Source organism: Scytonema hofmannii PCC 7110, assembly GCF_000346485.2.
GTDB lineage: Bacteria > Cyanobacteriota > Cyanobacteriia > Cyanobacteriales > Nostocaceae > Scytonema > Scytonema hofmannii.
Window position 1 is genome coordinate 1,891,221 of record NZ_KQ976354.1, and the last position, 57,671, is coordinate 1,948,891.

A 57,671-nucleotide genomic window follows, 5' to 3' on the forward strand; every position below is an offset into this window, starting at 1 on the left:
CGTCCTCGCCCGCCACTAGTATAGGACGGGCGAGGACGCCCGCACCACAAGAGAAAGTTGAATATTTTTTTATTTGGAAGTTCCTAATTGTGCTGACCTACTTATTTTGTCTGGAATCATATCTGGTCTAATTGTAGATTTGTTTGGATACTGTTTCTTACAGCGTCGCGGAATACCCGCATTAGTAGCCTGCAATATTCTATTATGAGTTTATCCGGTCAACAGATAGAACAACTACAAGGTGCTTTGCTTGATGCCTTTCCTGATAAGTCATCACTAGAGCAGATGTTAAGTTTTAAATTAAATAAAAATTTAGACACCCTTGTTGAAGGAGATGCATCTTTAGGAACAATCGTCTTCGATTTAATAAAGAGCGCAAACGCAGAGGGCTGGATTCAAGACTTAATTTGTGCTGCACTTCTGTCGAAACCCAGAAACTCAAAGCTAAATGAGATTGCCAGAACAATACTTTGTTCATCATCAAATAACACATTGTCTTTAGATAATATCTTATCTAAAGATTGCTGGCAAGAAAAATATGAAGAAAAATGGTCGCTTGGTGAGGGTATTTATACAACAGTTTCTCTAGCTATAAATAAAGAATTAAGTAAAAAGGTAGTTCTCAAAAAGTTTCATAATGCGGGTCTAAAAGACAAGTTTGCCAAAAGTATTGAAACCGCATTTGAAATTTCAACTCTCCCTAATTTTATCATAATTTATGATTACAATATCTCTACAGAACCTTACTACGTAATGCAGTACATTGAAGGAGGAGAAAGTTTAAGAACATATTTTGAAGAAAATATTAAGCTCTCATTTAAAAATGTTTTAGATATTATCTTAGACATTGGTCATGCAATGATTAAAGCTAGACAAAAAGCTGTAAGCCCTTATTATTTAAATATTAAGCCATCAAAGATTATGATATATAATAAGAAAGAATCTTTTATCTCAGCTTTCAATTTATGCGTACACTTAGAGAAAAAAGAAATTTTTTCAGAACTTGACCGATTATGGAATAAAGATAAGGAAAGATTGAGAGAAGAATTAGCATATCTACTGCCTGATAAATTTAGTTCCCATGGTGTAACTAAACAAGCTGACCAGTATATGCTTGGGCTTTTAGCATATGAACTTATTACTAGGAAAATCCCACCTTCTATAAAGAATATCGGTAATATTGACGATGATTCCAAATGGATATTATTGAAAGCTGGAATTACTCAAGGTGAAGCCTTCCAAAAAATATCTTTTGATAACAATGATGTCGATCCAGAATTTCCAGGAGAAATTAAAGATATTATCTTGAAAATGACTGAATTAGATCCAAGTAAGCGTTTTTCTAATTTAGAAGAAGCATTAGAAATCATCGAAACATATAGTCGTTTTCAAGACACCATTAAAACTATAAGACTAGTTAAAGAAAGCTTTATTAGATGTCTGAGAAATAAGAAGTTAAAAAAAAATAATAATGACTCTAGTAAAAGTAATGACGATCCTAGCGCCAATAAGGGTGAAACAAGCTTTTTTGAAAGTTTTTACGACAAATTCAGATCCGATCCTCGAGTGGATGAAAAATTTCAGCATTTTAATAATTTGGGTGAAAAATTTCGAGAAAAGCATTATAAAATAGTAGAAAGAACTATATTAGTATTATTATGGTACTATGAAGAGGAGAAAATTTTTAACTCTGAAAATATATTTCCAATCGATGAAAAAATGAATTTTTTAGAATCTATTGTAGAAGCTCACAATAATATTAATGTTTCCAAAGAATTATTTGATTCTTTTAAAAATGCTCTAATAGAGAACGTAACTGAATATGACGATAAATGCACTGAAGAAATTCATAAAGACTTAATCAGTAATGCGTGGAAAAAAGTTCTAGAGCCTGGATTTGAATACATAAAATCGAAATTTAAATAACAATAGATAACTTCATATTTACAAATCTATGCGGAAAGTTGCGATCGCTTTTCAATATGCATTAACAGGATGTTTTGTCAATTTTTTATCTGGAAACTGTGTATTGGCTCAGATTAATCCAGATGATACTTTAGGGACAGAAGGTTCATCACTCGTGCGAAATATTGAAATTAGACAAGGTGTGAGAGGCGATCGCATACAGGGTGGAGCAACACGAGGGAGCAATCTTTTTCATAGTTTTCGAGAATTTAATATTAACGAAGGGCAAAGAGTTTATTTCAACAATCCCGCCGGAATTACAAACATCATTAGCCGAGTCACGGGAACTAACCCCTCAAATCTTTTAGGAACATTAGGTGTCAATGGCAATGCCAATTTATTTTTCATCAATCCCAACGGCATTATTTTTGGTCAAAATGCCAGATTGGATATCAGAGGATCGTTTATTGCAAGTACCGCTCGTAGTCTGAACTTTGCCGATAATACGCAATTTAGTGCAACACCTTCCCAAGACTCTTCCTTACTAACCATCAGCGTTCCAATTGGTTTGCAATTTACAAGTAATTCCCAAGGAATTATAGTTCGGGGGAATGGTCGGGGTTTAAGAAGACAGGAAAATCCCGTAATTGATACAAATAATGCTTTACGCGTACAGCCCAACCAAACCCTGGCTTTCGTGGGTGGAGATATCACCTTTGAAGGTGGAACATTGAAAACTGCAGGCGGACGAATTGAGTTAGGTAGCGTTGCGGGCGCTGGTTATGTCAGTTTAACTGCTGTGGAGAAAGGTTTTTCTCTAGGTTACGAAGGTATTACTAATTTTGGAGATATTCAACTGTCTAAAGCGACAGCAGTGGATGCGAGTGGCGAGGGTGGTGGTGAAATTCAAATCAGAGGTAAACGAGTGATACTTCAAGATGGTTCCCAAATTGAAGCGACTCGCTTAGAAAAGGGTTTTGGCGGAAAGTTGATAGTCACTGCTTCCGATGTGGTGGAACTGAGCGGGACAACTGCAGACAATCTTGGAGATAACCGACGATTTCCCAGTTCCCTATCTGTTGACAACCGAGAAGTAGGGGACATTCCTGGAGAACTGACAATAAACACCAGACAACTGATTGTTCGACCAGGAGGACGAATATCAGCGAGCAACGCGGGTCAAGGACGGGGAGGAAATATCACTGTCAATGCCTCTGATTCTGTGGAATTGATTGGGATTTTCAACGCCATGGGAGGGCTGCGTTCTAGTGGATTATCCGTACAAACAACAAATTCTGGAGACGCGGGAAAGTTAGTTATCAATACCAAGAGTTTGACGATTCGGGATGGAGCGGAACTTTCAGCCTCGACCTTTGGTGCGGGGAATGGCGGGAGTGTAGAAATCAATGCTCTAGATTCAATAGAATTATTTAATACAAACGGTCAAATTCGCAGTCGAATAGTCGCTGAAGTTGGCAGAGATTTGAGAGAAGTGAACCGACAGGGCGAATCAGCACCCGCTACAGGGCGTGGCGGAAATCTCACAATTAGAACAGGAAACTTGACTGTGAGAGATGGTGCAGCAATTACTGTAAGCAGTAGAAGTGAAGACAATACCGCTCGAGGTGCAGGTGCTTTAGAAGTGACAGCACAGTTTGTTCGTGTGGACAACTTTGGACAAATTACTGCAACGACTGCTTCAGGTCAAGGAGGTAACATTATACTACGATTGCAAGATCTCTTGCTTTTACGCCGAAACAGTCAAATATCCACCACGGCGGGTTCAGCACAAGCTGGTGGTGATGGTGGTAACATTACTATCGAAACTCTATTCATTGTTGCTGCCCTAAATGAGAATAGTGACATTACCGCTAATGCTTTTATTGGCAGCGGTGGAAAAGTTCAAATTACAGCCCAAGTTATTTTTGGACTACAGCCACTCAGCCGACAAGAATTGCAGACGTTATTAAATGCTGAGCGATCGCGAGACTTGGACTCCAGTAGACTATCTAGTAATGACATTACAGCGATTTCTCAAGAAAACCCTTCCTTTAGCGGTCAAGTTATTACCAACACACCTGATACAGATCCAACACAAGCCTTAGTTCAACTACCAGTAGAGATCGTTGATGTGACAGGATTAATTAACCAGAATCTTTGTGTTGCAGCTAATCAAGGTAGTGAATTTACTGTAACGGGTCGTGGAGGTTTGCCTCCCTCTCCTTATGAAGCCCTCAATCCGGATGCTAGTTGGGAAGATTGGCGGATGGTTCAGCAACAAGCTTTATCTGATAAAACAGGGAGTGCAAGAAACGATGGACAAGAAGGAAAAGAATCTACAAACATTGTTGAAGCCCAAGGTTGGGTTAGAAGTGCAAATGGTACGGTAATTCTTACGGCTGAGCCTACTGTGGTGACACCTCAAGGAACTTGGTTATCTCCTTTGGATTGCCTACGGTTGAGGGCAAACTTATGAAATGCAAACGGATTCAATCCATTCTAGTTTTAGCGAATGGAATTCGCAGCTATACAAGCAAAACCCACCTACGTGGGTTTCAAAACCTTAATTTTTCAAGAGTCCGCGTAGGCGGACTTAATTTGTATAGCCGCGAATTCTATTCGCTGGCACCTTTCTTGCGTAAAATTATCTTGGTTGCGACTCTCAGCTTTATACTCAGCTTCAATATCCCAACATTATTTTCTGCCACTGCACAGCAACCTGTTGTGATTCAGCAATCCGCGATCGCGTTATTACAAGCAGGTAAAAAAAGTTATGATGAAGGACTATTTGCTGAGGCAATACAAACGTTACAACAGGCGGCAAAAATATACGCCGCCAGAGGAGAAACCCTCAACCAAGCTCAAACACTCAGTTTTCTTTCTTTAGCTCAACAGAAGTTAGGTCAATTCCAAGAAGCAGAACAAGCTATTTCTACTAGTTTATTTTTATTAAAAGACTTACCTGATAATAAAGATATAACTCAAATTCGTGCTTTAGTTTTGAATGCTCAAGCACATTTACAATTTGTTAAGGGTAATGCTGAAACTGCTTTGGAAACTTGGCAAAATACAGAGAAACTTTATAGTCAAATTCGCGATCGCACAGGAATTATTGGGAGTAAAATCAATCAAACTTTAGCACTACAAGTTTTAGGGCTTTACCGTCGTGCTGATAAAATTATCACTCAGATAGAACAAGAAATTTATAAAGAACCCGATCCCTCTTTTAAAGTTGCTGGTTTACTAAATATCGGTCAGATTCGCAGACAGGGGAGAGATTTGGAACAATCTCAGAAAATTTTAAAGATGGGACTAGAAGTGGCTCAAAAAATGCGATCGCCTGAAGTTCAAAGTAAAGTTTTACTGAGTTTGGGCAATACTGAGAGCGCATTAGCCAGAAATGCAAAAGTCTCGAAAAACTTAAAAAATGCTCAAAATTATACTCAAAAAGCTTTAAATTCTTATCAACAAGCAGCTAATATTGCCATCTCACCGCAGACAAAAATTCAAGCAAATCTCAATCAACTTTCTGTCTTGCTTGAAAATCGGCAATATTCCTCTCTTCCAGTTTTGCTGCCACAAATTAGGATTTCCTTAGAGAAATTACCGAAGAGTCGAGCTTCCATATATGCTCGTGTAAATTTTGCTCAAAATTTAATCAAATGGTCATTAGACAGAAAAGAAAACATAACTCAAATACTAAATATTGCCATTGAGCAAGCAAGAAATTTAACAGACAAAAGAGCAGAATCCTATGCTTTGGGAACGCTTGGTGAAGTATATGAAAAAACTTCAGACTGGGCAAAGGCGATAGAATTTACTCGCTCGGCTTTAGTTATTGCTCAAGCGATAAATGCACCTGATATTGCCTATCGCTGGCAATGGCAAATGGGGCGGTTGCTTCAAATGCAAGCCGAAAAAACACATCACAACAAAAATACTGACACCAAAGCAGTGAGTTACTACACTCAAGCATTTAATACTCTGAATAATTTACGGGGCGATTTAGTCGTTCTCAATCCCGAAGTGCAGTTTTCTTTCCGAGAAACTGTAGAACCAGTATATCGCCAGTTAGTGGATTTACTTTTGCGAGATCTGAACCCCAATCGCGATCGCTTGATTCAAGCCCGTGACGTGATGGAAGCGCTCCAGTTAGCAGAACTAGATAACTTTTTTGGAGATGCTTGTGCCAAACCAGAAAAAGTCAAAATTGATGATTTAGATCCTCATGCAGCCGTTATCTATCCGATTATTCTACCAGACCGTTTAGAAGTTGTTATCAAATTACCAGGCACTGATAACTTACGTCATTATGGAAATCAAAATGTTTCTGACACTCAAGTAGACGAAGCTGTTAAACGACTGCGACAATCTTTAAAAAGACGCAGCACCAGCCCCAATCAGATCAAAAAAGAAGCTCAACAAATTTATGATTGGTTGATAAAACCTTTTGAAGCTGAATTAGAAAATACTAAAAATCGAGAGGAAAGTCAGATAAAAAATTTAGTATTTGTTCTAGACGGTTCATTGCGTAATTTACCAATGGCAGTTCTCCACAATGGAACAAGATACCTCATAGAAAGATATGCTGTGAGTGTCACCTCTGGCTTGCAACTTCTCGAACCCAAACCACTTTTGAGAGAATCGCTACGTGTCTTAGTAGGTGGTGCTATAGATGCTCCCAGTTTTGAAAAGGAAGGTTTAGGAGCCATCAATAACGTAGCGGTAGAACTGGAGGGAGTCAAGAAAAACGTTCAGCGTACACAAATGTTGGAAAATCAAACATTTCTCCAGCAAAACATCCAAAAACAAATTAATTCCAATCCCTATAATATCGTTCACCTAGCAACTCACGGTAAATTCAGTTCTAACCCAGAGCAAACTTTTATTTTAGATTGGCAAAAACGTATCAAAGTTAAGGATTTTGATAGCTTACTGAATTTAGATTATCAAAGAAGTTCCAAACCCATTGAATTACTTATTCTTAGTGCTTGCGAAACTGCAACAGGAGACAATCGAGCAGCTTTGGGACTAGCAGGAGTAGCAATCAAAGCAGGCGCACGCAGTACACTAGCTAGCTTGTGGCAAGTCAACGATGCCTCAACTGCTCAATTTATGATTAAATTCTACCAAGAATTGAAGAATCCTCAAGTAACAAAAGCAGAAGCATTACGAAATGCCCAACGTGCTTTCTTAAAAGAGTTTTCTAGCACAGATTATAACCGCCCTTATCATTGGGCATCCTTTATTCTCGTAGGAAATTGGTTTTGATTTTGCAGATATTTTAACGAACAATCTGCATTCTCTTGATTGAGGTAACTGTCTTACTTTTACCGCAAGGTTCAGCACTCTGACAATCATTGACTTTTTCTAGTCCGTAAAATAAACGCACTTTCTTATTTAAAAAAGTTTTTTCCTTTTCACAAATGTCATAAGATGCATATAGTCCTTGGTATTTTTTCCTTTTGCTATCTATTAAATCAACGTAGCAGGAAATATCTCCGTTTGTGATGTTTGTAACAGTGGCAATTTGAGGTAATTTAGCTGTCTTCTGTGCTTGAACAACGGATATGTTGGCAAAAATGCTAATAGTAGAAGTAGCAAAAACACAAACAGAGAATCCTATGGCTGATAGATGAGAGATTTTTTTGATTTTCATAATTTGCTGTTTTTATAATCTTTCTTAGCCTCGGCGATTGGAAATCGCGGCTATACAAACCAAGTCCGCCTACGCGGACTGGATTGTAAAGGGGGTCATAGAACTCAATTTGCGATCGCTAGAAATTGAATATCAGTGAAAATACTAATATTTGAAGTTTTGTAAAGCTTCAGAAAATATTTCTTGTGACCGATATGATAAATCAATTTTATTTACTGCAGTACGCGATCGTCAAATCAAAATTGAACGGAAATGATTTCCCGCAGTCCCCACCCAAAAATACTTGGAAATATCTACATTTTAGGTGGGGTTAGGGAGAACCAAAATAAAAAGCGGATCTTCATTGTAGTAGAATAATAATGGTACGGCAAAGCGAAGTTTCGTGGAGGCACGACTATTTACAGCAATTATCTATTGTTTAACTTGTGGGCACTTTCGGACAACAACCGAATTCTTGTCAGTTCACAAACAAGAATTAGAAAACACCAATAAAGTTATTAAAAAAGCTAAAGATCACGGTTGGGAACGCCAAATCGAGATGAATGAAAAGGTGAAGCGTAATCTAGAGAAAATTATTAGTTCATTGGAGTCAGAAAATGGTCTCTGAAAAAAAGATAGAAGCGCTCAAGGATGCTGCTGAACGAAAAGCTTACGTTGTGAACGTTGTGAACGAGATAAATGCCCTAACGTGGAATGCTGCATGACTCATCAGTTGAAACGATAAATATAACCTTTTTACTTCGATTGCGGAATTTAGCACGTTAAATACGCAAGAGCCCCAAAGTTACAACAACCTGGCTCTACTCTACGACGACCAAGGACGGTACAGCGAAGCGGAACCACTGTTACAAAAAGCATTGTCAATTGCAGAACTTAGCTTAGGAGTAGATCATCCCAGTACAGCCACTATCCGTGAAAATCTGAAATTGTTGGGCGATAATTACACTTAACGCTAGTGTAGTAAAAAAATTATAAATTAGCTAGTAGTGCAGCATTCCACGAAGGAGCCATAACGTTGACCTGATGGCTCAAAGTATCAATTTCTCGTGGAGCGTTGTCACCAACATATGGTAATTTACCAACTTAGGGTCATAAGGGTGAAGCATTAATGACGGGGAGTATAGATTTGCTGGGCTTGCTATCAACCAAGTTCTAACTCCCGTTTCAGATCGTCGAAATCTACAACAAAGACATCGACTTTTTCACGGGCTAGTGCCTCCATAAATTCCTTACGGTTTAATCCGGCAATTTGGGCAGATCTTTCTTGGGAAATTTCTGTACGTTGATACCAGTAAATAGCAGCTGCTTTTCGGAGAGCGGAAGCAAATTCTTCTGGTGAGGAATAACAAGTCTTAAAGGCATCTTTAGGTATGTCTAAAGAAATTTTCATCTAGTACACTGCGGCGTAAGTTTGGATAGGGTTATACAGCCAACCCACTCAATATTGACAAATAATGTATTTTATGGTGTGTGTTCGCTCCTGCATTGTTGGGCGAGATGAATTAATGCCTCATTCTCCAAGAACCTGATTCTGGATCTGATTGTACTAATGCCATGTAATACATGGAAAAAGCTAAAGCAGGTTAACAGTGTATTAACGTGAGTTCGACGGCTCTAAAAACGTAGAAAGCTTGCTGTATAAAGTATTGAGCGTATGTACTGTATGTTTACTTAGCTATTGAAGGGTAAGCGTTTAGGGGGTAGAAGGGAGATCGCCAAATAGGGAAGTATTGGGAGCACGTGGGCAGAGGGATGAGGTAAACAATTAACGCTCGTAAGAAGGAAGAGGGAAGACCGAAGTTGTATCCCCATCAATAAATTGAGGGGATTTGAAATGGCAAGAACAAAATCTTACTTTTCCATCAATAAATTGAGGGGCTTCTACCTTAGGAAGGAGGAAGAGAGAAAGAGCAGACGGAAAATTCTTTCCAACTTCGGCCTTTCAACTTCGGTCCTTCCTTATTTTCGGTGAGTGGGAATGAACTAAGCGTAAGCGGTGCGATTGCCTCCGGCACGCTTCGCGAACGCCAACTAGAGCACGTGGGCAGAGGGATGAGGTAAACAAGTGAGTGGGAATGGACTAAGCGTAAGCGGTGCGATTGCCTCCGGCACGCTTCGCGAACGCCAACTAGAGCACGTGGGCAGAGACAGAGGTATGAGGGGATGTTGTGTGGCAATAAACCCTTACTCCAGACAATAAAGTTTTACACTGGAACGTACCTGAGTTTGGTACGTTTGCGACTGGATTTTGTATGCTGAGCCTTCAATTAAAGCATTTTCAAAAACTTGGTGTAAAACTTTATTGTCAATCCAGTTTTTTTGGCTAACGTAAGATTAAGGCTTGGAGGCTACGCCAGTGTAAGACTTTATTGTCTCAATACATCAGGATTTCCTTTTCCATATAATACACGGACTGATTCGGTTTCTTTTCCCATGTAATACACCGTTACTCCCCTCTACCTTTTCCCACGTATTACACGGTAGCAGCACAATCTCATCCTTTAGTCCGTATTTCCTTACCCTGTCAGGCATTAATTCCTCTCACCCTTTAAAAATGAGCGAACGTACAGTTAAGAATTGGAGAGTTGCACGTGGTCCAGAAAAGAAAGAACGAATTGCTCATGCTTTGGATAATTTTATTGAGGAGTTGCTTGCCACCATCGACTCACCAAATCCTAGTTCTAGTTTAGAAAATCCAAATATCGAACTAGAACCTGAGATAGAAAAGCAATCGCCCAAAAGCAAATCTAGACAAGCTTAATCTGAGTAAAATCTTATTAACCGTAAAAAAAGGTGGGTATTCCCCACCAGAAAAATTAGCTTTGTATTCGCGTATTATTGCTGATTCTTTTATTTGGTATAAGCTCCCTTTTGATGCTCACACTCAAATCTCTGAAACTTGGTTTGAACTCTTGTTGCGATTTAAGTATTCCTCGAACAGTTCAAAAAATCTTTCTAGAGCTTCACGCTCATCCATAGAATTAAAGAGAATTATTTTAGCCCATGATTGGTTTGATTTAATTCCATATCGTTGTTGTAACCAAGGTTGAAAACCTTCAAATTCTCTTTCCTGTTCGGTGGGGGCTAAACCAACTTCTCTTCGAGCCAGAGTGTATCCTCTTAAAATCATCTCAAGCCTAGTAATTGAGCTAGTACCTAAGTACATACCTGGTCTCTTTTTAATCCATCCAAGAAGTTCGTAAATATCATAGTTTCTTCGTGGTTTAATATTATCCACGTTTGATTCAAAATTTCTTTCACTTTCTAATCTTCCTTTCTGGCTCGCAAATTTTTCAAAGTCCTTAAAAAAACTATCGAAAGCAAGTCTCTCACTTCCACAAGTAAAGAGAAGAATCCCTGCCCATGACTGAGTTACTGTAGTATTTGCTCTTTCTTGTACCCACTCTTGAAATCCATTCATTGCGAAGCCTTCTTGAATAAACCCCAAATCACTTAGAGTACTTAAATAACCAACTAAGAATGAATGAAGACAAGTAATTGATGGTTGGTCTAAGTATCTAACTGGGTTATCTTTAATGTCTTGAAGAAGTTCTGAAAAATTCCTCATATTGAGTCCTCTACTAAAATTTAAAATCTGTATCTTTCTTCAATAAAAATAGCTCCCAAACGTATCTTACTATCGAATACTAAATTATTCTTCCACTGTTCTGTTGGAACTCCATCAGGATGATGATTGTCAAAAACCTTTCTTTCTCCATTTACTGTAATCTCAATTCCCCGATGATGACCATTCTCTGAAATAGCATCAGATCCTTGAGGGAGACTATCATCATAAATGTTATCATCATATGGTGTTAGTCTTGGTGTATTAAGTTCGACTCGTTCTCCACGAATGTTTTTCTCTTTTAAGTAATCCTCGATTTTTTGAGCACATTCAACACATTTCAAATTATTATTTGGTTTGAAACTATTTACAATATCACTAATGTCTTGAAGGACTTGAGGAGTAACTGCTTCTCCCGGAGCTTGTGGATCTCCAAAATCCCCAGGATCTCCAGAACCTCCTGAATCCCCAGAGCCAGAACCACCACTTGCAGATGTTGGTGGTGATGGAACATTAGAATTGTGTGGATCTAAATCACTAGCATCAGGTACTCCGTCATTGTCATCATCTGGGTCAGTTGTGTCTGGGATGCTATCTCTATCAAAATCAGGATTCCCAGGCATAGTATAAATTCCTGGCACTATCCTTAAAGGTCGATCATCTTCTGGAGTATTGGGGTCGTCTGTCTCTTGTCCCGGAATTACAATTTTGTTCGCATCAAGCGTATCTCCAGGATCTAATAAACCCCCTTGTGGCATTGAACTAACAAGATTTTGCCAGTCAGAAGGTTCGAGTAATCTAACTGCTTCATCACGTAAATTCTGGCTCCAATTCTTCCATAATGTTGGATCGCCTTCAAAAGCAATTTGACCAATACATCCTGAAACGGGAGCAAAGTTAACATCTAAAATATAAGGGTCAAAAAAGTATCCTAATTCAGAGCTATAGTAGGGTGAAGGAGTACACTCAGGAGTTATCCACTTACCGTAAAGATAATAGCTACCATCAGATCCTTGAGTAACAGTTATTGTACCTGGAAACCAGGCAGTAGAGGTAGGACGACCTTTTCCACCACAAGCAACAATATCAGGGTGTAACTGACAATACTTGAATCTAGCTAGATTCTGAGCCTGCTCATTATTAGTTTGACTCCAATAATGCCAAATTGCATATCCACCACCAACTGCACCCACAACAACACCAACTCTACCAACAGCTGTGACAACAGCATTAGCAGTGCCAGTAGACCCAGAAGTAGCAGCAATTGTAGCTTGACCAAGACCTGCACTCGTAGGAGCAGCAACATTTGCACCTATTTCTAAACCTACAGCTTCGGCGCATACAGGGTCAACGGCGCACTTATTGAGTGTAGTCACCGCATAAGCAGTATTAGGAAATGCTTTAAGCAAGAAAATCCAAACAAAAAGCCAAATTTTGAAAAATTCAGCTAAACTTTTTCTGATTTTGGGACGCACTAATTTGACTCCTGACAACACGGTTGTTAAAACGATTCCTTTTTTAATTGTCAGAAGAATCCAAAAAAAGAAAATTCGTGGGGGTACTTAACTTTTTTTAAAGATATAAACAATTATTTAGAATTAAGTTAAACTAACCGTAAATTCATATCAAACTACTTCTCAAGTTTAGAAAAATTTATCGCTCCTTTATAAAGTCAGTTTAAAGAAACTGATAAAAATGTGAAGTTTTTAAGATGACATAAAGGTGGAAATAGTCTGGTTCCGTGTTTTTTATACGTATACGTTAAATTTAGCTGCTCGATTTGGTTCCCAATCCACGCAATTAAGCTTTAACCCACATTCCGCACTTCAAAATGTAGTACAGAGAGTCACATAATTCTTCTCAGATGCAGGTAAATAAAAATACACGAATTTTTTCAGTAGTTCGGCATTGAGTTGGCATGAAGAAATAAAGCAAAAGCAAAGTAGAAAATTGATTTCCAGCTTTTGATAAAACTAAATATACATTGATTAATTTCAAATGGGACAATCAGAAAAACTCAAAAATCTTTGATAGGTAAAAAATGTTCCCAATCTCAGATGCGAAAATTAAGAATATCGACCACTTAGGAATAGTAGCTGGGCTGATTGACGAAATAGGAATAGTTGAAATAATAAATTCTAAATTAGGAATAGACACCCGAGAGAAGATTTCAGCGGGAATATTGGTGAAAGCAATTTTAATCAATGGATTAGGATTTGTATCAAGACCTTTATATTTATTTAGCCAGTTTTTTGAAGATAAAGGAATCGAAATATTATTGGGTTCAGAGGTAAAAAAAGATTATATGAATGACGATAAACTGGGAAGAGTCATGGATAAATTATATAAATATGGATTGAATAATCTGTTTATAGAAATTGGATTATCAGTGATTAAAAAATTTCAGATAAATACAAAATATTCACATCTGGATGCGACATCATTTCATCTACATGGAGAATATAAAAGTGGAGAAAATCAGGAAAAAGAAGAAGTAAGCAGAGAAAGACCAATAATTGTAACCAAAGGATATTCTCGTGACCATAGACCAGATTTGAAACAATGTATTTTAGATTTAATTACGAGTAGTGATGGAGATATACCATTATTAATGAGAGCGGGAGATGGTAATGAAGCGGATAAAGCCGTATTTGGAAAAATTTTAGTAGAGTTTAAAAAGCAAATAGATTTTGAAAGTATTATGGTCTGCGATAGCGCATTATATAGTCAAGAAAATCTCCAATTAATTGAACATCTAAAATGGATAAGTAGAGTACCGATGACAATTAAAAAAGCACAGGGATTAGTGAAGTTTGTAGAAATAGAAGAGATAAGTCCAGAAGAAAGAGATAAAAGAGCAGCCCTAAACTTAGAAGGATATAAATGGAAAGAAGAAATAGTAAATTATGGTGGAATTAAACAAATATGGCTAATAGTAGAAAGTCAAAACAGAAAAATTAGTGATTTAGAAAAGCTAGAGAAAAAGCTAAAAAAAGAAAAAGAAAAAGTTGAAAAGCAGTTGAAAGCATTCAAAAAAGAAGATTTTGAAACACCGGAGCAAGCCAGATACAGACTAAAAGCCATTAATAAGAAATTGAAACTATTTGAAATTAAAGATGTTCAAATTTTTGAAAGTCAATCAAAAGAGAATCAGACTATTTATAAAATATCAGGAGTCATTCATGAAAAAATAGAAGAGATAGAAATCCAAAGAAAAGAAGCAGGAAGGTTTATTTTAGCAACTAATTTAGTAGACGAGAATAAGTTAGAGCCAGAAGAAATTCTGAGAAATTATAAAAATCAACAATCATGTGAACGAGGATTTAGATTTCTGAAAGACCCATTATTTTTTGTTGATAGTTTTTTTGTAGAAAATCCTGAAAGAATAGAGACGATGTTATTTTTAATGTCTCTGTGTTTATTAGTTTATAATCTCGGTCAAAGGCAACTAAGAAACAGCTTAAAAAGAGTCAAGATGGGAATCAAAAATCAATTAGGAAAATTAACTTTTAGTCCTACATTAAGGTGGGTATTTCAATGTTTTCAAGGAATTCATATTTTAATTTTAAACGGTGTTAGTCAAATAGTTAATTTAACAGAAGAGCGTCATTTTATTTTGAATAATCTGCCATCATCTTGTCAAAAATATTATTTGCTTTCTTAATTTAAGCAGTATATGGAGAGTGAATAAAAATTTCTCAGTTTCCGAGGAAATCATAATTATTCCTCCAATTTTTAGTGCTTAAATAACCTGTTTTATCAGTTAAATATTTGATAATTGATAATTTTTCTTTATGCCACGGATTGGTTCAATATTCTTTTCTTAATTATCCTAATTGTTTGACTTTTACGTTGATTGTAGTTTTTTTGTACTTCAATTTGAAGTGCGGAATGTGGGCTTAAAGTTTTTCATAAATCATTTAGGATTCCTATATTAGGGTTAGGACTTACGTATGCTCTACGAATTCTTGGCGCTCTTGGCGTCTTGGCGGTTCGATAAATCAAGGTTTCTAGCAATTTTTGCGTAAGTCCTGAGGTTAACAAGGTTTTTAAAATAAAACTTCAGGAGATTTTTAATACATTGTAAAACTCCGTCTGAACTTTAGAGCTTCAGGCGGAGTTATTGTGTGAATGGTTAGTGGTTGATGGTTAGTGGTTAGTGGTTGGTAATAATCCAAAATCCAAAATCCAAAATCCAAAATCTACAGTGCTTCTGGTGGGGCAATATCAGCACCAACAGCGATCCCCGCTCTGCTAGATTGCAGTCCAGGTTTGGAAATTGGTTTTTCGTCTTTCAAGGACTGTGTGACGGAAGAGGATGGAGGCACTTCACCTGTTTCTATAGTTGCATCTGCATTGGCTTGCTGAGACATGATTGATAATCCTCCCAAGGAACCAGCAACAAGGGCTGCATAGCCTACATAAAGATGCACTGGTTTGATTCCAAATCCTAAGTTACTGGATTGGAGTTGAGATTGATAAGAAGTTGGTAACACCAATTTTGTCGGTTCTGGAATAGGCAAAGAAGCAGCCAAATTTGTGCCATCAAGCCCTAAGGCATTGCCCATAACACGGATAAAGCCACGAACATAGACATCCTCTGCCAATGCGTCCCAGTTACCTTCTTCAATTGCTGCCATCTGATAAACGGGTACGTGAGTGTAAACGTGAAGTTGGTTCAGAGAAAGACCTTGCGACTCTCGAACTTGCCGCAGTTTTTGACCAACTTGACGCAGGCTTTCTATACGTTGTTGAGCTTTTTGTTCCGCTAGTTCAGCTTTTGTGGGCTTTCTGTTCCCAAACCATCTGCTTTGTTTTTTCTTTGCAGGCTGGGTTTCTAAGGTTTGCACAACCTCTGGTTTTGATGGCAAATCATCTTGAATAGTTGTTTCAACACTCTCTTTTTGGTGTGCTCTAACATCAGTTAAGCATGGTGTGAAATCAACAACCTCTGCTTCTTCGGAAAGAGTCGCTACGATTTCTATATGATTGTTGTCTGTTTGATGGTCGTTTTCTGGTTGGTTATTTTCGTTTTCTGCCTTTTGGGAGTGTTGCACAAATTGGCGAAAAGCTAAACCAATTGCTTCTCTACCTATAGATTGAAACAGTGCTTGGGCTTGTTCGGTTGATGAACCTAGCAACTGTTGCATCATAGCGAGAGCACGACGGTAAACTTTACTTTGATGTAATTCGGTTTCTATTTCATTTAAGAGCGATCGCAATTCATCCTGAGAAATTTCTGTAGCTGGATGACCGGGAGATTTTAACAAGTACAGGGATGTGGTAGCCATTGTGGGAAGCCTCTTTCGGCAGTTGAGCAATGCGAAGTTTCACTTATGTAATTTCTTCTACGGTTTATTATCATCTCCGGATGGATACGTATCATTTTTCTATGTCGAATGGGGGATGCAGTCAAAATTACATTTAATCAAGAAGAAACCGTTATTTAAACGTCTTGTTAGGTAAGAGATAGTATTTTTTCTGCTTGGTAGAATTGAGTAACTCCTAATTGTAAAATTACGCAGGAAAGCGTTTTTCTTAATACATTTAAGAAAATTACTGAGTATAAAAACAAAATAGGAAGGATAAACCGTAGCCCCTAGATTTATCCATGGCATATATGACTTATTAAATGAAGGACAAAGTCAAATTTTTGAGACTTTATCCTTTAGCCTTCATCCTTGATGACAACCCTATTCCAATATGAATTGCGAGCTATTACGTTCTTGGACGTGTTTAACAAAAGACTGCACTGCCTGATAATAGACAGAAGGAACAATCTCTGCCAAATCGTTATGTCTTCCTCCTGGAAGTAGAACTAGGTTCTTCGGTTCTGGAGTAGCTTCATACAGGTTCTTGCTCATAAACGGGGGAACGACCTCATCAGCAGTGCCGTGAATAAACAAAACTGGTATTTTTAAATTTGGCACTTTCACGATAGAGTCAAACCGCTGTTTTAGAATTAAATTGACTGGAAGCATCCAAAAATTGTTCCGATGTGCGATCATCTTGCGAATGGAGGTAAAAGAGCCTTCTACAATCAAGCCTGCAGCTTCTGGGTGCTTGACAGCTAGATCGATCGCTACAGCACCCCCTAAGGAATGTCCGTACAGAAAAATTTTGTTGGGTGAAATTTTGCGCTGGCTGACTAAATACTCCCAAGCTGTCGCTGCATCTTGATAAATCTGTACCTCACTGGGAAAGCTCCCTTCGCTGCGACCGTAACCGCGATAATCAAATAGGAATACTGAAAACCCCAGTTGATGAAACTGATGTGCTCGAAAGACGTTTGCTCCAATGTTGAGACTATTGCCATGGAAATATAGCAGCACTTTGTCATCAGGTTGGCTAGAAGGTAGCCACCAACCGTGGATGCGTTGCACTTTGCTAGATGAATCCCTGACAGGTAACCAGACTTCTTCATAATTGAGATTGAAAACCTCTGGTGTTGTTTCAATAATGGAAGAGGGAAAAAAGATAAACCGAGATTGCTGCAGAAAAAGCAATATACAGACAGCGCAGTAGGCTATAACTATAACAACGATTGTCAATACGAACAGCAAGTGTATTGGTTGTTGCAGCTTATTTATTCTCATGGAAGTATTTATAAAAACAATATGACCAGTCAAACACAATAGCTTTATCTCAATAAAATTATGAATCAATTATGAAAAAATGATTTATTATAATATTAGTAAATAGTACAAATTTGTATAACTCTTTCAGTGGATTGGTTAATTAATGCTTTAAGATTAGCAAAAAAGAGGAGAAGACGGTGAAGCTGTCAAGCAAGGCTCAAGAGGAGCAACTCAAGGAAGTGGTTGCACATCTACGGCAAGTAAGAGAGGAAAGATCGATACGTATAGATGAACTAGCAGCTTATACGCGGATTCGTCCTGTTTTCTTACAAGCCCTAGAAGAGGGAAGATTTGAAGAATTACCCGAGCCTGTGTATGTTCAAGGGTTTGTCCGCCATTACGGTGATGCTATAGGATTGGATGGAACATCCATAGCACAAGACTTTGCTAGTATTTGTTCTCCTCCCCCAGAACCCAGCCAAGACGATGGGGAGTTAGATAAAAAATCAAATATATACATACCCCTAGCAGTACCATATATTTTGCTTTTAGTTGCGGCCTCCTTCGGACTTTTTTATATACTTAATCCTCCACGTTCATCTGAATCTTTCAGCCAAAAGAAAATTTCATCAAAAGTAGTCTCCGATCCATCTCCAAAAACATTCCCCGTCGCACAACAAACCGCTTCTCCCATCCCAACACCAAGGGGATCGCTCGCCCCAACTTCCAGAGCATCACAAACAGACGTAACCGCTACGACTAATGTTACCCCAACACCAACAGTTTCCTCAAGAGGAGCGATCGCCCCAACTCCCACAGCATCTCCTTCAGCAGAAGCAACTTCACCTGTAGAAGTCCAGATCGAACTTCAAGATGAATCATGGCTGCGAGTCCAAGTAGATGGCAAAACAGAATTCGAGGGAACTTTAACCAAGGGAGAACGAAAATCTTGGACAGCACAAAAAGAGTTAGTGATTCGTTCTGGTAATGCTGGCGCAGTCATGGTTTCTACAAACAACCAGCAACCAACACCATTAGGAAGTTTGGGTACTGTAAAGCAAGTGAAGTATACCTCAGAAGTAACTAATAGTCAATAGTTAGTTGTTAGTTGTTAGTTGTTAGTTGTTAGTTGTTGGTTGATAACTACTAACCACTAACCACCAACTAAATTTTCGGTTTGTGCTGATGCCAAGTTGTTGATTGTTCGTAGGCGTAGGCGACTTGAAAGAGTTGGTCTTCTCTGAGCACGTTTCCAATCAACTGTAGCCCAATTGGTAATCCATGACTATCAAAACCACAGGGAACACTGATACCCGGTAAACCTGCAAGATTAACAGGAATAGTCATCAAGTCAACCAAGTACATACTTAAGGGATCGGCAGTTTTTTCTCCAGCTTTAAATGCAGTACTGGGTGCTGTAGGACAAACTAACACGTCTACTTTTTCAAAGGCTTTTTCAAAATCTTGTTTGATGAGAGTGCGGACTTTTTGCGCTTTAAGATAGTAGGCGTCGTAATAACCAGCAGAAAGGGCATAAGTGCCAATCATAATCCGGCGCTTGACTTCTGCACCAAAACCAGTTGCACGGGTACGGGTGTACATCGACAGCAAATTTTCTGCATCAGGAGCACGGTAGCCATACTTCACTCCGTCGTAACGGGCTAAGTTTGCTGATGCTTCTGATGGAGCAATAATATAGTAACTGGGTAATCCATCTCGAAATCGAGGACAGGAAATTTCTTGAATTTCCGCCCCCAAAGCTTGCAGTTGTTCCAGCGCTTTATTAATGGCTTGTTCCACCTCAGAATCTAAACCTTCACCAAAGGTTTCTTTAATAACACCAATTCTGAGCTTTCCTTTAGGCAGTTCTGGTTTGAGGTTGACAGTGTAGTCAGGAATTTCTACTTTGAGACTGGTGGAGTCTTTGGGATCGTGTCCTGCGATCGCATTCAGTAAGATCGCAGCATCTTCTACCGTGCGTCCAAAGGGTCCTATTTGATCCAAAGACGACGCAAAAGCCACCAATCCATAACGAGAAACTAAACCATAAGTTGGTTTCATTCCTACAACGCCACAGAAAGAAGCTGGTTGTCTGATGGAACCACCCGTATCGGAACCTATAGACACAACACATTCTTCAGCTGCAACTGCAGCCGCCGAACCTCCAGAAGAACCCCCTGGAACTCGTGACAAATCCCAAGGATTAGCAGTGAGTTGGAAGGCGGAAGTTTCTGTGGAACCGCCCATGGCAAACTCATCTAAATTGGTTTTTCCTACCATAACTGCATCTGCATTCGCCAGTTTTTGTGTCACGGTTGACTCGTATGGCGGAACAAAGTTTTCCAAAATTCGGGAGGCGCAGGTGGTGGGAATGCCTTTGGTACACATATTGTCCTTAATACCAATAGGAATTCCTGCAAGAGTACTTATATTTTCTCCTGTAGCAATTTTAGCATCAACTTTCCGCGCTTGCAAGAGCGCAAGTTCTGCAGTCACGCACAAAAAACTGTGCAATTTCGGCTCCAACGCTTGAATGCGATCTAAAGCCTCTTGAGTAATTTCAACCGCAGAACGTTCTTTTTTGACTAGATGTGTATGCAACTCGCGGATGAATGCCATGATGACTCCTTTCTTACTCAAGTTCTTGATTTTAATACAGGATGCGGCTTTCTGCACACCGAGTGGGTTGAGTTGTGCGATCGCCCTTGGCGCAAGCTGTACCCAGCTTATCGCGAAGCGCAAGCCGCTCATAGTGCTTATCGCCTTTGGCGCAAGCTGTACCCAGCTTATCGCAAAAAAAAAGCCGCTCATAGTGCTTATCGCCCTTGGCGCAAACTGTACCCAGCTTATCGTTCTGCTAGTATGCGATACATTATATTTATTCGGTTATGTATTCCTCTAACCCCTACTCCCCACTCCCTACTCCCCACTCCCTACTTTAAAAAAATGGTTAAAATACTTACACGTAAATCTATAGGTAAACAAACTGTATACGACATTGGAGTTGAACGCGACCATAATTTTGTGATCAAAAATGGCTTAGTCGCATCCAATTGTTTCAATAAATCTCACTCAACGGCATACGGTTATGTGACATATCAAACTGCTTACTTGAAAGCCAATTATCCTTTGGAATATATGGCAGCACTGTTAACGGCTAACAGTGATGATACAGACAAGGTGCAGAAATATATCGCCACTTGTATGAGTATGGGTATTCAAATAGAACCCCCAGATATCAATCGTTCGGGTGTGGATTTTACTCCTTCAGGAGGAAAGATTTTATTTGGATTGTCAGCCGTTCGCAATGTGGGACAAAACGCAATAGCTGGTATTTTGGAAGCAAGAGAAGAGGAAGGCGAGTTTAAATCTTTAGCTAATTTTTGCGATCGCGTGGATTTGCGTGCTGTTAATCGACGCACTTTAGAAGCGCTGATTTCTTGTGGAGCTTTTGACAAAATGGACTCCAACCGCAACCAGCTTGTTCATGACCTTGAACTAATCTATGATTGGGCGCAATCCCGTGCTAGAGATAGAGCAACCGGACAGGGAAATCTCTTTGATTTATTGGGTAGTGGATTTTCTAACACAAGCACTAACAAAACTCCCAATGGTTTTGAATCAGCACCCAAAGCAAAACCCGTTCTTGATTTTCCTCCTCAAGAAAAATTGCGGATGGAAAAAGAACTTCTAGGTTTTTATGTATCAGACCATCCTTTAAAAGCTGTACGTCAAGCAGCAAGAGTTTTATCTCCGATTAACCTTTCACAACTTGGGGAACAAAAAGACGAATCTACAATTACCGCTATTGTCATGCTAAATGGTGTGAAAAAAGTCATGACAAAAAAAGGCGACCCGATGGCAATTTTGCAAATAGAAGATTTAACTGCACAGTCAGAAGCTGTAGTATTTCCTAAAATTTACGAGCGGATTAATTCATTACTTGCAGTAGATGTTAGGTTAATTATCTGGGGAAAATTAGACCGACGAGACGATCAATCTCAACTGATTGTGGAAGATGCAGAACCAGTAGAGACAGTACAGATGGTGATGGTAGAATTATCACCTTTGCAAGCAACGACTATTGAAGAGCAAGACCGTCTGAGAACAATTTTGTTGAATGCACAACTAGGGGAAAAAGAAAAAGCAAAAGTCCCAGTTATAGGAATTATACAAAGTGAAAATTCCCGTCATTATATACGTTTTGGACGTCAATTTTGGGTGCTAGATTCTAGAATAGCTGTTCATTCTCTTCAAAACGCTCGATTTACTGCCTACGTGCAGAATTTACAGTAATCAGTAATCAGTGACCAGTGACCAGGTGATTCAGTAAATTAACGGAGTCATTATAGAAGCTTATTAGTTTTTTTCATTACTTCTGCGGATGAGACTTTCCTAAAGTAAATGGTATATTTTTATGCTAGGAGGGTATGTGTAGAAGGAGGAAGGAGCTAAGGTTAGATGACCAGAGATGAGATTCATAAATTTGTTTTATATTGCAAAAAAATTCAACCTCAGCCCCAAGAAGATATCAAACGATTTTTTGAGGGTGTTGTCGGATTTCCATATGACAAAGAACTTTTATTACAGGCACATTTGTTTCTAAATATTAAACAGATATTTCCTTTATGTTATGAATTGTTATTATTTGAAAAATCTCCAATTGCAGACTATACGGATTTAGGCAAATGTGATTTTGTTTATCTTACATCATCAGAAAAAATCTTTATCCTTGAAACTAAATTTATTGACACTGCTGCAACAGGAGCAACAGAAAGAAAAAGAAGAAATAAGCACAGAAACAAAGTCTTTGAGCAGGTTATAACTTTAAAAAGTAGATTTAGCGAGTATTGGAATATTAACTTAGAACAATTAGAGTGTGGTGTTTTTACAACAGATCCAGAACTGGCTTGGCGGGGTAACGGTGTTAACGTTGTGACAAAAGCAGTATCTATAGATAAACTCGAGTCTTGGCGAATTAATTATAAGAAAAGTTTATTTGTAGAAGATGTGCGGGCTTCTCATTTGCGTATATAGTATTTCCATACTACAAAAGATAGCGATTTGCGGCTCAGTAAGGTACTGTTGTAAGGGCATTGAAGTGAAAACACTTTTAGTTATTGTTATTGGTTTCTTACCGTCCTTGTTCTCCCTGTGGTTAATGCGTAAATCTCAGGCTAGAACACGCTTGCAGTTTAGGCAAGTCGCTATAACTACCACAAGAAGACGGATACAGCAAAATAATATATCCGATCTGAGCGATCGCTACTACTTAGAAGGAGTCGGTTACCTTATTGGTGATATTAGTTGTCGCTATAATGCCCGTTCTGGTTATATCCGTTGTGCTGTCAATCCTGAAGGACCGTGTGAAGGTTGCCGTTATTATCAATCAAGTGGAGCAACTATTGATAAAAATTTTCAATAAATTTGACTGTAGACAATACTACTCGCGGAAATTAGAACCCCGGTTTCTTTAAGAAACCGGGGTTCTAACAGTTCTGACACCTCCTTAAGAAACCGGGGTTCTGACACCTCAATTATCGTTAACCGAGAAATATTGACTTCCTACTTCGCTTTAAGAGAATCTTTATCACTGTCAAGTACCCAAGAACACTATTTTTGTATTGTTACAAAACTAAATGTAATGATAAATCTCTCCCCATGTATAGACTTATCTTTAGAGGCTACGTGCTAGTGATATCAAGCTTTTAAACTCAAGGAATGCCATTTTTCTCCGTAGAGTTTTTATGTGTAAAACCAGACTTCGTTATCTATTACCCCAATAAGTATAAGTTAATTCAATCTTTATACCTAGATTTTCTGCCCCTTCTCGGTCAATACTAAGAGAATGTGAAGACCGTTTAACCTACATACAAAAAATATTTGGTATGTATGCATTCTCCTATTTGGTCGGAAAACTACTGGTGTGGCTACGTCGCTTCGCAGTGGTTGGATTTATTTGTCTGGTCTTGAGTTGGTCACTTCCGGCGCAAGCAGCCCGTATGAATCCACAACTAGAACAGCAGGTGTTGCAAATCATCCGAGAACATCCAGAAGCGATTGTTGAGTCAGTACAAGCATACCAACAAAAACAGCGATCGCAAATCCAGCAAGCACAGCAAGTGTTTGTACAACAAATGAGAACCGATCCTTTATCGGTTATCGGTCAATCTCCCACTACGGGATCTAAAGACTTAAAAATTTTGTTGGTTGAATTTTCAGATTTTGAGTGTCCCTACTGTGCTCAAGCACACAAAACCTTGAAGCAGTTTATGGTAAAACACCAGGATGAAGTCACCCTCGTGTACAAACATTTCCCCTTAACAAACGTTCATCCTCAAGCTGTACCAGCCGCAACAGCCGCCTGGGCAGCACAGCAACAAGGCAAATTCTGGGAATATCAGGATACACTCTTTAGCAATCAAAAACAACTGGGTGAACAATTCTACTTAGACACCGCAAAAAACCTAAATCTAGATCTGGAAAAGTTTAAAAGCGATCGCCTTCTCGCTAGTGCTGCTATTGAAAAAGATAGTCAGCTAGCCCAGATGTTGGGGCTTTCCGGTACTCCCTTCTTCATCATGAATGGAGAGGTTTTATCCGGTGCCATACAGCTTGGCGAAATAGAAGATCTATTAACTCGCGTTCGCAAAACTTAAGTAGATTATCGCATATTATTTTGTGTTACTTTATACACTTAAATAGTCTCTGCAAGATTCAGTATTAGCCCAGAATACCTGCTTTAAGTGGGTTCACGGTTTACGGTGTGTTGTTTCAAAGGTTACAAAGGTTGCATGTTGCAAGTTTTGTTTAAGTGCTCTACTAACCAAGTTTTATTCATTTGCTTGAGCAAAACATGGTGCATCCATTCAACCCAATTAACTCGTAGAACAGTAGTCGTGAGGTAATTAATGCGTCGCAATAGTTTAAGTGTGTTTTTCCCTATTGCCCTAATAGCTAGCTGCGGGTTTCCATTCATTACGTTCGAACCATCAGTAGCTAAGCCAAAACACTCAGCTTCCACAGTTGTTAGAGAAGAGAATTCTGTTGTAGCGGCACGTTCCGGTTATTTATCAACATTGGAAGTGCAGGTTATTGCCGAAATGAACAAAGTGCGGGCAAATCCGCAAGCTTATATTCCTGTCATGGAAAGTTACAGACAGCGCTTTCAAGGTAAAAAAGTCCAACTTTCCGATCGCGTTTTCTTGCTAACTCAGGAAGGAGTATCAGCCGTTGATGAAGCTCTGGATTTTTTGAGATCGGCTCGTCCCTTGAACCCTCTGATAATATCTAAGGGGATGTCTTTAGGCGCAAGAGATCACGTTCAAGATTCAGGACCAAGAGGTCATACAGGTCATCATGGTACTGATGGTAGCAATCCATCACTGCGAATAAATCGCTATGGTAACTGGGTTTCCACCGCCGGAGAAAACATCAGTTACGGTCCAAACACAGCTAGAGACATCGTTATGCAGCTAATCATTGACGATGGAGTTCCAGATCGCGGTCATAGAAAAAACATCTTTAATCCTAACTTTAGAGTGGCTGGTGTTGCTTATGGAATACACGCCAAATACAGAACCATGTGCGTAATCACCTACGCTGGTGGATACAAAGAAAAATAAGTTGAGAAATTCGTAATTCGTAATTCGTAATTCGTAATTATTAAATTAGTCATAAGAATTACGAATTATTTTGTTTGTTATGCGTTGGATACCGCTCTGGATACTAACACCTATTGCCCTGTTCGCTACATCCTGTGATTTCCTTTCTGAATACGAACCCCAGGAACCTACTAAAATTCCTCAAGAGGGTTCTGGTTCGCGTCCCGGTAGTCTTTCGCGCCTCGAACAACAAGTGATTGTGGAGATGAATAACGCGAGAACCAATCCCACTGCTTATGCTGCTGTGTTAGAAAATTACAGGCAGCGTTTTGAAGGCGATCGCGTCAGGCTTTCGAGTCGTGTCTATTTACAAACACAGGAAGGGGTAAAAGCAGTCGATGAAGCCATTGCTTTTCTCAAGTCAGTTCGTCCTGTAGGATCTCTTCGCGCTTCCAAAGGAATGTCATTAGCCGCACGAGATCATGTCAAAGACCAAGGACCTCAAGGTATTATCGGTCATAAAGGCAGTGACAAGAGCGATCCCTTTACTCGCCTCAATCGTTATGGAAAATGGCAATTGACTGCAGGGGAGAATATTAGTTACGGTTCCCACACAGCACAAGATATTGTGATGCAGTTAATTATTGATGATGGAGTACCAGATCGCGGTCATAGAATCAATATGTTTAACCCTGCTTTTAAGGTTGCAGGTGTTGCCTTTGGAATTCACTCTTTTTACAGGCAAATGTGTGTCATTACTTATGCGGGTGGATTTAAAGAGGTCAAGAGCTAATTGTAATACAATTTTGGATTTTAGATTTTGGATTTTGGATTGAGAAAGCCTTACCTAGGCTTTGTTCCATCCAAGTATCTGTCGCATTCTTGTTTCAAATTGGTATAAGAACTACTATTAGTCATTAGTAATTAACAATGTACTCAAAAGCTGCAAACCTTAACGTATACATTCAAGGTCAGGGTTTTCCAATCCTTTGTTTGCACGGTCATCCCGGTTCTGGATCGAGTCTTTCTGTGTTTAGCGATCGCTTATCAAAGCGTTTTCAAACTTTTGCTCCTGACTTGCGCGGTTATGGAAAAAGTCGCTACACTCAAGATTTTGAGATGCGCGACCATCTGCTCGATCTCGAAAACTTACTAGACCGCTATCAAATTAAAAAATGTTTGATCCTGGGGTGGTCTTTAGGTGGTATTCTGGCTTTGGAATTGGCGTTACGCTTACCCGAACGAGTGACAGGGCTGATACTAATAGCAACAGCTGCCAAGCCGAGAAGTAATCATCCTCCCGTTACTTGGCAAGAAAATCTTTATACGGGTGTTGCCGCGCTGCTTAGTTGTATAAAACATGACTTGCAGTGGAATATTGATATTTTTGGCAAGCGATCGCTCCTCCAGTATCTTATTAGGCAACACACTCCCACCGCCTATGGATACATAGCAAAATACGCAGTACCAGCTTATTTACAAACTTCATCTACAGCGACTCGCGCCTTGTATACTGCCATTAGAAGTGGTTACAACCGACTGACAGACTTGGAGCAAATCAAATGTCCAAGCTTAGTGCTTGCTGGCGCTCAAGACTGTCATATTACAGCTAACTCCAGTTTAGAAACATCTCAATTCCTCAAGAACTCCCAATGGCAGTGTTATTCCGATACGGCGCATCTGTTTCCTTGGGAAATACCCGACCAAGTCTTGAACGATATCGAGCTTTGGCTGGAAAAACATCCACAGATCGTAGCTAATGGCTAGTAGCTAATAGCTAATGGTTAATGGAGCAATTAGCCATTAGCCATTAGCCATTAGCTCTTAGCCTATTACATCTGACCGCTAAAGACAGGCTGAACTTTGCGGTCAATCCGTTCCCCCAAGTCGTCAGCTATAGTTAAATATTCTGGTTTACAACGTTTAACATTGATAGCGATTCCCTGAGCACCTTCTTGTTCCAAATCTTCTATATAACCTTTGATTGCGGTTTTTGCTTCAGTGGAACTCAGAAATGGCCCGAAATAGTAAGTGCAACGGGGGTTTTGTGTCACAACTTCGACCCACCAAGCCAAGCCAAAGCCTTGGAATACGTTAATCAACACTTCCTTAAAGTTTTGCCAAATAGTCTTCATGGTTTTCTCTGATTTTTAATTTGTTGCAGGGTTTAAATGAAATGGGATACAACAGATGATTGTTCTTTTTACATTTCTTTATACTCTGTTTACTCTTCTTTTTTCAAAGAAATTTTTCTAAATTATCGAACCTTGACAGTTGATTCATAACTGCTGTGTATATTTTTTATCAGCAGTTAGCACCTGAACCGTCATATCCTCTGTTAACTCTTAGCGCTTCCACGACCATTGATTCCCCCCTTTAATAGGGATGCATTTCCTGGTGTGAATTTTAATTCTAAATGCAGTGTATTCATCCAGCGTTGGCGGTATATTTCATACAACGCCATGCCTGCTGCTACTGAAGCATTGAGGCTCGGAGTTTTACCTTGTAGGGGTATTGACACTAAAAAGTCGCAGCAGCGCTGTGTCAAAATACCCAGACCCTCGCCTTCAGAGCCAACTACTAACACTGTAGGACCGCTAAAGTTAACTGTATGCATGGGTTTGCTTGCATTTGCAGCTGCTCCGTAAATCCAAAAGCCAGCTGCTTTTAGTTCTTCTAAAGCGCGATGCAAATTCACGACTCTCGCTACAGGAAAATTTTCTAAAGCACCCGCAGCGACTTTCATAACTGTTGAAGTGATTCCAACTGCCCTGCGTTGCGGGATCAATAACCCTTGCGCCCCAAGTGCTTCTGCAGATCGAATAATAGATCCTAAATTGTGGGGATCTTCAATTCCATCAGCAGCGACGATCACGGGATCGTTAACAGACTTAGCCCGTTCAATCAGATCGCTCAAATCGAGATATTCATGGGGAGCAATCTGTGCTGCTACTCCTTGGTGGTTGGCTGAAGAAGTGATTTGATCTAAGCGTTTTGGTTCTACTTCGTCAATAATAGTACCGTTTTCTTTTGCTCGTAAAACAAGCGAATGAAACCGATGGTCGTAGCGCAAGCGAGACACGATCCAAATGCGGTTGAGATTCCGCTCGTTTTCTAAAGCACTTAAGACCGGATGACGACCGTATATAAGATCTACATCTTCTTGGTCGCGTTGGTCGCGAATAGGTGCAATGAACTCAGAGACATTACGATTTTGTTTGGGAAGTGTGTTGGGAATGACTTTACCATCGGAGTTAGCGGTATTAGGAATAACTTTAGCTCCGGGCTTAGTGGAAGGGCGTCTCGATACGACACGCTTTCCCTTTTTTATCAAGGGTTGCCTGCTATTTATTTCACTGGAATTTTTGGTTGGTCTTGGTTTCTTCATCATAGGTAGGAATGGGTTCTAGCTCGTACAAATGGACATACTTATTGACATCAAATGACAGAACCAACACTATTAGTTTTCTGTCATTTGATTAATTTCTCATCACTTTTCCAGTTGAAGTTTTTGTAACAGTTCGGCTAGGCGCTGGAAATCGCTAAGATAGAGATAGCCAATTAAAGTTTCTAAACTTGTTGCCTGTTGGTATGTTTCGGGATCGAGCCGCTTGGGACGCCCTGTAGCAGCATTACGACCTTTGCGGACAATTTCTAACTCAGTACTCCTCAGATGAGGATAGAGAGATCGCAATATCTCAGCCTGCGTTTCTGCCCTGACCTGTGCCACCACCAAACGATGATATGCTTCTGGTCGTTGTGGTGGTAACAGAAAAAACATTCTAATATACAGTTCGTAAACTGCATCTCCCAAATAGGCTAAGGCCGTAGGAGAAACTTGTTGCAGTTGCACTTGTGAAATCTCTTGGAATAATCGCGATCTGGGTTCCCCCAACATTGGACACCAATCAGCACCCTGATTGGGAACTGAACTGGGTTCATCCTGTAGCTCTTCTTCCTGTGATGTCACAAATTCTCTTTTCCTTACAAACCTATATATGGGAAGCTTCCTGCGAGTAGACTTAACTTCATCTGCCAGCAGACTGCCGTGCAGCTTTACTTAAGCATAATAATGTTGAAAAATCAACTCACTAATTGTAACTTTTTTTTTCAATTTTTGGTTGCCATTTTATGCATGAGGTCTTTTCTTGAAAAATCTTGAAAAAGTCCAAGTCTGCATCCTGGGATCGCACGCTAATATCAACTTGAAAAAAGAATGCTATAGGATACTCAGGTGAGGTTAAGTCCATTTAAGGCTTTCTCAATCCAAAATCTAAAATGGTATAACATACTTCGAGCGGCTGAAATATCAAGCATTGAGATATGATACAAAGCCTTTATCAGCACAGTATAGCACATCAATTGCGAGCCCCGTGCTATCAATCGAACTTTTTTACATAATTTTTTGAATTAATTTACTTAAAAACTTAGCAAGATCTACAAAATCCCTTAATTTACGCCAATTCACAGCGACAGTGCCTTGCTCTAGTTTACAGAGTCATCTAAAAACCTCCGGGAGTGTGGAAAAGAGCGCAACTTTAGTTCGGGGAGGAAACACAACGCGGCAGATTTTAATCTGCGTCTATGCTCCATCACCGCCTTGGGGCTACTTGATACCGGGTAGTTTTGCGTTCTACTTTCGTCCAGGCATTTATGGACTGATACTGTTCGCCCTGTACGCATAATGGTTTTGCTCAATCATGGCCTTCCCGAGCGGGAGTAATGTTAGCGTCTCCCCTTGGGAGACGCTTCGCGAACGACTCTGTTCACATCCAGTACTTTCGCTTGTCAGCACTGACTTTAAACCATTACGTCAATTAAGCTGCTTCGTTTCAGAGCTTGGAACTAGCTACGCATCCCAAGGTGAGTTCTTTAACACTTAACGTGAACCCAGTAGTAAACTACTGATAGTCTGGTAAGCTTGGCTTCTTTCAGTTCGAGTCTGGTCGAAGCCCACGGCTTAAAGCCGTGGGTTGCTTACCTTAAATGTGTCCGAGCGTCAAGACTGTTTCACGTTCTCTAGAGCCGCATCTACTGATGATTGCAGGGCTAGAAACTTCTCTAGGCGAACAAGCTTGACTGTTTGAGTGACACGGGCGTTTGTGACAATTTGCAAGGTACCTTCAGAACCTTGAGCCTGCTTAGCTAACTGCACCAAAGCACCCAACCCGGAACTGTCAACAAAATCAATTTGAGACAGATCCAGAATAATGTGCTTTGGTCCTTCTTCTATCTTGCTACCAAGCACCTTGCGAAACGTCGGTTCGGAAAAGGCGTCTAACAAACCTGTGAGGCGGAATAGCTGACAGTTATCTCGAACTTCACGAGTGCCTCTCAGGCTTACGGTTAGATTAAGTGGCTCAGCAATAATTCCCTCCTCATAGTTATGGTGAACGCTCCAGTATAGATAGTTTTAGTATATGTTGTCTATGACCTATTGGCAGAAAGGGAGTAGAGATTAGGGGTTAGGGGTTAGGGGTTAGGGGTTCAAAATAATTCTCTACTCCCTACTCCCTACTCCCTACTCCCTACTCCCTCAACGAGACAATCGCATTTGTTGTACAAATTGCTCAAATAAATAATCGGCATCGTGAGGACCGGGGCTAGCTTCTGGATGGTACTGTACTGAGAATATAGGCAAAGATTTATGACGAACTCCAGCGATGGTGCCATCGTTAAGGTTAAAATGACTAACTTCCATAACAGCCTTTGGTAAAGAATCTGGCTCGATCGCAAAACTGTGATTTTGGCTGGTAATTTCTACTCGTTGTTGTAAACCTGCTGGCTGATTTAAGCCCCTATGACCAAATTTCAGCTTAAAAGTCTCAGCGCCGAGGGCATGACCTATAATTTGATGTCCCAAGCAGATCCCAAACATGGGTTTTTGCGCCCCAAGAAGTACCTTTGTGGTTTCAATGCCTTCGCTAACGGCGGCTGGATCTCCAGGACCGTTGGAAAGAAAGATCCCATCCGGGTTGTATTTTAGTATCTCCTCAGGCGGGGTATTGGCGGGAACGACGATCACTCGACAGCCATAACTGGCTAATCGACGCAAAATGTTGCGTTTCACACCAAAGTCAAGAGCAACAACAGTAAATATTTCTCCACTGTTAACCCCGGATACATCGTTATATTCCCAAACAGAGTTTGTTGGTTCCGACCATTCATATATATCTGATGTGGTGACTTCTCGAACAAGATTCAACCCCTTCATGTTGGGGGAAGCTTGTACCTGTTCTAACAACTCAGCCTCATCAAGAATGTTGGTCGAAATACCACCGTTCATAGCTCCAAACATCCGAATTTTGCGAGTCAATGCCCGAGTATCAATTCCATAAATACCCGGTATTTCGTGTTGTTTGAGGTAATTGGGTAAAGATTGTGTCGATCGCCAGTTACTTGGACGGTGACAAATATTTCGGGCGATCGCACCCCGTACTTGGGGTCTATTTGATTCCTCATCCTCTGGATTAACACCAGTGTTTCCCAATTCGGGGTAAGTAAACAAGACTATCTGACCGCAATAACTGGGATCGGTCAGCACTTCTTGATATCCTGTCATACCAGTATTAAATACCACCTCGCCAATTGTGGTTTTAGTGGCACCAAATGACCAACCGCGATAGGTCGTTCCATCTGCCAAAACAAGAATAGCGGGTATTGCGTCAGATAGGGGCATAAAGGAGTAGGGGGTAGGGGGTAGGGAGTAGGGAGTAGGGGGTAGAGAATTGCTTTCTTCCCCATTCCCCACTCCCCATTCCCTATTCCCTCTATACTGCGATGTATGATTATGCCATAAATCATTGATTTCGTCTCGAAAAAGAATTGTTAATAAAAACTTAAGAATTAAATACACAAAATCTTTAAACACAAATTAGGAGTGATAGTAGATTTATAGGAGAGAATTAATTGGTAAAGGTCTCATGGAATAAGTTGGAAAATTTAGATATCTAATTTTTCCTCAAAAATCTAACTTTTTGGCAGTTATCTTTGCTAAAATGTGCTATAATAGCGGAAATTTACCCCGAAGTTACAGCTAAGCGCTAATATCTTAGGAAGTGTGGGTAAAAATACATATTTTATTATCCTCAAAAGCCTGTGTGAAAGCTGAAAAGCAAGGTTTACCAGCGATCCAAGTAGTCAATCGGACATTGGCATGATGACTGGTAAGGGCTAGTGGTTCCGCCCATACGTTCTCGAAGTGTGGATTACTCAGCTTGTATAGTGGTGACAAGTTTCACAAAGCTATTGCTGTAGCGTACCCATCGGGAGCGAGAAGAGGAAAGAAGTTATAAGATGTCCGTAAACTTCCAACTTTCAGGATCACCAGACGGGTAAAATTTTATTAATTATGCTTCAGCCCATTTTATCCCGTGCAGCGTTAATTATTGTCTCATCGATACTGGCGGTTTTAGCAGTTGCTTGTCAACAAGGTCAACAGGCTGCAACCAAGACAAGTGAAGATGAGCAGTACCTGCCTACTGAAAAAAAGGTTGCCCCGCCAACTGCCACAACGGTAGAAAAGCCAACTATCCCGCAACTAAAACCGGTCAGGCAACAACCGTCTGAAATTGAATTGAGTTATTTTGAACAAGGCTTGGATAAAGCAGTTGGTGCTTTAAGCATCAGCCAGTCTGCTCAATCCTCAGAAGATTGGAAGCTAGTGGCAACCGAGCTGGGAGACGCCATCTCGCTGATGAAAAAAGTACCAGTTGATAGCCCTTATTTCAGTAGCGCCCAAGCAAAAGTACTGGACTACCAACGCCAGCTAAAATATGCTGTGCAGAGAGCAACACGTCCTGTCACTCCACCACTTATAATACCCGCACCACCAAATACTGTTGTGGCTCTGGCTCCGACCATCCCTCCTGCACCACAAAACTTTAATCAAAAACCCCCAGCCTGGATACCAAAAAAACCGTCTCTACCTCCATCAAAACCAAATATAGTTCCGGTTAAACAAAAACAAGCATATTCAATTCCAATTGCAGTTCCAAAACCTAACGAACCACCAGTATATCGAGCGGCCATCAAGAGAAGATTGGGTGGTACGCCAATCATTGAAGTGACTTTCAACGGCATTCAGAGTTTTGAGATGATTCTCGATACCGGAGCAAGTGGGACAGTCATTACTCAAAAAATGGCAATTGCTTTGGGCGTCGTTCCAGTGACGAAAGCCAAGGCAAACACAGCCAGTTCCAAAGCAGTGGAATTTCCCGTCGGTTATATAGACTCAATGGAAGTTGGTGGGGTAAAGACACGTCAACTTCCCGTTGCGATCGCAGGTGCAGAATTGGACACGGGGCTATTAGGACACGACTTTTTTGGCAATTACGATATTACCATCAAGCGTGACATTGTAGAATTCCGTCCCCAATTGCACCCACATAAGAAATCCAACGAAGAACCTGAGGTGAGCTTTCCGCCTTTGCCCAAAGAACCTCAAGCTAGAGAACCCCAACTCATAGAAGTGCCCGCACCAAATTGACAGTGACCAGTGACCAGTGACCAGTGACCAGTCAGTCAGTTAGAAGAAGATTCAACTAACCAGTCCAATTGTTGCTGCATTTGACTCTGAACAATTTCGTAACACATATTAACATACTCGCGATCGCGAGCTGCTTCTGCACCATAACGTTCAAAAATAATAGGAGAACAAACGTGAGTGCGAATGGTGACAGGGATGGGGATATGAGGCAAAGGACCAAAAGCCACTCCCCAAGGTAAGCCCAAATAAATAGGAAAAATTTCAGGATCGATCCCTAAAAACCAAGGCATCCCCCATTTGTGGAGTTGCTGCATAATGTCATAACAATTAGCCAGCACCAAAAACGTATCGTGAGCGCCAGTAGAAATAACAGGTACTATGGGTACATTTTCCTGTAACGCTAATTTTATAAACCCCTTACGCCCAGCCAAGACAATTTTGTTACGCAAATAATAGGGTCGAAAAACTTCCTGAACTCCACCAGGGTATACCAGTACACTCGCTCCCGAACGCAAAGCTGCAACTGCCATTTTTGGATGAGCCACAACTGCCCCAACTTTTGCAGTCATAATTGATAGCAGGGGAGACACATTCCAGACTTTGGGATGTAATAAACCATAGACAGGTTGTTCCACACCAAATCGTTGGAACCAGTCATACATCACCATTAACATATCAGGAGCGGCAAACCCCCCGTTGTGAGAACCGACAAATAAGACCTTTTGTTGAGTGGGTATGTGGTGCCAACCACTCGTTTCTACTCGAAAATAATACTCGTACAGCCATTTCCATATTGGCATAAAAAGCTGAATAAATTTTGGCTCTCGTCGATCCAAAGACCATCCAAGCTTTGTTGTTGATTTGTTTTCCTTCAATACATCAAGTATATCTTTGCTAGCGCGGCGAACTTCTTCAAGCATGGAAACAGACTATAATCACAATAAATATTCCTTCTCAATATTGCACTTTTTCTCATCCCATACCATCGGTACAGTCTTCAAAAAGAAGGCAAAAAACCCGGTTTCTCTCTGGGGTCAAGCTTAATATCTCCTCTGCTCAACGATGAAGTTACCGGGTTTTTAGAAACGGTAAGCCAAACGCTTCAGGTAGCTTTTGCCGAGCGACAAGGGTCTTTTCAGCTATGCTTATGATATCAGCCATGCTAATTTCTACAACTAGACCCCACTAAATTTTAGTATACTACTACCTCAGTTTTATTTGGTAGTGCATCAAATTCCTAATATCCTCTGGGGGTAATCCTAACTCTTTAGCGATCGCGGTTTCAACTTGGCTCGCTTCTGTGACTGAAAACTCAAACTTTAATCCTTTCAGTGCTTTGGAAGCTGTCTTAACTTCAACTCTAGAAACACCGTGATATTTGTCTATTTCTGCTTTAATCAAAAGTACAGCCGTTTTCTGTTGCTTTACCGATTGCGTTTCAACCTTTAAATGATTTTGTCTTTGGTTCGGCTGACTCAAAATTCCATCCATGACACATCCGCCTCCTACCCAGAAAGCCAAGCCTAAAAGTACTAAGGGTAGCCAAAACTCCAATCCCAGTTTTAATCCTAGTTTTAATCCTTTATAGGGGTTCATCAAGTTTTGTTCCTGAAAATCAGCAAAAGTGAATTTTGGCACGGGAAATGTTTGTAGAATACAGTATAGCAAATGTAACAAATTACCAGAAAGAGGCAAATGATTTTGATGGTTTAAGCTGAAAACAGTAAAATTAGAGAAGTTCTCTATTAAAAAACCAGTATGCAGTCAATTCAGTCTTCGACTCACAACCACAAGGATAATTTTTTGGGATTGGAGGAAGAAATTCAGTTTCTAGGAGTTCAGTATCTCAGAAACTTTCTGGGGCAGAAAACTGCTGTGTTGATCGATTTGAAAGAACACGGCGATCTTTGGGCTAATGTGGAAGAAGAGATTGACATACCTGTAACTGTTCAGTTTTTAGTTGATGAGCAGGGTGGTAAATTAATGGTGTTGCTTAACTTTGAACAGCATGGTGAAATTTGGGAGGATATTTACTATAGCTTGATTGTTGATCGGCGAGCTAATGAACCCACTTTGCCATTTTCAGAAGTCAAAAAGTCGCTGATTGAGCAGGGGAAATTGAGTGAATGAGTATCAAGTAATTTTTTCTCGTTCTGCTCAAAAGGAGATTGACAACTTACCAACGGAAGTAATTGGTCGAATTTCTCCTAAAATTGAGGCTTTAGCAGTTGAACCACGTCCAAATGGTTGTAAAAAGTTGAGTGGACAATTGAGTACTTGGCGAATTAAGGTTGGAGATTATCGAGTAATCTATAAAGTTAATGATGACAACCGTATACTTGAAGTCGTTATGGTTGGCCCATCGAAGTCAAGCATACAAGTAGGTTAAATAAAATTCCTCCTCAGCGCAGATACTCAAATTCTCTCAAAACCTCTAATGTATAATTGTAGGTTTCTGTGAAATAAACTTGTGGATGTCATATTAGAGCGATCGCACCAACTACAACAAGATATAACTGATTTTGTGTTTGATGCTGAGGATGAACTCGCACAAGCCTTGGAAACCTATGCTGCGGAAAAATCGCGCCGTGGTAGCGGTGACAGTTTTCAAAAGGATTTCGTGACTGACTCATTTATTACAGAAGGAAGAGTGGGAAACTCCTCACCACTGGATCTGTATATACAAAGCCAGCCTGAGTTGTCAGAAAGCGATCGCAAACTTATTCAAAGTTGGCATCATACATTTATTGGCTTATTTGCTGTCACCCAGATTCTACCCGATGGTTTTGAACTCATGAATTGGCTCACAGCAAAGCATTACACAGTCAAGCCAAACAATGCTCAAATCCAAAAAGAACTGTCTCGTGTCAAAGATGGAGAAATTATACTTACCCGTATTTCTCCTGTAACTGATACTTACTGGACATTCTCCGGTCCACAGACACTGATGGGTAAACTAGGCAAACCGAAACTAGCAGTGGCGATTGGTAATTTTAAAGACAATTATCGCAACCAACTCTACGGGGATGCTCCTGAGTTACTAGAAGAAGCTTGGTTATCAGTAGAACAATATCATCAACAATTCGTAGACTTTTTTGGGAGTGATGAAGTCACATTACCGGGGTATCAACTCAACAAGAAAATTGCTGAATTTCAAGAAGTCATGACGCAAAAACGTTTGGAAGCAGCAGGTATTGACACTTCAAAATCTCTAGAAGAAATCGTACAAGAATCCGGTATTGAACAAGAAGATATCCAAGCAGTTGCAGAGGAATTTGGCGCTGATTCCAAAACAGTCTCTCAAATGTTGAGCAGTAAAAATAACTCCAGAAAAATGGTAATGCCAAAAGTTGACTTACCTGCTGAGCTAAAGAAAGCAGAACAAGTGACTGCTCTTTCACACCCCCGATGGGGACAAATGTTTCTCCCAACTTATGCCAAGGTCAAACAAATTGTAGAAACAGAAGACTGGCAAAATATAGAAGGTGCGGAAAAACTTATTCGTTTTTATCTTGAAGATAAAAGTATTAACGCCTTTATTTGGCAACGCTTAGCTGAACAGTATCCCATACAGTTAGAAAAAGTTGTGCAAACAGTGTTACAGCGTCCGGAGTTTCATCTTCAAAAAGATTTAGACACATTATTGCAAGAATTCAACAAACCTATAGAACCAGATTTACCCGATATTGCTAGCGTACCAATACACCTACACAACTTATTTCAAGAAGCTGTGGTGGAAGTTAGTAAATCTAAGCCTAAAGGTAAGGGTCAAAAGCAATCAGCTAAAGGTTTTCAACGCCTTTAGAGAGAGTACAGACTTTAGAATATTTGAAGACTTAAAATTAAGGTTGATAGACTAGTGGTTTGCCACTTTGATTTTGAGGGATGATGAAAAAACCGCAAAGACGCAAAGAGCACGAAGGAAGAGGATAAGAAGAAGAATTTAAAGATTGCTTAACCCAGTAAAGTTAATTTGACGGCTACAAGATCCCCGACTTCTCCAAGAAGTCGGGGATCTAAGCCAACTTAACAACAATATAGCAATCCTATTTGATTTTTGAACTACACGTAGGGTGGGCATTGCCCACCAACTAAATCTTGTGGTGGGCAATGCCCACCCTACAGTAGTTAAAGTTTTTCATAAATCATTTAGGATTCCTATATATCTCTACCGTATATATTTGATTTAAACCTGAGAAAAGGTGAGAAAAGTAGGAAAAGTCTGATATTAAAAAATATTAAAAATCAGTGCTTAAAATGCTATTGGAAGATGATAGTTTAAAAACACAGATAATTTGCTCTGGTGAGAATCATAGACTAGGTTAAGCTCTACCACTGAAACTTTGGAGTTTTACAATTCACTATTGATTAAAAGCACTTATTTTATGACGACTCAAAAAAATCCAGTGAGTTTGGGCGAGAATCAAAAGGATTTCATTCGCCCACAAGCCGCTATACCCCAGTTAAAGACTGATGCTGCTAAGGTGAGGTGGGAGAGTACTTTACAGCTATCACCAGAGATCCAATCTAAACCTAGCCTTGCTTCTGAGCAAAAACGCAACCTCTTTTTCATACACTGGTTTTGTAACCTCTCTGTTGGTCGCAAGCAGATGATAGCTTTGATTGCTGCTCAACTAGTCTCCATTGTAGGACTGAGTGTGGGGGGGAGGTGGATTATCACTTCGGGGTTGCGAACACAATTGCTTGAACGAGCTCAATCAGAAGTTACCGTCACCGAGACTAATATTAACCTCAAAGTCAACCAAACAGGGCTTGGTTTCAGGAGTCAATCAGATAATCCTGTCATCATTAATGCTGCTAAGGTTTATGCGAAAAGCTACACCTTGTCTCCTGCTTTAAAAAAACAAGTTGAGCGGATTTTGCAGAACGAAGCCAAAGCCCGGAAGATTGAGTATGTCACCCTGGTTGGAAGGGATTTTAAGATTATTTTTAATGCTAATGGCAAACGAGAAGGAACTGTTTTTAATCCTAACAACTTGGTTCGTCAGGTTTTTACTAATGGCAAGCAAATTAAAGCCAATACAGTTGTGAGTTCTGTTGAATTGGCTAAAGGATCTCCTCTACTGTTTAGTACCGATGGAGATACGCTCATACGTTACACCCTGACACCGATTCGCGCTCCAGGCAAACCCAAAGTACTTGCAGTTTTGATCGCTGGGGAAATTGTCAATGGAAAGTTGCCAATCATGGCAGGAATCTTGAAAGATTTCAACGGCGGCTACAGTGGTATTTATTTACGCAGACCTACAGGAGAGTTTACCTTGGCTACCTCTTTAGACCAAGGGGAAGCTCCGGAAGTAAAGCAGGCTAAACCTCACATACCTTTGAGCGACACATCTCTACTTGCTGCAGCTGCATCTGCGCCTCCTGGAGAAATCGTGACCGGACGGATGGTTGTAGGAACCCAAACCTATACAATGACTGCTAAGGCAATTCCTAATCTTATTGAACAAGACCGTAGCGGTCCTGTTCCTGTTTTTAACGGTCAGCCCGTTACTGTTTTGGTACGGGGAACTCCAGAAACCACTCTCAACAACTTGCTTAGCCAGAGTTTGTGGCAAGAAGGGGTGGTATTGCTCCTGGCGTTGATAATGACTGGTATCTGGGTGCTTATTCTCAGGCAAACCATTACTAAGCCTATCGAACAGCTAGAACGAGTCAATCAGGAATTTGCCGAAGGCGATCGCCAAGCGCGAGCCGAGGTTTTCTCTCAAGATGAGGTGGGTCAGTTGGCTGTGACTTTTAATAAGATGGCTGATAACATTGTGGTTTCTGAAACAGCCTTGGCAGAACAAGCCCATCGTCAAGAAGCCGAGGCTAACCAAGCACGGTTACTGAATACAATCACCTCTCGCATTCGTGAATCTCTAAACAAAGATGATATATTTCATACAACAGCAACGGAAGTTCGATCTGCTTTGCAAGCGGATCGAGTTGTAGTTTATCTCTTGAACGAGAATTGCCAAGAGAGCATCTTTGCTGAATCAGTTAGTAGCGATTGGTCTGTAAACTTGGAGGCGAACATTAGTTCTGCTCAAGATTATGTTGAGAAGTATCAGAAAGCTTGTATCAATGCAATGGAGAACAGTTCTGAAACCAGTCAAACCAAAAGTTACCTCGACCAACTAGACGCATTTGAAGACAAGGGGAATTTGGTAGCACCGATTCTCTCCGAAAACAAGCTTTTGGGCTTGTTAGTGGCTTATCAAAATTCTGAACTGCATACTTGGGAGAAGTCAAACATCAATTTCTTCAAGCAGGTGGCGATTCAAGTTGGCTTTGCTCTAGACCAAGCAACTCTCTTAGAACAAACAGAACAAGCTCAACAAGCAGCTGAAATTATTTCTCAAGAACAGCGTCAACAAAAAGAAGCTATCCAGCGTCAAGTGGTAGGATTGCTCAACGATGTTGCAGAGGTATCTAAAGGTAATCTCACGATTCGTGCGGAAGTGACTTCTGGTGAAATTGGTACAGTGGCTGAGTTTTTTAATACCATCATTGAAAGCCTGCGAGAAATTGTGACGAGTGTGAAAAATGCTGCTCTTCAGGTCAATCTTTCCGTTGGAGAAAATGAAGGTGCCATTCGTCAACTTGCTGATGAAGCACTTAAACAGGCTGGAGAGATTCATTACACTCTTGATTCGGTAGAGCAGATGACGCTTTCCATTCAAGCCGTGGCAGAGAGTGCTCGTCAAGCAGCAATTGTAGCCCGCACTGCTTCTACCACCGCAGAGGCTGGTGAGATGGCAATGGACTGCACAGTACAAAGTATCTTAAATTTGCAGGAAACGGTTGTAGCAACAGCAGAAAAGATGAAGTGTCTGGGTGAGTCTTCTCAACAAATTTCCAAGGTTGTTTCACTCATTAACGAAATTACTCTCCAAACTAACGTGTTAGCAATCAACGCTAGTATTGAGGCAGCACGTGCAGGTGAGGAAGGTAAAGGTTTTGCAGTGGTAGCAGAAGAAGTCGTTCAACTGGCATCGGAGTCAGGTGCGGCTACTAAAGAAATTGAACAAATTGTTGAAAACATCCAAGGAGAAATCTCTTCAGTGGTTAGGGCTATGGAATTAGGAACTATTCAGGTGGTTGAAGGAGCTCATCTGGTCAAAGATACTAAGATGAGTCTGGGACAAATTTTAGATGTGTCTCGCCGAATCGACCAGCTAGTGGAATCGATTTCCCTCGCTACAGTTTCTCAGGCTCAGACTTCTCACGCCGTTACCCATTTGATGAAGGAAATTGCTCATGTCTCTGAACGCACTTGCGATTCCTCTCACAGAGTTTCTGCTTCTCTACAACAAACTATAGAAGTAGCGGAGCAGTTGCAAGCATCTGTGGGCTTGTTCAAGGTTGGGGGAGACTCATGAAATGGGACATGCATCCCATTAAACGGTATAAAACAGAATTGATGTCTGAGTGAGAAGTGGTGTAACAGCTAAGGTTTAGGCTTTCCACTTTTCTTTCTAGACGTTGGCTAGCTCCCACTTACCAGTTTTTGAAACTCAGGGTTTTTCCGATGCTTAGGATCGAGCCAGCCCAATTTCACCGCATCTTCCAAACTCTTGCCTTCAAGCTTCAAAAACATTGCAGTACGACGCAATAACACTGCTTGCACTTGACTCGCTCCCATGTAGCGAGTAATGTCCCGATCCGTACCTCGATGAAGGACAGTTTTAGCAGCATTGCAGTCTGACTGCACAACGACCCCAGTATGCCTGGTAAAACTGTCTCCAACACGCTTCCCTAAAAGAGTCAACGTGATGGAATCAGTTTGTGACGTATACGCAGCGTTGACCTCTGTGATGACTGAATCACTCCAATCAGCCCATTTTTGTAAACTATCTCGCAGCTTCCCTTTTACCCAACTATTCAGTTTGCGAGACAAAGATTTTGACTGACGCTTGTTTTTAATGGGTTGCGTCAAGTCCTCGGCAAAAACTTTTAGCTTCCGAGAAGCAAACAGAGATTTAGATGCAGTACCAAGCAATGAAGAGATAGCAGCTTGGTCTTTTTTATAACGTTTATTTTCGGTTTTTCTAGACAGATTATTTTCAAGAATGCGTGCAGCTTTTACTGGGTCGTGCTCTTCGTGTTTACGAAAAATAGCAAATAATTTACCCCGCTGGCGATTCTTGTTAGTCATGCGATTTGATTTTTTAGTTAATAGCTTGCCTAAGCCATCCCCATGAACTTTTTCATTTGAATCGATCAAGGCTTCTGTATATCCTTTATCAATACCTATAGGTGTTCTTTCTTCATCAGGCGATTTGGTGTAAATCCCAAAGTTGACTACAAAGTGAAGTTCAAAATGATCTAACTCTGAATTGTAAATAAGTCTAATTTGTCCAGACGGCTTGCGGTTGCTTCTTATATTGAATTGAATCCGCTTGCCTCTATTTAAGCCAGATACATTTAGTCTATATACATAGCGGCTTAAGCGAGTACAAGTGTAGGCTTCTGGCTGATAAACAACCTGATTATCTACCCTGGTATGACCGCGTTCAAACTCGTCTCTCACAATTCGACTCAAAAATGAATCCGAGAGAAATTCAGTAGAATTTAATTTTTGGTAAGCGAGCTTTCGAGTTTCTTCATTTTCCTTCCCAGGATACCTTGCCCAAATTTTCCCCCTTAAATTAGCAATCGTAGCAGCTTGTTGAGCAAGTATAGCTTTAGCGACATCACTGACTGTCCATTCCATCAGTTTGGATGGTAGTCCTAGAGACTCAGGCGTCCTAAATGAACGAACTTCAGGATATGCAGAGCGCCAATTCATTCCCCAGTGCCGAATACTACCAAGTTTGTTGTAAGCTTCAGAACGAACAACACCTAAGCGCTCCATAAGATCCAACAATTCAGACTTAACAGCGTCGTTAATTAAAACAACGTTAACGATCTGTGTTGACATCTGATGAATTTCATTTTTAGGTTTCTTTTTGCGCTTGGTCATTGTTCAATCCTCCTGACAACTATTCATAACACAGAATTGTCCGTTTTGTCAGTCGAGAATTCAGCTTTTCTGAAATTTTCATACTGGCGGAGAAAATAAAGTTTGTCGGAGAAACAATGCTTAATACTCATAAAGTCTTCCATTAATTCTTGGTGAGGTGGTTTGTAAGTACTGTTGAGAATAACGAGAGCGCACCTATGAGCATTGTAAATCCATTCTCCAAGGTAAGACCCAAATCGACATAAGCGCTCCTTGTGTGCAACCACTAGAGTTTTCACTTCTTGCTTTAAAACTTGTTCCATTAGTGCTACAAATTTTTGGCGCTTAAAGTTCAGCCCCGATCCATACTCACGCTTTACATTTATAGTTTGGGTAATTGTTGCCAAGATATTCAATTTGGCTTGTTAGGTCATCTTTTTGGGAAGCAGTAGAAACTCACAGCATAAAGAATGATTGGTCTATCGTCAACCGCAACAACCATTCTTTCTTTGAGATTCAACAAGATAGCGCCGATGTCCACTCCTGAGATTTTCTGCTTTGAATCTTACCATCTCAGAACCTCTACTCAAAGTTTTAGGATGATAGCCGTAGCGCTGTTGAAGCTCACATTGGAGTAATATACATGAATGGGGCGAAATGTCTATTTCACTCCATTATAAACCTATTTATTCCATTATTCTGTGATTTAGTGAAACGGCGACAGAGTGAAGTCTGTCGCCGCCAAGATAGCGCAGGTGGCTTAAGTACTTGCAGCTTGGTCGGAATTAATTGCACCACGCGCATTCAGTGACATCATCACGCGTGAGACACCTGTGGATAGAACGCTAGCACCAACTAGTGTTCCCAAAACCCAAGGGGCATCAGCAGGCCATTGGAACCAAATCATGACACCAAGCACTAAGGTAACAATAGCGTTACCTAATGCCCAAGTCCAATTCTCTTGAGGACGCAGACGGAATGCCAACAGTAACTCGAATACACCTTCTGTTAGTAAAAAGCTACCAAGCAATAAGGTTAGTGTGAGGATTCCTGTGAAGGGATAAATAAACAGCATGATACCAGTTGCTATGTAAAGCCCGCCTAATAACAGTTTCCAAATGAATCCTCCGCGATCGCGGGTTTGTACTGCGTAGGACAGTTTCGCAGCGCCTGAAGAGATGAGTATCAAGGCTACCCAAGTCTCTGCAAAAATTGTCGAAACAGCAGGCATTGCGATCGCACTAATCCCCAAAACAATCAACAAAACACCAATCCACAAAGAGCCATTGGTCTTTTTGTCAATCTCACGAGAAACGTTGGTTGTCATATTATTTTTTCCCTTTGCTTAAATTAAAACCCTACATTTAGGCTAGGGAATTTCTCACGAGTAGCGGTATACCCCAAGGGTATACTTTATAAGGAAAACGGCTGAAAACCCCGAAGTGAAAACAACAAATCTGGATTCATACCGATTTACTACGATTTAACGCTATTGGATAATATGACGAGTCAAAAATATTTATGCCGAAGAAAGTGCATCGATCTTCTAAAATGGCAAAAAAAGTTCGTCAATCTCCTAAAATGGCAGGAAAAGTTCGCAAACGGCATACAACAGCAAAAAGAAGTGGCCCCTCTTCTCAAGAGGTCACCCCATATCCCATAGAGAGATACCATCACCAACCGGGAACAATGCCTGGAGTTCTCTATATTTCTCCCGGTTCTCCACTGCCAAAGATATCGTTAATTGACTATAACGCTATCAATGTTATTCGTAAGGAAATAGCAACTCCAGAAGAGTGTGCTCTCTATTTAGATACACAATCTATTTCTTGGGTGGAGGTACAAGGTCTAGGAGATGAAGACGTTTTGCGACGGTTGGGCAAAGTTTTTAGTTTGCATCCTCTGGTGTTAGAAGATATAGTTAATGTGACAGAGCGTCCAAAAATAGAAGAATATGAAGCCCAATTGGTTATTATTTGCCGCATGGTTGTGCCAAAACCAACAAAACTAGGCTTTCACAGCGAGCAAGTGAGTCTAGTATTGGGAGAAAATTACCTACTCTCGGTACAAGAGGAACCAGAATATGATTGTTTGGATGGGGTAAGAGCGCGAATTTGCAACAATAAAGGGATCATTCGCAAGCGTAGAGCCGATTATCTAGCCTATACTCTACTCGACGCGATTGTGGATGGCTTTTTTCCAGTTTTAGAGCATTATGGCGATCGAATTGAAGAGTTAGAAGAGGAAGCAATCTTTAATCCTACCCGAGAAACACTACAAAAAATTTATAGTGTAAGGCGAGAATTATTGCAACTACGGCGTTATATATGGCCGCAACGGGATGCCATCAATTCACTCATTCGGGATGGCAATGAACTGATTCGTGACGAAGTGCGGATTTACCTGCGAGACTGTTATGACCATACAGTGCAAGTAATGGATATGATTGAGACTTACCGAGAACTTGCATCTGGATTAATGGATGTTTATCTTTCGGCGGTGAGTAACAGGATGAATGAGGTGATGAAGTTTTTGACAATTATGTCATCAATTTTTATTCCACTCACCTTTATTGCCGGAATTTATGGTATGAACTTTAATACAGAAAAGTCCCCGTACAATATGCCCGAACTTAATTGGTACTGGGGCTACTTTCTTTGTTTGGGTGTTATGGTAGCGATCGCAATTAGTCTGATTGTGATTTTCTGGCGGAAAGGCTGGTTCCAGAACTTATCAAAAATTAAAAGTGATTCCAAAAAGTGAGTTTAATATTCAAGCAGAAGTACAGGAGGCTATATATCAAATATGAGAGATGGTGATACAAACTTACTAGTTTTAACACTTTACGTCATTGGCATCACTTACACGTTCAACCAAATGGTTGACTCTATTGATGACCAAATAAAGCTGGAATTCAACAAAGCCAAGGTAGATGAACAACTGAAAGAACAAGAACTTCAAGACAAAATTGGAGTGTCTTTCTCGCTCAAACCAATGTACTCAATCAAAGATCCAAAAGACTTATCCATTAATATTGAAAATAAATCTGAGGATATCATAATATACGTAGACTGGGACAATTGTACTTTTATGGAATTCGATGGAGTTTCACGGCGCGTGATGCGGGAAACACCAGTGGACAAACCAGCTATAATCCGTGACTTAGCTGTCCCTCAAGTGACAAGTGCAATTGTTCCGAAAACAACTTTAAAAGAGAAAGTCTCATCAGAAAGTGTTTTCGAGCTCGACCTGGAAACGAGAATCTATAAAGCACGAGATGAAGCATCGATAGCCAATGTCCTCAAATGGAAATCAAGCCCTGTCAGGGCGCAAAAAAAAGAATTTAGCAAGTTCATGGACAGAAAACGCAACTTTGACTTTTCACTGAATTTGGTGCTACGACTGGCAAGTAAATATGTCGGTCTTGCTCCAGGTAGGGATTTCTCTCCCGTATGTGTTGTCAACTGTCCCTTTACAGTCAGAAAGCTTCCTTGGACGTATGCTCTCCCTTGGAATAAGAAAAGGTAAAAAATAAAACAAACTGTAAGAAAACTTGTAGCAAAGCAAAAAAATTAAGAATTTCATCCTTATGTCGTGGATCGCTCATACTTTCTCAGTCATCCAAGATTACACTGGTTATAAGGAGAGAGTAGGCGCAGGCGGTTGCAGGTCAGCTTGAAGAAAGCTAGCTTGAGGAAAGTCCGGGCTCCCGAAAGACCAAACTTGCTGGGTAACGCCCAGTGCGAGCGATCGTGAGGATAGTGCCACAGAAAGATACCGCCAACACGATTTTGGATTGACGATTTTGGATTTTGGATTCAATCTAAAATCTAAAATCTAAAATCTAAAATTTTGTCGGTAAGGGTGCAAAGGTGCGGTAAGAGCGCACCAGCACGACTGAGAGGTCGTGGCTCGGTAAACCCCGGTTGGGAGCAAGGTAAAGGAACTACGGTTGGTCTTTTACCAGTTCCGTAAAAAAGAGCCGCTAGAGGCGTCTGGTAACAGGCGTCCCAGATAGATAACTGCCCTCAAAATGTAAGAATGTTTGGCAAAATATTTTTACATTAGAGAACAGAACCCGGCTTATGTCCGACTCTCTCCTTATTAATCACCAGTGACCAGTGACCAGTGACCAGTGACCAATGAGTCTTGCTTATCCACGCCGTCAAAGGCAGCTTGAAAGTTTAGTAAGAAAATTAGGTCTGCCAATAGCAGCTCCGATAAAGTGGCAACTGCTGGATTTAGCATTGACTCATCCCACAGTGTCTGAGTCAGCTAACTACGAACAGCTTGAGTTTGTTGGCGATGCTGTCGTTCGTTTGGTAGCAGCAGTTGTCTTGTGGGAAAGTTACCCAGATTGTTCAGTTGGAGATTTTGCAGCAATCCGTTCGGTACTGGTCAGCGATCGCATTCTTGCCCAACTAGCAAGAGAGTATGGTTTGGAGTTATACTTACTCGTCGCAGGAAGTGCTACATCTGACAAAATTGGTCAGGAATCTCGACTTGCAGATGCTTTTGAAGCAGTTTTAGGAGCACTTTATCTAAGTACTCAAAGTCTTGAACTGATTCGTTCTTGGCTCGATCCCCATTTTAAGCAACTTACTACGGAAATTCGTCTCGATCCCGCCAGACTAAACTATAAGGCTGCTCTACAAGAATGGACGCAAGCACAGTATAAGGTACTACCAGAATATCGAGTTATAGAGAAAACTCAACCACAACACATTCAAGAACGTTTCCTTGCAGAAGTATGGCTGAACGGACAAAAGCTTGGAGAAGGGAAAGGGCGTTCAATAAAAGCAGCAGAACAAGCAGCCGCAAAAGTTGCTTTTCTCGCACTCAACACTCAAGAAAAATCTTAGTCAAATGATTAAAATTGCTGTAATCGGCGTTGGACGTTGGGGAATACATTTGTTGCGGAATTTTCTCGAACAGCCGCAAGTTGAAGTTAAAGCAGTCGTAGATCCGAGTCCTGAAAGATTGATAGAGGTAAAACAGCAATATCATTTAGATGACAAAGTACTACTGACAACTGAGTGGCAAGCAATACAACAAGTTGAAGGTTTAGAAGCCGTTGCGATCGCCACACCTGCAAGTACTCATTACTCCCTAATTTCTGATGCTTTGCATTGGGGTTACCACGTTTTGGCAGAAAAACCCCTGACTCTCAAGCCCAGAGAATGTCGAGAACTTTGCCAACTCGCAGAACAACAGAAACGACAGTTGATGGTCGATCACACCTACTTATTCCATCCAGCCATTGAAAGAGGAAAAGCTATAGTTCAAAAAGGACAATTGGGTGACTTACGTTATGGATATGCTACCCGTACTCATTTAGGACCAGTCCGTCAAGATGTTGATGCATTGTGGGACTTAGCCATTCACGATATTGCCATCTTTAACACATGGCTGAATCAAATACCCATAAAAGTTGAGGCTACAGGTAAAGTTTGGTTGCAACCAGGGCTATCGGATTTAGTGTGGGTGACGCTTACATACCCAAACAACTTTCAAGTTTATATTCACTTATGCTGGTTAAATCCCGACAAACAAAGACGGCTTGCAATTGTGGGCAGTCTTGGTAGTCTCATTTTTGATGAAATGTCACCTGCATCACCTTTAACCTTGCTACATGGGGAATTTGAACAACGAGAAAACAAATTTATTCCTATCAATCAAAGACAAGAAGTCCTAGAAATAGAAAAAGCAGAACCATTAAAGGAGGTATGCAATAGCTTTATTAACTGTATTCTCAATAATCTTCCTTCAGAAACTTCATCTGGTTGGGTTGGTACAGAATTAGTACAAATTCTTTCTGCTTTGACAGAATCTCTCAAGCGAGACAGTGACCAGTGATCAGTGACCAGTGACCAGTTACTGATTACTGGTCACTGGTCACTGGCTTTTGCATCCTAAATCTAGGATTTCTAATTTCTTTATTGAAATTAGACGGTAAGAAGTTGCCTTTATGGTTTGTATCTCCTGCTTGTGTCGTTGCTGTTGCTTGTTTACTTTGAGTGGAAGGGTTAATATTTTTTGAGCCTTCTTTGTCTTCAGATTCGCTTAATAAAGAGATATCAATTAAAGGCAAAGTTATTGTAATTGTTGTCCCCAAATTATTACCCTGACTTTCAAGAGTAATAGTACCCCCCATAAGTTCCATTAAGTTTCGTGATATTGCTAGCCCCAATCCCGTACCGCCAAACTTACGAGCATTGGCATCATCAATCATTACAAAGGGACGAAAGAGTTTTGACTGTTGTGTGGGATCGATCCCTATACCTGTGTCTTTAACTTTTATGATAACCTCAGACTTATCATCACGATCCTGAATATCTGTAGCAATTGTAATGCTTCCTTCTTCGGTAAACTTGGTTGCATTACCAATAACATTAATGAGCACTTGTTTTAGCTTTGCTGAATCAGCATTAACGGGTATGGCTTCTTCTAGCTGTGGAATATTTAATTGCAACCCTTTTTTTTGCACGTTAACAGATTGTATGTTGATAACGTCCTTTAAAATTTGTGTTAAATCTACAGGTTTCAGAACGACTGATAATTTGCCTGCTTCTATTTTAGAAATATCAAGGATATCGTTAATAATGCCTAACAAGTGAATTGCTGTATCATCAGCACGCTGGAGAAATTCTAGTTCTTCTTCTCTGTTGTCACACATATCTTCTCTTACTATGCGAACGCAATTAATAATAATGTTGAGCGGATTTCTTAATTCATGGGAAGTTGCTGCTAAGAATTGAGTTTTTACTTGATTGGCATCTTTAGCTTCTTTCCATGCTAATTCCAACTCTTCTGCCCAAACTTTGAGTCGGTTTAACATTTGGTGCAGTGCTTGCGCTAGTTGGTTAAATTCACGAATTTGGAAATTATCAGGAACTGGTTGTGTAGATTCGTTGAGGTGGAGATTCAAGGCATAGTCTCGTAGTTTTTCTACAGGACTTGCTAAATAACGAGCTACATACAGTGAAGCTAATACACTTGCTCCAATCAAACCAAATGTTAAAACGGCAAGAATAATTTTTATGTCTTGAAGCCCGTAAAGAGCATCATCTAAACTCGTGACTGATATTATGACCCATTTTTTATTTTGTCCTTCTGTAAGAGGGCTTGGAATAGCTGTATAGCCTGCTAGTAATTCTTCACCTTCCTGTTCAAAAAATAAATGTAGAAAATCTTGCCTTCCTAGCAAAGCGTTTTTAACAATGCTTTGTAGTCTTGAAGCATCAGCGTGTTGTTTTATATTCGTTCCTACTCGCGATGCTATTGGATGTGCCAGGATTGTCCCATCATCAGAAATAATGACTGTAGAGCCAGTTAATAATCCCAGTTTATGACTTATTCTTTGTTGCATTAGGACTGATTTAAATCTCAAGACATAACGCATATTTTCTTCACTATCGTACACGGGTGCAGATAGCATGAGTTGCAGGTTATTTCGGATATTTTTTTGACCGGTTGTTCCAAATTCTGGCGGTAATATTGTCTCGACATTAAAGCCTTCACTGGAAAAAGGAAATTTTACCTCACCAAATGATTTGATGCCACAAGTACTAGCTAGGATGTCATTATTTTGGGGGTCGATTAATTGAATGCAATCGATTTGTTTTGGTAGTTGTTTCGCAATCTTGCTCAGAAATCGCTGCACTTCCATAGGTAAACCCGATCGCACCGTCGTTGTTTGACTTGCGTTGATTACATTTATTTTTAAAGCAGCACTTGCTTCTACAAGCTTCTCGCCCTTAATAATGGCACTTTCTGTTAAATTTTGCCGAGCTGTTTCTAGCAGACTAGAGCGTGCCTTTTTATAAGCTACAATCTCCCCTATCAATAAAACTGGAACTGACAGTAGCAAAATTTTTGACACTAAAATTCTCCGAAAGGATGATTGACGGGGTTTAGCCATCGGCAGTCTCTCTTAATGATGTGCCAATCACAGCAGCCACTCAAAAAAGTTGCTGTTGTTCTTGAGTTACAAAATTCCCTATCTTACAATCCTATTTAAAATATAAAAAAGTTCAATAGGAAAAAGAAGTCAAGTATACGAGCCCTCATAAAAACGCTTGCCCATGCAACTGTCATTTACGCGCAAATCATCATGATGAAATTTCCGAACAGAAAGTTTCCAGCATTGTATTGTTAAAAGTAACAATTTTCTTTGAAAACATAAAAACTATCAATCCAATTGAACTGTGCAAGACCGTCCACATACCATAGTAATCTTAGCAATGAGTGCAGATGGCAAGATATCAGATGTCACGCGATCGCCTGCCCGCTTTGGTTCAAAAACTGATAAAGCCCATCTGGAAGAACAAATTGCTTTGGCTGATGCTGTCATATTCGGTGCTGGTACTCTCCGTGCCTACGGTACAACACTCACCGTATCACACCCACAACTGCTGCAACAACGCGCTCGCACAGGAAAGCCTCCTCAGCCGATACAAATAGTAATTACACATTCTGCTCACCTAAATCCGGAAATTCGCTTCTTTCGGCAAAAAATTAGCCGTTGGTTACTGACTACATCACCAGGAGCGCTTTTTTGGAAAAACCGTTCAGATTTTGAGAAAATACTAGTTTTTGAAAAACCAACAGGAGAAATTGACATAGAGGCTGGTTTAGAACATCTGAAAAATTTAGGCATAAAACGTTTGGCTGTTTTGGGTGGTGGTGAGTTAGTCTCCTCAATGCTGAAAATAGATTTAATTGATGAATTCTGGCTCACTATTTGTCCGTTGATTATAGGTGGTGCAGCCGCACCTACACCAGTAGAAGGAGATGGATTTTTCCCTGATTTAGCGCCGAGCTTGCAATTATTAGAAGTTCGCACCATCGAACAAGAGGTCTTTCTGCATTATTTTCTTAAGCGGTCAAAAGAATAGTGTTAAAATTTAATACAATTATCACTTTCAGTATTTTGACCTTTAGCAAAATTTCAGCATCGTTTTTCCTCTATGGAAAGACGGCGTTACAACGTCCAAACCTTACAAGCTTTTTATGAACTGGCTAGCCCACTTGTTTTTGTCGGAAAAGAACGTTGAAAGTCGCTTGGGAAACCTCCTTGCGGATTTAGTCAAAGGTTCAGCTCGCCAGGATTTGAACTTTGGGATCCAACGAGGGATGGAGTGCCATAAAGTCGTTGATACCTTTACTGATTGTCACGTCATTGTTCGATGCAGCAAAGGCAGAATTAGTCAAAGGTACAAACGATTTGCTGGAATACTTGTAGATATCTTTTACGATTACTTTCTGGCAAAGAATTGGTCGGTGTACTCGAATATACCGCTTGATGAGTTTACAACCCAGATATATGAGTCATTTCAAGCTTATCCAGGGCAAATACCCACACCCGTAAGAGAGATTTTAAATCGGATGGCGGCTGAGGACTGGTTGGGATCTTATCGCAACTTAGCTGGTGTAGAAAAGACCATTAGGAGGATATCTCACAGATTGTCCATGCGGCTGTCTAAGCCCTTCAGTTTAAACCTAGCTGTCAGCGAATTAATCACACACGAGAGTGAGTTGGAAAATGATTTTCGGGAATTTTTCCCAGAGTTACTAGCTCACACCCAAAATTGGCATCTTGCTTAGTATTGAACGTAAAAATGTTGGAACAACTAAAGCCTCGTTATTCAGTTGCTTGGAACAACAAAATTTCTGAAGTACCCAAAGATGCATGGGATGCTTTGGCGTTGCCACTCAAAACACCGTTTTTAGAGTGGGAGTGGCTGAATAATCTTGAAATCTCCCAAAGTGCCACTGCGAATACTGGCTGGTTACCAAATCACTTAACTGTATGGCGGGACAGAACACTCATCGCTGCAGCGCCTTTGTATATTAAAGGACACAGTTATGGCGAATTTGTTTTCGATCATCAGTGGGCTGACTTAGCACAACGTATTGGTGTAGAATATTACCCGAAAATGCTGGGAATGTCTCCGTTTACACCGGCTGAAGGTTATCGATTTTTAATTGCGCCAGGAGAGGATGAGCATGAAATCACAGCAATGATGGTGCGTGAAATTGACGGTTTCTGTACCAAACACCATATTTCTGGTTGTCATTTTCTCTATGTAGATCCACAATGGCGTCCAATTCTGGAAAGTCAAGGTTTTACCCCTTGGCTGCACCATAGCTACATTTGGCAAAATTCCGGGTTTAAGACTTTTGATGACTACTTGTCAGTTTTCAATGCCAATCAACGTCGCAATATTAAACGCGAACGTAAAGCAGTGGAAAAAGCTGGTTTGAGATTACAGTCGTTGTTTGGTGATGAAATTCCTAAATCCTTATTTCCTTTAATGTACCAGTTCTATGCAGACACTTGTGATAAATTTGGCTGGTGGGGTAGTAAGTACCTAACAAAGCGGTTTTTTGAGCAACTGCATACCCATTACCGCCATCGGGTTGTGTTTTTTGCCGCCTACAACCAACAGGATAACCGTCAGCCAGTGGGGATGTCTTTTTGCTTGATGAAAAATGACCAGATGTATGGGCGCTACTGGGGTTCTTTTCAAGAAATTGACTGCTTGCATTTTGATGCTTGCTACTACACACCAATAGAATGGGCGATCGCAAACGGTGTCCAATTGTTTGACCCCGGAGCGGGTGGACGGCATAAAAAACGTCGCGGGTTTCCAGCTACTGCCAATTACAGCCTGCATCGCTTTTACAATAATCGTTTGTCACAGATTCTGCGCCCTTATATCAATCAAGTGAATGAACTCGAACAGCAGGAGATTGAGGGAATGAATGCGGAGTTGCCTTTTAAGTGACCAGTGACCAGTGACCAGTGACCAGTGACCAGTGACCAGTGACCAATGACCAGTGACCAGTGACCAGTGACCAGTGACCAGTGACCAGTGACCAGTGACCAGTGACCAGTGACCAATGACCAGTGACCAATGACCAGTGACCAATGACCAGTGACCAGTGACTAGTGAGTTTTGCATTTCTTTTTTATATAACTGTTTAGATTTTTGCGGATCTACTTAGTTCAGGCAAAGATCTAAACTTAAGAAGAGGTTATGTAAAGGTAAAAACTCCAATTTTTGAATGTTAATTTTAAGGAGAATATGGATTTGACTGTTTCAGATTTAGCGGTAATTGATGAAAAGCTTTCTCAGCGTCATATCGATCTTGACCCAAGTGGGTATTTCATTATTTACCTGAATCGGGAAGAAGGTTTAATTTGTGCCAAGCATTATACAAATGTTATTGACGATCGCGGTTTAGCGGTCGATCCTGAAACAGGGCAAGTGATTCCCGCACGGGGAAAAGTAGAACGAACTCACACTATAGTCTTCAGTGGCAGAACAGCAAAAGAACTCTGCGTTAGAATCTTTGAGCAAACTCAACCCTGTCCGGTCACTCAGCTAGACCACGCTGCTTACTTAGGTCGGGAATTCATCCGCGCCGAGATTGCTTTGGTGACAGGGCAAGAGTATGTTCAGGACTAATTGGGGAGTAGGGAATGGCTAATGGGGAATAGGGGTATGAAAAAGATTTATTCATCCCCCACTCACTACTCCCCACTCACCACTCCCTATTACCCATTAGATGATGGCTGATTAATCTGGTAAACGTAGTATGTTGCCATCGGGATAATGGTTGCAGCAATGAGAAGCCCGATCACCCAAGCAGTGGCATTACCTTGGTCGGTGTCTTCTGCTTTTGTGAAAGTGCCTTCTACCTGTACTTTTTCAGCAATTTGGGGTGGTCCTGGATCGGGTTCGCCAGATAGGACGGCGACTAAGCGATCGCTTGCATCTAAAAACGCCTGATTGTACTTGTTGCCGTCCCGTAATGGTGCTGTCAAAGTTTCATAAGCTACACTTTTAGCAATGTCATCTGACATCAAAGATTGTACTTTGTCACCAGTAACGATTGAGATACCGTTAGTTAAGGTATCAATCATCAGTAGTGTTTGATTTGCCGAGCGCTCTTTTGTGGGAAACCATCTTTCAAATAGTTGTTTTGTGAAGCTTTCAGGAGTTTCACCATAGTCAAGACGGCGAACTGTAACAAATCTGACTTCATTTCCTGTTTGTTTTGCCAAGTTCTCAAAAGCGCTGCTAATCTTGCCTTCGTTGGAACGGCTGATAACTTCACCTTGATCGACAACCCAAGTGCTACCAGGTGTGATATCTGGTATTTGATACACACTTGTAGCCAAAGCAGGCATAACAAACAGAGAAGAAGCGAGAACTACCATCACAAGTGGCAGAAATAGCAATTTGATACTATTTTTCAAATTACATACTTGGTTGAGGAGCTGTTTCATGAGATTTGCCAAAATATGGAATAATTGCACCAAGATTAATATATACCTACGGGTACAATCTCTGGACTTGTTAATCAAAGATTTGTGAGAAGAATGACTACTTCCCGCGAACCGTGAAATGCCCCAGTTTTACCGGATAGGTGGGAAGGATCAATTTGAAACTTCAAATCTCAAAGATTCCGAAATCCTTGACAAGGACGGTAAAGTACGGAGGTCTTCACGCACGCTCATTAGGATTTTACCAAGATAATTTTGACCTGTGTTCTTGGCTCCACAGCCCCAAAAATAATCGGTAGGAGAATTTTCTACAATAAGTTGGTCGCTTGTGGCCAAAAGAATTTCTCTAATATCGGCATGAGTTAGAAACTTTTTGAGGACGGCTTCTCTCATCACTTGAGTTTTCACTATCTCCCAGTCAGGACGAACCTGGCGAGAACAATCGCGCCCCAATGCTGCTGCTTGTTCTGGTGTTTCAGCAGCATAAATGAGAGGTATAGCTACCGCGTCTCGTGTTCCTACAAACTTTTGAGCTTGGTAATAATGCTCAACTGTAGACCAGCAAACGCCATCAAATTGGATGGAGTGAAACGAAAAATTAGAAAAACAACCGTAAGGCTGCCAAACCTTGTAAAAATAAATAGTCATATGAAAATTGCTTTTTTATGCCTCTATTTTCTTCCCTAACTGTAGATACTAGCAAGAACTGGGTAAATTTCAATTCTTCTGAAGTAAGTGTCTTTGGGTAGAAGATGGAGTTTGGAAGACAGTTTTATGCTGAGGAGCAATGAGATGATATGAGGTGAGGGATGGAGGCAAAAAGCGAAAAAAGCGATAAGCCGGGTACGGCTTGCGCCAAAAGCGATAAGCTGGGTACAGCTTGCGCCAAAGGCGATCGCACACCGTTGATTGTTGCTGGAATTTTTCTAGGTTTGGGGCTAAGTGGGTTCTTTGATGGCATAGTCCTGCATCAAATTCTCCAATGGCATCATATGTTAAGCAGTGTTCGACCTCCAACCACAGTCTCTAATATAGATATAAACACGGTTTGGGATGGTTTGTTCCATGCTTTTGACTGGATAATGACCGTGATAGGAGTGATTTTGCTGTGGAAGGCTGGAGGACGCGATGATGTTCCGTGGTCATTCAACCTTTACTTTGGGTCGATCTTCTTTGGCGCTGGATTGTTCAATTTGGTTGAACAAAGATGCGCTCGTGCAGTCCCCGCCTAAAAATACTATAAAAATATCTACATTTTAGGCGGGGTTAACGAAGCTAGTATAAAAAGCGGAGCAACATTGTAGTAAAATAATATTGGTACGGCAAAGCGAAGTTTCGTAGAGGCACGACCATTATGCAGCAATTATCTATTTAGGAATTGCTAATTTTTCTAGGGTGTTCGAGGGCAAAAGTTCCCCACGACTCACTGAGGACGCCAGTATACCTGGAAACGTTGTGAAGCCTTCGGGTTTCGTAGCGCAAGATTCCTCAACCATAATCTATTGATTTGGTTGGGGTGCGTTCAAGGCGTCATTGACCATCATATTCTAGGCATTCATCATGTGAAACCCGGACTGCACCAGCTAGCTTGGGATTTAGGATTTTTGGCAACTGGTGCGCTGCTTGTCGTCCTTGGGTCGGTCATGATAAAAAGGACGGAAAGTTAGTATGGGCGCAATACCTTGCGCCCCTACACCCTCCCCCCTCTTTTTCTATGTCCTTAGATTCTTTTGAAAAAACAAGTTGGAATTGGCAGTTCTCCCAATTGCAACAACAAGTTGGAGAATGGATAGAATATCAGTTTTCTGGCTTCCAATTTAAACCGGAACTACCTAATGGATGGCAAATAAGCCCTTGGTTGTTTGACATACTAAACTTCATATTTTGGCTACTACTCAGCTTATTCTTACTATGGGTCTGTTGGCGGTTATGGCGAGAACTCAGCCCCTATCTTTATTCTTGGTTAGCCAGAATCAGTCATTCAAGTAGTTCTAGTGGTAAAAGCAAAGAAAGCGAGATGTCAGTCGCGATATGGTTAGCGCGATCGCAAGACTTTTCTCGACAGGGAAACCATCGTGAAGCTTGTCGCTGTTTATACTTCGCCATGTTACAGCATTTACACGAGCGCGGAGTTCTTCCCCACAAGCCCAGCCGTACAGACGGGGAGTATTTACAATTGCTACAAATGTCTGTAACCCCCGTACAACCATATGAAACTTTAATTACCACTCACGAGCAATTATGTTTTAGCAATGCGGATGTAAACTCTGAGAATTACGAGCATTGCCAACAAGCTTATCAAGAGTTAATGGCTAATGACTAATGGCTAATTGCCTTCTAACCACTAACCACTAACCACTAACCATTTAATATGAAACGCTCAAACCGTCTTGTTTGGATTGGCGGATTGGTATTAGGTATACTTGTATTACTAACCTTTATATCAGCGCCAACAACCAGTAAAAATAATAGTGGTTCCACTTACAGCCGTTATCCCGAAGGATATGGGGCTTGGTATGCTTATATGGAAAGTCGAGGAATTCGCATCCAACGCTGGCAAAAACCTTTTAGCGATTTGGATACCGAGAAACGTCCAGTCACTTTTGTGCAAATAAGCGGTTATC

General features: G+C 40.6%; 51 protein-coding genes, 1 other RNA gene and 1 pseudogene (1 of these 53 only partly in view). 33 read left to right on the forward strand and 20 right to left on the reverse strand.

Annotated features, from left to right (window positions below; translation table 11 throughout):
* Positions 1–204: 204 nt before the first annotated feature.
* Genes WA1_RS08185 through WA1_RS08195 form a run of 3 tightly spaced genes read left to right on the forward strand, consistent with a single transcriptional unit; the run spans position 205 to position 7,176 of the window.
* Positions 205–1,926 carry an effector-associated domain EAD1-containing protein gene (locus WA1_RS08185; protein WP_017749004.1) on the forward strand — a complete coding sequence of 574 codons (1,722 nt, stop codon included), beginning with the start codon at positions 205–207 and terminating at the stop codon, positions 1,924–1,926.
* A gap of 28 nt (positions 1,927–1,954) precedes the next feature.
* Positions 1,955–4,381: a two-partner secretion domain-containing protein gene (locus tag WA1_RS08190; RefSeq protein ID WP_017749003.1), complete on the forward strand. Its 2,427-nt coding sequence runs from the start codon at positions 1,955–1,957 to the stop codon at positions 4,379–4,381.
* Positions 4,378–7,176 (forward strand): CHAT domain-containing protein, encoded by a 2,799-nt coding sequence (locus WA1_RS08195; RefSeq protein ID WP_017749002.1) that lies wholly within the window; start codon positions 4,378–4,380, stop codon positions 7,174–7,176. Before WA1_RS08190 ends, WA1_RS08195 begins: the two co-directional genes overlap by 4 nt.
* A gap of 13 nt (positions 7,177–7,189) precedes the next feature.
* Here the strand turns inward: WA1_RS08195 and WA1_RS08200 are convergent, their stop codons facing one another.
* Positions 7,190–7,564: a hypothetical protein gene (locus WA1_RS08200; protein ID WP_017749001.1), complete on the reverse strand. Its 375-nt coding sequence runs from the start codon at positions 7,562–7,564 to the stop codon at positions 7,190–7,192.
* A 454-nt stretch (positions 7,565–8,018) separates the two neighbouring features.
* Between WA1_RS08200 and WA1_RS58580 the strand changes: the two genes are divergently transcribed.
* Positions 8,019–8,171, forward strand: coding sequence for a hypothetical protein (locus WA1_RS58580; RefSeq protein ID WP_201789078.1), 153 nt, complete (start codon positions 8,019–8,021; stop codon positions 8,169–8,171).
* 136 nt (positions 8,172–8,307) lie between these two features.
* The gene (locus tag WA1_RS52450) at positions 8,308–8,514 is read left to right on the forward strand and encodes a tetratricopeptide repeat protein (protein WP_081402860.1); all 207 of its coding nucleotides are present in this window, start codon (positions 8,308–8,310) and stop codon (positions 8,512–8,514) included.
* A 191-nt stretch (positions 8,515–8,705) separates the two neighbouring features.
* On the opposite strand, the gene WA1_RS08210 is transcribed toward WA1_RS52450, so the two are convergent.
* On the reverse strand, positions 8,706–8,954 hold the full coding sequence (locus tag WA1_RS08210) for a UPF0175 family protein (RefSeq protein ID WP_017748998.1): 249 nt from the start codon (positions 8,952–8,954) through the stop codon (positions 8,706–8,708).
* 1,164 nt (positions 8,955–10,118) lie between these two features.
* Here WA1_RS08210 and WA1_RS08215 point away from each other — a divergent pair.
* Positions 10,119–10,325 (forward strand): hypothetical protein, encoded by a 207-nt coding sequence (locus WA1_RS08215; RefSeq protein ID WP_017748997.1) that lies wholly within the window; start codon positions 10,119–10,121, stop codon positions 10,323–10,325.
* Positions 10,326–10,448: 123 nt separating this feature from the next.
* On the opposite strand, the gene WA1_RS08220 is transcribed toward WA1_RS08215, so the two are convergent.
* The gene (locus WA1_RS08220; protein ID WP_017748996.1) at positions 10,449–11,132 is read right to left on the reverse strand and encodes a hypothetical protein; all 684 of its coding nucleotides are present in this window, start codon (positions 11,130–11,132) and stop codon (positions 10,449–10,451) included.
* Between the two features lie 20 nt (positions 11,133–11,152).
* On the reverse strand, positions 11,153–12,604 hold the full coding sequence (locus tag WA1_RS52455) for a papain fold toxin domain-containing protein (protein WP_148662654.1): 1,452 nt from the start codon (positions 12,602–12,604) through the stop codon (positions 11,153–11,155).
* A gap of 566 nt (positions 12,605–13,170) precedes the next feature.
* On the opposite strand from WA1_RS52455, the gene WA1_RS08230 reads away from it, so the two are divergent.
* Complete coding sequence (locus WA1_RS08230; protein WP_017750193.1) at positions 13,171–14,793, forward strand: IS1634 family transposase; 1,623 nt, start codon at positions 13,171–13,173, stop codon at positions 14,791–14,793.
* Positions 14,794–15,331: 538 nt separating this feature from the next.
* On the opposite strand, the gene WA1_RS08235 is transcribed toward WA1_RS08230, so the two are convergent.
* Entirely contained in the window at positions 15,332–16,420 is a 1,089-nt protein-coding gene (locus WA1_RS08235) for a helix-turn-helix domain-containing protein (protein ID WP_017745548.1), read from the reverse strand.
* A gap of 402 nt (positions 16,421–16,822) precedes the next feature.
* Positions 16,823–17,725, reverse strand: coding sequence for an alpha/beta hydrolase (locus WA1_RS08240; protein ID WP_017745547.1), 903 nt, complete (start codon positions 17,723–17,725; stop codon positions 16,823–16,825).
* Positions 17,726–17,904: 179 nt separating this feature from the next.
* Between WA1_RS08240 and WA1_RS08245 the strand changes: the two genes are divergently transcribed.
* The gene (locus tag WA1_RS08245) at positions 17,905–18,804 is read left to right on the forward strand and encodes a helix-turn-helix domain-containing protein (protein ID WP_017745546.1); all 900 of its coding nucleotides are present in this window, start codon (positions 17,905–17,907) and stop codon (positions 18,802–18,804) included.
* 67 nt (positions 18,805–18,871) lie between these two features.
* Here WA1_RS08245 and gatA read toward each other — a convergent pair whose 3' ends face one another.
* On the reverse strand, positions 18,872–20,326 hold the full coding sequence (gene gatA / locus WA1_RS08250) for an Asp-tRNA(Asn)/Glu-tRNA(Gln) amidotransferase subunit GatA (RefSeq protein WP_026134899.1): 1,455 nt from the start codon (positions 20,324–20,326) through the stop codon (positions 18,872–18,874).
* Positions 20,327–20,653: 327 nt separating this feature from the next.
* Between gatA and WA1_RS08255 the strand changes: the two genes are divergently transcribed.
* From WA1_RS08255 to WA1_RS08285, 7 genes are all read left to right on the forward strand, one after another.
* Positions 20,654–22,003, forward strand: a complete 1,350-nt coding sequence (locus WA1_RS08255) for a helix-hairpin-helix domain-containing protein (RefSeq protein WP_026134898.1) — start codon at positions 20,654–20,656, stop codon at positions 22,001–22,003.
* A 165-nt stretch (positions 22,004–22,168) separates the two neighbouring features.
* On the forward strand, positions 22,169–22,744 hold the full coding sequence (locus WA1_RS08260) for a hypothetical protein (protein WP_017745543.1): 576 nt from the start codon (positions 22,169–22,171) through the stop codon (positions 22,742–22,744).
* A 64-nt stretch (positions 22,745–22,808) separates the two neighbouring features.
* The gene (locus WA1_RS08265; RefSeq protein WP_017745542.1) at positions 22,809–23,132 is read left to right on the forward strand and encodes a DUF6464 family protein; all 324 of its coding nucleotides are present in this window, start codon (positions 22,809–22,811) and stop codon (positions 23,130–23,132) included.
* Between the two features lie 463 nt (positions 23,133–23,595).
* Positions 23,596–24,366 carry a DsbA family protein gene (locus WA1_RS08270; RefSeq protein ID WP_017745541.1) on the forward strand — a complete coding sequence of 257 codons (771 nt, stop codon included), beginning with the start codon at positions 23,596–23,598 and terminating at the stop codon, positions 24,364–24,366.
* Between the two features lie 252 nt (positions 24,367–24,618).
* Positions 24,619–25,332 carry a CAP domain-containing protein gene (locus WA1_RS08275; protein ID WP_017745540.1) on the forward strand — a complete coding sequence of 238 codons (714 nt, stop codon included), beginning with the start codon at positions 24,619–24,621 and terminating at the stop codon, positions 25,330–25,332.
* Positions 25,333–25,411: 79 nt separating this feature from the next.
* On the forward strand, positions 25,412–26,104 hold the full coding sequence (locus tag WA1_RS08280) for a CAP domain-containing protein (protein ID WP_017745539.1): 693 nt from the start codon (positions 25,412–25,414) through the stop codon (positions 26,102–26,104).
* A gap of 137 nt (positions 26,105–26,241) precedes the next feature.
* Positions 26,242–27,078 carry an alpha/beta fold hydrolase gene (locus tag WA1_RS08285; RefSeq protein ID WP_017745538.1) on the forward strand — a complete coding sequence of 279 codons (837 nt, stop codon included), beginning with the start codon at positions 26,242–26,244 and terminating at the stop codon, positions 27,076–27,078.
* Positions 27,079–27,143: 65 nt separating this feature from the next.
* Here the strand turns inward: WA1_RS08285 and WA1_RS08290 are convergent, their stop codons facing one another.
* The 5 genes from WA1_RS08290 to carA all read right to left on the reverse strand — a co-directional run bounded on the left by WA1_RS08290 (position 27,144) and on the right by carA (position 31,990).
* Positions 27,144–27,446, reverse strand: coding sequence for a DUF1816 domain-containing protein (locus WA1_RS08290; protein ID WP_017745537.1), 303 nt, complete (start codon positions 27,444–27,446; stop codon positions 27,144–27,146).
* A gap of 203 nt (positions 27,447–27,649) precedes the next feature.
* Positions 27,650–28,699, reverse strand: a complete 1,050-nt coding sequence (rlmB, locus tag WA1_RS08295; RefSeq protein ID WP_017745535.1) for a 23S rRNA (guanosine(2251)-2'-O)-methyltransferase RlmB — start codon at positions 28,697–28,699, stop codon at positions 27,650–27,652.
* 102 nt (positions 28,700–28,801) lie between these two features.
* A complete protein-coding gene (locus WA1_RS08300) occupies positions 28,802–29,281 on the reverse strand; it encodes a Mini-ribonuclease 3 (RefSeq protein ID WP_017745534.1) in 480 nt (159 codons plus the stop codon).
* Between the two features lie 1,029 nt (positions 29,282–30,310).
* Complete coding sequence (locus tag WA1_RS08305) at positions 30,311–30,682, reverse strand: STAS domain-containing protein (protein ID WP_026134897.1); 372 nt, start codon at positions 30,680–30,682, stop codon at positions 30,311–30,313.
* A gap of 165 nt (positions 30,683–30,847) precedes the next feature.
* Complete coding sequence (carA, locus tag WA1_RS08310; RefSeq protein ID WP_026134896.1) at positions 30,848–31,990, reverse strand: glutamine-hydrolyzing carbamoyl-phosphate synthase small subunit; 1,143 nt, start codon at positions 31,988–31,990, stop codon at positions 30,848–30,850.
* A 672-nt stretch (positions 31,991–32,662) separates the two neighbouring features.
* Between carA and WA1_RS08315 the strand changes: the two genes are divergently transcribed.
* Positions 32,663–33,799 carry a retropepsin-like aspartic protease family protein gene (locus WA1_RS08315; RefSeq protein ID WP_017745530.1) on the forward strand — a complete coding sequence of 379 codons (1,137 nt, stop codon included), beginning with the start codon at positions 32,663–32,665 and terminating at the stop codon, positions 33,797–33,799.
* Positions 33,800–33,834: 35 nt separating this feature from the next.
* Here WA1_RS08315 and WA1_RS08320 read toward each other — a convergent pair whose 3' ends face one another.
* Together WA1_RS08320 and WA1_RS08325 are read right to left on the reverse strand one after the other, a co-directional pair.
* A complete protein-coding gene (locus WA1_RS08320; protein ID WP_017745529.1) occupies positions 33,835–34,719 on the reverse strand; it encodes a lysophospholipid acyltransferase family protein in 885 nt (294 codons plus the stop codon).
* A gap of 283 nt (positions 34,720–35,002) precedes the next feature.
* Positions 35,003–35,437 (reverse strand): hypothetical protein, encoded by a 435-nt coding sequence (locus WA1_RS08325; RefSeq protein ID WP_017745528.1) that lies wholly within the window; start codon positions 35,435–35,437, stop codon positions 35,003–35,005.
* Positions 35,438–35,557: 120 nt separating this feature from the next.
* Here WA1_RS08325 and WA1_RS08330 point away from each other — a divergent pair, with 120 nt between their 5' ends.
* From WA1_RS08330 to WA1_RS08345, 4 genes are all read left to right on the forward strand, one after another.
* On the forward strand, positions 35,558–35,929 hold the full coding sequence (locus WA1_RS08330; RefSeq protein WP_017745527.1) for a hypothetical protein: 372 nt from the start codon (positions 35,558–35,560) through the stop codon (positions 35,927–35,929).
* Complete coding sequence (locus tag WA1_RS08335) at positions 35,922–36,188, forward strand: type II toxin-antitoxin system RelE family toxin (RefSeq protein WP_017745526.1); 267 nt, start codon at positions 35,922–35,924, stop codon at positions 36,186–36,188. Before WA1_RS08330 ends, WA1_RS08335 begins: the two co-directional genes overlap by 8 nt.
* An 81-nt stretch (positions 36,189–36,269) precedes the next feature.
* Positions 36,270–37,604 carry a hypothetical protein gene (locus tag WA1_RS08340; RefSeq protein ID WP_017745525.1) on the forward strand — a complete coding sequence of 445 codons (1,335 nt, stop codon included), beginning with the start codon at positions 36,270–36,272 and terminating at the stop codon, positions 37,602–37,604.
* Between the two features lie 580 nt (positions 37,605–38,184).
* Positions 38,185–41,190, forward strand: coding sequence for a methyl-accepting chemotaxis protein (locus WA1_RS08345; protein ID WP_017745524.1), 3,006 nt, complete (start codon positions 38,185–38,187; stop codon positions 41,188–41,190).
* A 107-nt stretch (positions 41,191–41,297) separates the two neighbouring features.
* Here WA1_RS08345 and WA1_RS08350 read toward each other — a convergent pair whose 3' ends face one another.
* The 3 genes from WA1_RS08350 to WA1_RS08360 form a co-directional block, all read right to left on the reverse strand.
* Positions 41,298–42,773: a hypothetical protein gene (locus WA1_RS08350; RefSeq protein WP_017745523.1), complete on the reverse strand. Its 1,476-nt coding sequence runs from the start codon at positions 42,771–42,773 to the stop codon at positions 41,298–41,300.
* A gap of 23 nt (positions 42,774–42,796) precedes the next feature.
* On the reverse strand, positions 42,797–43,159 hold the full coding sequence (locus WA1_RS58585) for a recombinase family protein (RefSeq protein ID WP_201789079.1): 363 nt from the start codon (positions 43,157–43,159) through the stop codon (positions 42,797–42,799).
* A gap of 353 nt (positions 43,160–43,512) precedes the next feature.
* Complete coding sequence (locus tag WA1_RS08360; RefSeq protein ID WP_017745521.1) at positions 43,513–44,079, reverse strand: HdeD family acid-resistance protein; 567 nt, start codon at positions 44,077–44,079, stop codon at positions 43,513–43,515.
* Between the two features lie 224 nt (positions 44,080–44,303).
* Here WA1_RS08360 and corA point away from each other — a divergent pair, with 224 nt between their 5' ends.
* From corA to WA1_RS08385, 5 genes are all read left to right on the forward strand, one after another.
* Entirely contained in the window at positions 44,304–45,515 is a 1,212-nt protein-coding gene (gene corA, locus WA1_RS08365; protein WP_017745520.1) for a magnesium/cobalt transporter CorA, read from the forward strand.
* Positions 45,516–45,557: 42 nt separating this feature from the next.
* Positions 45,558–46,280 (forward strand): hypothetical protein, encoded by a 723-nt coding sequence (locus WA1_RS08370; protein ID WP_017745519.1) that lies wholly within the window; start codon positions 45,558–45,560, stop codon positions 46,278–46,280.
* Between the two features lie 118 nt (positions 46,281–46,398).
* An RNA gene (gene rnpB / locus WA1_RS08375) (RNase P RNA component class A) lies at positions 46,399–46,853 on the forward strand.
* Positions 46,854–46,894: 41 nt separating this feature from the next.
* Positions 46,895–47,614: a ribonuclease III gene (gene rnc / locus WA1_RS08380; RefSeq protein WP_017745518.1), complete on the forward strand. Its 720-nt coding sequence runs from the start codon at positions 46,895–46,897 to the stop codon at positions 47,612–47,614.
* Positions 47,615–47,618: 4 nt separating this feature from the next.
* Entirely contained in the window at positions 47,619–48,608 is a 990-nt protein-coding gene (locus WA1_RS08385; protein ID WP_017745517.1) for a Gfo/Idh/MocA family protein, read from the forward strand.
* A 25-nt stretch (positions 48,609–48,633) separates the two neighbouring features.
* Here the strand turns inward: WA1_RS08385 and WA1_RS08390 are convergent, their stop codons facing one another.
* Positions 48,634–50,673: a HAMP domain-containing sensor histidine kinase gene (locus WA1_RS08390; RefSeq protein ID WP_017745516.1), complete on the reverse strand. Its 2,040-nt coding sequence runs from the start codon at positions 50,671–50,673 to the stop codon at positions 48,634–48,636.
* Positions 50,674–50,959: 286 nt separating this feature from the next.
* Between WA1_RS08390 and WA1_RS08395 the strand changes: the two genes are divergently transcribed.
* The 4 genes from WA1_RS08395 to WA1_RS08410 all read left to right on the forward strand — a co-directional run bounded on the left by WA1_RS08395 (position 50,960) and on the right by WA1_RS08410 (position 54,226).
* A complete protein-coding gene (locus WA1_RS08395) occupies positions 50,960–51,649 on the forward strand; it encodes a RibD family protein (RefSeq protein WP_081402861.1) in 690 nt (229 codons plus the stop codon).
* A 115-nt stretch (positions 51,650–51,764) separates the two neighbouring features.
* Complete coding sequence (locus tag WA1_RS08400; protein ID WP_017745514.1) at positions 51,765–52,358, forward strand: acyl carrier protein phosphodiesterase; 594 nt, start codon at positions 51,765–51,767, stop codon at positions 52,356–52,358.
* 14 nt (positions 52,359–52,372) lie between these two features.
* Positions 52,373–53,542: a GNAT family N-acetyltransferase gene (locus WA1_RS08405; RefSeq protein ID WP_017745513.1), complete on the forward strand. Its 1,170-nt coding sequence runs from the start codon at positions 52,373–52,375 to the stop codon at positions 53,540–53,542.
* A gap of 300 nt (positions 53,543–53,842) precedes the next feature.
* The gene (locus tag WA1_RS08410; protein WP_017745512.1) at positions 53,843–54,226 is read left to right on the forward strand and encodes a DUF4346 domain-containing protein; all 384 of its coding nucleotides are present in this window, start codon (positions 53,843–53,845) and stop codon (positions 54,224–54,226) included.
* Positions 54,227–54,315: 89 nt separating this feature from the next.
* Here the strand turns inward: WA1_RS08410 and psb32 are convergent, their stop codons facing one another.
* A complete protein-coding gene (gene psb32 / locus WA1_RS08415) occupies positions 54,316–55,050 on the reverse strand; it encodes a photosystem II repair protein Psb32 (RefSeq protein WP_017745511.1) in 735 nt (244 codons plus the stop codon).
* Between the two features lie 150 nt (positions 55,051–55,200).
* Positions 55,201–55,695 (reverse strand): NADAR family protein, encoded by a 495-nt coding sequence (locus tag WA1_RS08420; protein ID WP_017745510.1) that lies wholly within the window; start codon positions 55,693–55,695, stop codon positions 55,201–55,203.
* A gap of 221 nt (positions 55,696–55,916) precedes the next feature.
* Between WA1_RS08420 and WA1_RS08425 the strand changes: the two are divergent.
* The 4 genes and pseudogenes from WA1_RS08425 to WA1_RS08435 all read left to right on the forward strand — a co-directional run.
* A pseudogene (locus WA1_RS08425) lies at positions 55,917–56,249 on the forward strand (DUF2243 domain-containing protein); the annotation flags it as partial.
* A 360-nt stretch (positions 56,250–56,609) separates the two neighbouring features.
* Entirely contained in the window at positions 56,610–56,714 is a 105-nt protein-coding gene (locus WA1_RS52465) for a hypothetical protein (RefSeq protein WP_419183612.1), read from the forward strand.
* A gap of 47 nt (positions 56,715–56,761) precedes the next feature.
* Positions 56,762–57,370 (forward strand): DUF4129 domain-containing protein, encoded by a 609-nt coding sequence (locus WA1_RS08430; RefSeq protein WP_026134892.1) that lies wholly within the window; start codon positions 56,762–56,764, stop codon positions 57,368–57,370.
* A gap of 48 nt (positions 57,371–57,418) precedes the next feature.
* Positions 57,419–57,671, forward strand: partial view of a DUF4350 domain-containing protein gene (locus WA1_RS08435; protein ID WP_017745507.1) — the 5' portion only. The gene runs 851 nt beyond the window's last position; the window shows 253 of its 1,104 coding nt (coding positions 1–253); the start codon lies at positions 57,419–57,421; the stop codon falls past the right edge of the window.

Coding starts and splice junctions, on each gene's coding strand:
- WA1_RS08400 (WP_017745514.1), top strand. CDS start 51,765: ATGAACTGGCTAGCCCACTTGTTTTTGTCGGAAAAGAACGTTGAAAGT.
- rnc (WP_017745518.1), top strand. CDS start 46,895: ATGAGTCTTGCTTATCCACGCCGTCAAAGGCAGCTTGAAAGTTTAGTA.
- WA1_RS08330 (WP_017745527.1), top strand. CDS start 35,558: ATGCAGTCAATTCAGTCTTCGACTCACAACCACAAGGATAATTTTTTG.
- WA1_RS08260 (WP_017745543.1), top strand. CDS start 22,169: ATGACCAGAGATGAGATTCATAAATTTGTTTTATATTGCAAAAAAATT.
- WA1_RS08285 (WP_017745538.1), top strand. CDS start 26,242: ATGTACTCAAAAGCTGCAAACCTTAACGTATACATTCAAGGTCAGGGT.
- gatA (WP_026134899.1), bottom strand. CDS start 20,326: ATGGCATTCATCCGCGAGTTGCATACACATCTAGTCAAAAAAGAACGT.
- WA1_RS08350 (WP_017745523.1), bottom strand. CDS start 42,773: ATGACCAAGCGCAAAAAGAAACCTAAAAATGAAATTCATCAGATGTCA.
- WA1_RS08345 (WP_017745524.1), top strand. CDS start 38,185: ATGACGACTCAAAAAAATCCAGTGAGTTTGGGCGAGAATCAAAAGGAT.
- WA1_RS08275 (WP_017745540.1), top strand. CDS start 24,619: ATGCGTCGCAATAGTTTAAGTGTGTTTTTCCCTATTGCCCTAATAGCT.
- psb32 (WP_017745511.1), bottom strand. CDS start 55,050: ATGAAACAGCTCCTCAACCAAGTATGTAATTTGAAAAATAGTATCAAA.
- WA1_RS08410 (WP_017745512.1), top strand. CDS start 53,843: ATGGATTTGACTGTTTCAGATTTAGCGGTAATTGATGAAAAGCTTTCT.
- WA1_RS08430 (WP_026134892.1), top strand. CDS start 56,762: ATGTCCTTAGATTCTTTTGAAAAAACAAGTTGGAATTGGCAGTTCTCC.
- corA (WP_017745520.1), top strand. CDS start 44,304: ATGGCAAAAAAAGTTCGTCAATCTCCTAAAATGGCAGGAAAAGTTCGC.
- carA (WP_026134896.1), bottom strand. CDS start 31,990: ATGCCCCTATCTGACGCAATACCCGCTATTCTTGTTTTGGCAGATGGA.
- WA1_RS08230 (WP_017750193.1), top strand. CDS start 13,171: ATGTTCCCAATCTCAGATGCGAAAATTAAGAATATCGACCACTTAGGA.
- WA1_RS08270 (WP_017745541.1), top strand. CDS start 23,596: ATGTATGCATTCTCCTATTTGGTCGGAAAACTACTGGTGTGGCTACGT.
- WA1_RS08420 (WP_017745510.1), bottom strand. CDS start 55,695: ATGACTATTTATTTTTACAAGGTTTGGCAGCCTTACGGTTGTTTTTCT.
- WA1_RS08220 (WP_017748996.1), bottom strand. CDS start 11,132: ATGAGGAATTTTTCAGAACTTCTTCAAGACATTAAAGATAACCCAGTT.
- WA1_RS08290 (WP_017745537.1), bottom strand. CDS start 27,446: ATGAAGACTATTTGGCAAAACTTTAAGGAAGTGTTGATTAACGTATTC.
- WA1_RS08255 (WP_026134898.1), top strand. CDS start 20,654: ATGGTTAAAATACTTACACGTAAATCTATAGGTAAACAAACTGTATAC.
- WA1_RS08370 (WP_017745519.1), top strand. CDS start 45,558: ATGAGAGATGGTGATACAAACTTACTAGTTTTAACACTTTACGTCATT.
- WA1_RS08210 (WP_017748998.1), bottom strand. CDS start 8,954: ATGAAAATTTCTTTAGACATACCTAAAGATGCCTTTAAGACTTGTTAT.
- WA1_RS08200 (WP_017749001.1), bottom strand. CDS start 7,564: ATGAAAATCAAAAAAATCTCTCATCTATCAGCCATAGGATTCTCTGTT.
- WA1_RS08215 (WP_017748997.1), top strand. CDS start 10,119: ATGAGCGAACGTACAGTTAAGAATTGGAGAGTTGCACGTGGTCCAGAA.
- WA1_RS08185 (WP_017749004.1), top strand. CDS start 205: ATGAGTTTATCCGGTCAACAGATAGAACAACTACAAGGTGCTTTGCTT.
- WA1_RS08320 (WP_017745529.1), bottom strand. CDS start 34,719: ATGCTTGAAGAAGTTCGCCGCGCTAGCAAAGATATACTTGATGTATTG.
- WA1_RS08360 (WP_017745521.1), bottom strand. CDS start 44,079: ATGACAACCAACGTTTCTCGTGAGATTGACAAAAAGACCAATGGCTCT.
- WA1_RS08405 (WP_017745513.1), top strand. CDS start 52,373: ATGTTGGAACAACTAAAGCCTCGTTATTCAGTTGCTTGGAACAACAAA.
- WA1_RS08280 (WP_017745539.1), top strand. CDS start 25,412: ATGCGTTGGATACCGCTCTGGATACTAACACCTATTGCCCTGTTCGCT.
- WA1_RS08385 (WP_017745517.1), top strand. CDS start 47,619: ATGATTAAAATTGCTGTAATCGGCGTTGGACGTTGGGGAATACATTTG.
- WA1_RS08235 (WP_017745548.1), bottom strand. CDS start 16,420: ATGGCTACCACATCCCTGTACTTGTTAAAATCTCCCGGTCATCCAGCT.
- WA1_RS08195 (WP_017749002.1), top strand. CDS start 4,378: ATGAAATGCAAACGGATTCAATCCATTCTAGTTTTAGCGAATGGAATT.
- WA1_RS08315 (WP_017745530.1), top strand. CDS start 32,663: ATGCTTCAGCCCATTTTATCCCGTGCAGCGTTAATTATTGTCTCATCG.
- WA1_RS08390 (WP_017745516.1), bottom strand. CDS start 50,673: ATGGCTAAACCCCGTCAATCATCCTTTCGGAGAATTTTAGTGTCAAAA.
- rlmB (WP_017745535.1), bottom strand. CDS start 28,699: ATGAAGAAACCAAGACCAACCAAAAATTCCAGTGAAATAAATAGCAGG.
- WA1_RS08190 (WP_017749003.1), top strand. CDS start 1,955: ATGCGGAAAGTTGCGATCGCTTTTCAATATGCATTAACAGGATGTTTT.
- WA1_RS08240 (WP_017745547.1), bottom strand. CDS start 17,725: ATGAGAATAAATAAGCTGCAACAACCAATACACTTGCTGTTCGTATTG.